At 56.6% G+C, this 57,671-nt stretch carries 42 protein-coding genes (1 of these 42 only partly in view); 22 read left to right on the forward strand and 20 right to left on the reverse strand.

All coding sequences use genetic code 11. The annotated features are described in order from the left end of the window. Nucleotides 1-409 precede the first annotated feature (409 nt). Nucleotides 410-1,417 carry an alpha/beta hydrolase gene (locus Pla100_RS11930; protein WP_146577909.1) on the forward strand — a complete coding sequence of 336 codons (1,008 nt, stop codon included), beginning with the start codon at nucleotides 410-412 and terminating at the stop codon, nucleotides 1,415-1,417. Between the two features lie 301 nt (nucleotides 1,418-1,718). Further along, nucleotides 1,719-3,134, forward strand: a complete 1,416-nt coding sequence (locus tag Pla100_RS11935) for a DJ-1/PfpI family protein (RefSeq protein WP_146577910.1) — start codon at nucleotides 1,719-1,721, stop codon at nucleotides 3,132-3,134. Nucleotides 3,135-3,173: 39 nt separating this feature from the next. Here Pla100_RS11935 and Pla100_RS11940 read toward each other — a convergent pair whose 3' ends face one another. Further along, nucleotides 3,174-5,816 carry a protein-disulfide reductase DsbD family protein gene (locus tag Pla100_RS11940; protein WP_146577911.1) on the reverse strand — a complete coding sequence of 881 codons (2,643 nt, stop codon included), beginning with the start codon at nucleotides 5,814-5,816 and terminating at the stop codon, nucleotides 3,174-3,176. A gap of 52 nt (nucleotides 5,817-5,868) precedes the next feature. Beyond that, nucleotides 5,869-7,044, reverse strand: coding sequence for a phosphotransferase (locus Pla100_RS11945; protein ID WP_231602982.1), 1,176 nt, complete (start codon nucleotides 7,042-7,044; stop codon nucleotides 5,869-5,871). Between the two features lie 75 nt (nucleotides 7,045-7,119). Between Pla100_RS11945 and Pla100_RS11950 the strand changes: the two genes are divergently transcribed. From Pla100_RS11950 to Pla100_RS11965, 4 genes are all read left to right on the forward strand, one after another. Further along, complete coding sequence (locus Pla100_RS11950; protein WP_146577913.1) at nucleotides 7,120-7,689, forward strand: ATP-dependent metallopeptidase FtsH/Yme1/Tma family protein; 570 nt, start codon at nucleotides 7,120-7,122, stop codon at nucleotides 7,687-7,689. After that, nucleotides 7,689-9,833: a Tex family protein gene (locus Pla100_RS11955; protein ID WP_146577914.1), complete on the forward strand. Its 2,145-nt coding sequence runs from the start codon at nucleotides 7,689-7,691 to the stop codon at nucleotides 9,831-9,833. Before Pla100_RS11950 ends, Pla100_RS11955 begins: the two co-directional genes overlap by 1 nt. Before the next feature lie 484 nt (nucleotides 9,834-10,317). Next, entirely contained in the window at nucleotides 10,318-13,548 is a 3,231-nt protein-coding gene (locus Pla100_RS11960; protein WP_146577915.1) for an amidohydrolase family protein, read from the forward strand. A gap of 6 nt (nucleotides 13,549-13,554) precedes the next feature. Beyond that, the gene (locus tag Pla100_RS11965) at nucleotides 13,555-14,883 is read left to right on the forward strand and encodes an amidohydrolase family protein (RefSeq protein ID WP_146577916.1); all 1,329 of its coding nucleotides are present in this window, start codon (nucleotides 13,555-13,557) and stop codon (nucleotides 14,881-14,883) included. A gap of 47 nt (nucleotides 14,884-14,930) precedes the next feature. Here the strand turns inward: Pla100_RS11965 and Pla100_RS11970 are convergent, their stop codons facing one another. From Pla100_RS11970 to Pla100_RS11980, 3 genes are all read right to left on the reverse strand, one after another. Next, nucleotides 14,931-15,581: an Eco29kI family restriction endonuclease gene (locus Pla100_RS11970; RefSeq protein WP_197167868.1), complete on the reverse strand. Its 651-nt coding sequence runs from the start codon at nucleotides 15,579-15,581 to the stop codon at nucleotides 14,931-14,933. Continuing rightward, entirely contained in the window at nucleotides 15,572-16,729 is a 1,158-nt protein-coding gene (locus Pla100_RS11975) for a DNA cytosine methyltransferase (RefSeq protein WP_146577918.1), read from the reverse strand. Before Pla100_RS11975 ends, Pla100_RS11970 begins: the two co-directional genes overlap by 10 nt. Nucleotides 16,730-16,929: 200 nt before the next feature. Next, nucleotides 16,930-17,913 (reverse strand): NHL repeat-containing protein, encoded by a 984-nt coding sequence (locus tag Pla100_RS11980; protein ID WP_146578137.1) that lies wholly within the window; start codon nucleotides 17,911-17,913, stop codon nucleotides 16,930-16,932. Nucleotides 17,914-18,018: 105 nt separating this feature from the next. Here Pla100_RS11980 and Pla100_RS11985 point away from each other — a divergent pair, with 105 nt between their 5' ends. The 7 genes from Pla100_RS11985 to Pla100_RS12015 all read left to right on the forward strand — a co-directional run bounded on the left by Pla100_RS11985 (nucleotide 18,019) and on the right by Pla100_RS12015 (nucleotide 27,789). After that, on the forward strand, nucleotides 18,019-19,332 hold the full coding sequence (locus Pla100_RS11985) for an arsenate reductase/protein-tyrosine-phosphatase family protein (RefSeq protein ID WP_146577919.1): 1,314 nt from the start codon (nucleotides 18,019-18,021) through the stop codon (nucleotides 19,330-19,332). Continuing rightward, the gene (gene rpiB, locus Pla100_RS11990; protein WP_146577920.1) at nucleotides 19,329-19,820 is read left to right on the forward strand and encodes a ribose 5-phosphate isomerase B; all 492 of its coding nucleotides are present in this window, start codon (nucleotides 19,329-19,331) and stop codon (nucleotides 19,818-19,820) included. Before Pla100_RS11985 ends, rpiB begins: the two co-directional genes overlap by 4 nt. A gap of 12 nt (nucleotides 19,821-19,832) precedes the next feature. Then, nucleotides 19,833-20,918 (forward strand): DNA polymerase III subunit, encoded by a 1,086-nt coding sequence (locus Pla100_RS11995; protein ID WP_231602984.1) that lies wholly within the window; start codon nucleotides 19,833-19,835, stop codon nucleotides 20,916-20,918. Nucleotides 20,919-20,971: 53 nt separating this feature from the next. After that, nucleotides 20,972-21,805: an HAD family hydrolase gene (locus Pla100_RS12000; RefSeq protein WP_231602985.1), complete on the forward strand. Its 834-nt coding sequence runs from the start codon at nucleotides 20,972-20,974 to the stop codon at nucleotides 21,803-21,805. 13 nt (nucleotides 21,806-21,818) lie between these two features. After that, nucleotides 21,819-23,084 carry a glycosyltransferase family 4 protein gene (locus Pla100_RS12005; RefSeq protein ID WP_146577922.1) on the forward strand — a complete coding sequence of 422 codons (1,266 nt, stop codon included), beginning with the start codon at nucleotides 21,819-21,821 and terminating at the stop codon, nucleotides 23,082-23,084. A gap of 10 nt (nucleotides 23,085-23,094) precedes the next feature. Further along, nucleotides 23,095-24,855, forward strand: coding sequence for a sugar phosphorylase (locus tag Pla100_RS12010; protein WP_146577923.1), 1,761 nt, complete (start codon nucleotides 23,095-23,097; stop codon nucleotides 24,853-24,855). 276 nt (nucleotides 24,856-25,131) lie between these two features. Then, complete coding sequence (locus Pla100_RS12015; protein ID WP_315853470.1) at nucleotides 25,132-27,789, forward strand: mechanosensitive ion channel domain-containing protein; 2,658 nt, start codon at nucleotides 25,132-25,134, stop codon at nucleotides 27,787-27,789. 75 nt (nucleotides 27,790-27,864) lie between these two features. Here the strand turns inward: Pla100_RS12015 and Pla100_RS12020 are convergent, their stop codons facing one another. From Pla100_RS12020 to Pla100_RS12040, 5 genes are all read right to left on the reverse strand, one after another. Beyond that, nucleotides 27,865-29,841 (reverse strand): sodium/solute symporter, encoded by a 1,977-nt coding sequence (locus Pla100_RS12020; RefSeq protein ID WP_146577925.1) that lies wholly within the window; start codon nucleotides 29,839-29,841, stop codon nucleotides 27,865-27,867. Next, nucleotides 29,838-30,119 carry a DUF485 domain-containing protein gene (locus tag Pla100_RS12025; protein WP_146577926.1) on the reverse strand — a complete coding sequence of 94 codons (282 nt, stop codon included), beginning with the start codon at nucleotides 30,117-30,119 and terminating at the stop codon, nucleotides 29,838-29,840. Before Pla100_RS12025 ends, Pla100_RS12020 begins: the two co-directional genes overlap by 4 nt. 424 nt (nucleotides 30,120-30,543) lie before the next feature. Next, nucleotides 30,544-31,182 (reverse strand): methionine-R-sulfoxide reductase, encoded by a 639-nt coding sequence (locus Pla100_RS12030; RefSeq protein WP_146577927.1) that lies wholly within the window; start codon nucleotides 31,180-31,182, stop codon nucleotides 30,544-30,546. A 73-nt stretch (nucleotides 31,183-31,255) separates the two neighbouring features. Further along, the gene (locus Pla100_RS12035; protein ID WP_231602986.1) at nucleotides 31,256-32,221 is read right to left on the reverse strand and encodes an SMP-30/gluconolactonase/LRE family protein; all 966 of its coding nucleotides are present in this window, start codon (nucleotides 32,219-32,221) and stop codon (nucleotides 31,256-31,258) included. 116 nt (nucleotides 32,222-32,337) lie between these two features. Next, a complete protein-coding gene (locus Pla100_RS12040) occupies nucleotides 32,338-33,192 on the reverse strand; it encodes an OmpA/MotB family protein (protein ID WP_146577928.1) in 855 nt (284 codons plus the stop codon). A gap of 110 nt (nucleotides 33,193-33,302) precedes the next feature. On the opposite strand from Pla100_RS12040, the gene Pla100_RS12045 reads away from it, so the two are divergent. The 3 genes from Pla100_RS12045 to lpdA all read left to right on the forward strand — a co-directional run bounded on the left by Pla100_RS12045 (nucleotide 33,303) and on the right by lpdA (nucleotide 36,510). Further along, nucleotides 33,303-34,328, forward strand: a complete 1,026-nt coding sequence (locus tag Pla100_RS12045; RefSeq protein WP_315853471.1) for an FAD:protein FMN transferase — start codon at nucleotides 33,303-33,305, stop codon at nucleotides 34,326-34,328. Nucleotides 34,329-34,452: 124 nt separating this feature from the next. Continuing rightward, nucleotides 34,453-35,061 carry a 30S ribosomal protein S4 gene (gene rpsD / locus Pla100_RS12050; RefSeq protein ID WP_146577929.1) on the forward strand — a complete coding sequence of 203 codons (609 nt, stop codon included), beginning with the start codon at nucleotides 34,453-34,455 and terminating at the stop codon, nucleotides 35,059-35,061. Between the two features lie 21 nt (nucleotides 35,062-35,082). Further along, nucleotides 35,083-36,510: a dihydrolipoyl dehydrogenase gene (lpdA, locus tag Pla100_RS12055; protein WP_146577930.1), complete on the forward strand. Its 1,428-nt coding sequence runs from the start codon at nucleotides 35,083-35,085 to the stop codon at nucleotides 36,508-36,510. Nucleotides 36,511-36,795: 285 nt separating this feature from the next. Here lpdA and Pla100_RS12060 read toward each other — a convergent pair whose 3' ends face one another. The 5 genes from Pla100_RS12060 to Pla100_RS12080 form a co-directional block, all read right to left on the reverse strand. Further along, nucleotides 36,796-37,389, reverse strand: a complete 594-nt coding sequence (locus Pla100_RS12060) for an REP-associated tyrosine transposase (protein WP_231602987.1) — start codon at nucleotides 37,387-37,389, stop codon at nucleotides 36,796-36,798. A gap of 1,082 nt (nucleotides 37,390-38,471) precedes the next feature. After that, entirely contained in the window at nucleotides 38,472-39,581 is a 1,110-nt protein-coding gene (locus Pla100_RS12065) for a hypothetical protein (RefSeq protein WP_146577931.1), read from the reverse strand. Nucleotides 39,582-39,586: 5 nt separating this feature from the next. Beyond that, on the reverse strand, nucleotides 39,587-40,396 hold the full coding sequence (locus Pla100_RS12070; protein ID WP_197167869.1) for a hypothetical protein: 810 nt from the start codon (nucleotides 40,394-40,396) through the stop codon (nucleotides 39,587-39,589). Then, nucleotides 40,396-42,123 (reverse strand): MotA/TolQ/ExbB proton channel family protein, encoded by a 1,728-nt coding sequence (locus Pla100_RS12075; RefSeq protein ID WP_146577932.1) that lies wholly within the window; start codon nucleotides 42,121-42,123, stop codon nucleotides 40,396-40,398. Before Pla100_RS12075 ends, Pla100_RS12070 begins: the two co-directional genes overlap by 1 nt. Before the next feature lie 140 nt (nucleotides 42,124-42,263). Next, nucleotides 42,264-42,902 (reverse strand): Uma2 family endonuclease, encoded by a 639-nt coding sequence (locus Pla100_RS12080; RefSeq protein WP_146577933.1) that lies wholly within the window; start codon nucleotides 42,900-42,902, stop codon nucleotides 42,264-42,266. A gap of 697 nt (nucleotides 42,903-43,599) precedes the next feature. Here Pla100_RS12080 and Pla100_RS12085 point away from each other — a divergent pair. Together Pla100_RS12085 and Pla100_RS12090 are read left to right on the forward strand one after the other, a co-directional pair. Continuing rightward, complete coding sequence (locus Pla100_RS12085; RefSeq protein ID WP_146577934.1) at nucleotides 43,600-44,607, forward strand: calcium/sodium antiporter; 1,008 nt, start codon at nucleotides 43,600-43,602, stop codon at nucleotides 44,605-44,607. Between the two features lie 4 nt (nucleotides 44,608-44,611). Then, nucleotides 44,612-46,333 (forward strand): FAD-dependent oxidoreductase, encoded by a 1,722-nt coding sequence (locus Pla100_RS12090; protein WP_146577935.1) that lies wholly within the window; start codon nucleotides 44,612-44,614, stop codon nucleotides 46,331-46,333. Nucleotides 46,334-46,375: 42 nt separating this feature from the next. On the opposite strand, the gene Pla100_RS12095 is transcribed toward Pla100_RS12090, so the two are convergent. From Pla100_RS12095 to Pla100_RS12105, 4 genes are all read right to left on the reverse strand, one after another. Further along, nucleotides 46,376-47,764 carry a Gfo/Idh/MocA family protein gene (locus Pla100_RS12095; RefSeq protein ID WP_231602988.1) on the reverse strand — a complete coding sequence of 463 codons (1,389 nt, stop codon included), beginning with the start codon at nucleotides 47,762-47,764 and terminating at the stop codon, nucleotides 46,376-46,378. Between the two features lie 155 nt (nucleotides 47,765-47,919). Beyond that, on the reverse strand, nucleotides 47,920-50,397 hold the full coding sequence (locus Pla100_RS12100; RefSeq protein WP_231602989.1) for a family 78 glycoside hydrolase catalytic domain: 2,478 nt from the start codon (nucleotides 50,395-50,397) through the stop codon (nucleotides 47,920-47,922). A gap of 91 nt (nucleotides 50,398-50,488) precedes the next feature. Next, nucleotides 50,489-50,665 carry a hypothetical protein gene (locus Pla100_RS30720; protein ID WP_197167870.1) on the reverse strand — a complete coding sequence of 59 codons (177 nt, stop codon included), beginning with the start codon at nucleotides 50,663-50,665 and terminating at the stop codon, nucleotides 50,489-50,491. Nucleotides 50,666-50,820: 155 nt separating this feature from the next. After that, nucleotides 50,821-52,044 carry a DUF1559 domain-containing protein gene (locus Pla100_RS12105; RefSeq protein WP_146577937.1) on the reverse strand — a complete coding sequence of 408 codons (1,224 nt, stop codon included), beginning with the start codon at nucleotides 52,042-52,044 and terminating at the stop codon, nucleotides 50,821-50,823. A 311-nt stretch (nucleotides 52,045-52,355) separates the two neighbouring features. Between Pla100_RS12105 and Pla100_RS12110 the strand changes: the two genes are divergently transcribed. Then, entirely contained in the window at nucleotides 52,356-52,838 is a 483-nt protein-coding gene (locus tag Pla100_RS12110; RefSeq protein WP_315853473.1) for a sigma-70 family RNA polymerase sigma factor, read from the forward strand. Then, nucleotides 52,835-54,604 (forward strand): LamG domain-containing protein, encoded by a 1,770-nt coding sequence (locus tag Pla100_RS12115; protein WP_146577939.1) that lies wholly within the window; start codon nucleotides 52,835-52,837, stop codon nucleotides 54,602-54,604. Before Pla100_RS12110 ends, Pla100_RS12115 begins: the two co-directional genes overlap by 4 nt. A 127-nt stretch (nucleotides 54,605-54,731) precedes the next feature. On the opposite strand, the gene Pla100_RS12120 is transcribed toward Pla100_RS12115, so the two are convergent. Continuing rightward, nucleotides 54,732-56,177, reverse strand: a complete 1,446-nt coding sequence (locus tag Pla100_RS12120) for a cryptochrome/DNA photolyase family protein (protein WP_146578144.1) — start codon at nucleotides 56,175-56,177, stop codon at nucleotides 54,732-54,734. 428 nt (nucleotides 56,178-56,605) lie between these two features. On the opposite strand from Pla100_RS12120, the gene Pla100_RS12125 reads away from it, so the two are divergent. Beyond that, nucleotides 56,606-57,097, forward strand: a complete 492-nt coding sequence (locus tag Pla100_RS12125; protein ID WP_146577940.1) for a 6-pyruvoyl trahydropterin synthase family protein — start codon at nucleotides 56,606-56,608, stop codon at nucleotides 57,095-57,097. A gap of 527 nt (nucleotides 57,098-57,624) precedes the next feature. Then, a protein-coding gene (gene thrC, locus Pla100_RS12130; protein WP_146577941.1) for a threonine synthase crosses the window boundary here: on the forward strand, nucleotides 57,625-57,671 show its 5' end (the start). 1,381 nt of this gene lie beyond the right edge of the window; only the first 47 of its 1,428 coding nucleotides appear in the window; it begins with the start codon at nucleotides 57,625-57,627; its stop codon lies beyond the right edge, outside the window.

Here is a 57,671-nt window from a genome sequence, read left to right on the forward strand (position 1 = left end):
GCATGGAAGTGGGAACAACTCAAGCCAGGAGTTCACACCGCCAGAAAAGAAGATCTCGGTATTAGCTCCGAGGAACTAAACTTGCGCAATCGCATTGCCGCCGCAACCCCAAACTTTTAGCAGGCCAGCGTTAGCCCCGGTTCTGAGGTGCCGAAACCGGGGCTAACGCCCAAACGGCTAATTCTATCAGCAGTCTCCTTGAGGAGGGTGAAATCTGGAAACTGTATCCGAACGCTTCCTTAGCTGGAAACAAACCAGAGATAGGTGTTGGCAGTTCCAGACGCCACCTAACCGAATCGTAACGGATTGGCGGCCGACTTAATCATTTAGAGATTCAACGGAGAGTACACTATTTTCTGTGTCGATTGATCCCATTCATTTTCCCCCAAAAACAAATCTGAGGATCGCTATGCAAACGCAGCGTCTGACCAAGATTCCCCGCTCCTTTGCTTTCTTCGCTTCACTGACAGCCCTTCTGCTGAGCTTTGCTCCGTTGACGATCATCACTGCGACGGTCGTCAATGCGGACACTCGGAAAGCCAAACCGATCGAAACGCCCGCTTACGCCGCCTCGGTACCGAAACCGACGATGAGCGAAGTTCGCTACGGTGACCACGAGCGACACGTGATTGACTTTTGGAAAGCGGAATCGGATCGACCGACGCCGCTGGCGCTAGTCATCCACGGCGGCGGTTGGCAAAGTGGAACCAAAGAGCGTGCCGGCAAATTCGTGGACATCCCTCGCTTGTTGTCGCAGGGCATCTCGGTCGCGGCGATCAATTATCGTTTGATCAGTCACGCCAATGCCGAAGGCGTTCAACCGCCCGTCAAGGCACCGCTGCACGACGCCGCCCGGGCATTGCAGTTCATCCGCAGCCAAGCGACGGCGTGGAACATTGACAAGCAACGCATCAGCGCGTCAGGCGGATCGGCCGGCGCCTGTTCGAGCTTATGGCTCGCGTTTCACGACGACATGGCCGACCCTCAAAGCGATGACCCGGTCGCCCGCGAATCCACACGAGTTCAATGCGCCGCCGTGATCGGTGCTCAAACAACACTTGATCCGATGCAGATGAAACAATGGACTCCGAACAGTCGATATGGCGGGCACGCGTTCGGCATCACCGGCGGATTCAATCAGTTCATCGCCAAGCGAGATTCGATCAGCGAATGGATCGCCGAGTATTCACCTTACGCGCTGGTGACTTCCGATGATCCTCCGGTCTACCTTTCGTACTCAAGCCCGCCCGCGATCGGCAAAGACCAAAAAGACCCGACGCACACCTCCAATTTTGGCGTCAAATTGCAAGAACATTGCCGCGAAGCGGGTGTGACTTGCGAACTGGCTTACCCCGGTGCCCCCGACGTCGCGCACTCAAGCACCACGGACTTCTTGATCGAATTGCTACTTCCGTAATGGGGACTTTCAGTCGCTAGTGCTTCGTCATTATTTAAAATGAGGGTTGGCTTAAAACGTGGCACGGTGGTCCCCACCGTGAAACACGGCGGAGACCCCCGTGCCACGATATGTCAACCCGAACTCAACGTTGGAACAAGACACTTGCGGGCTATAGGTTTAATCGTAACCCGACGCGTCAGCGAGGGATTCCTTGTAGGCGGATAAAGGCGAAGTATCCCTCGCTGACGCATCGGGTTACGATTGAATCAATACGTCGTGTGACGCGTCGGGTTCTCTTAACGAAACAAAGAGGAATGACATGCAACGAAACTGGCCTTTGCTTTTTCTGTTCTTGCTGTTTGACCCAGCCTTGGGTTCTGCGCAATCAAGCTCGCAGTGGCGTAACTTGGTTTCCGCTGTTTCCCCGTCTGACCATGCGATCGCGGGGGCTTGGTCCAAAACGGACGACACGCTTCGAACCGCCGCCGAGGCAAGCTCGCGTTTGGCGATACCGGGTGATGTTCCCCGCGAGTACGATCTTCGTGTGTCGTTCACTCGAGAGAGCGGTCAGCATTCGGTTGCCGTCTTTTTAACTTGCGGTAGCGGCCGGGCGTCATTCGAAGTCGATGCTTGGGCGCAGCACCTAGCGGGTTTTCAGGCCATTGCCGGGCAGGACTGTCGAAGCAATCCGACACGAGTGGAGAATCAGCATCTGCAAAACGGTCGACGATACGAACTCGAGCTTCGCGTACGCCGCCAAGGGGTGGCGGCATTCATTGATGGCGTCAACGTCGTCACCTACCAAGGCGACGGCTCGGATCTGTCTCTCTTGCCGCTTTGGCAGCTACCATCGCAGTTTCAACTCGGAGTAGGTGCCTATCAATCTGCGGTGACGTTTCATCGAATAGAACTTCGTGAAGCGTCGGGTGCGATGCCTTCTGCTTCGCCAGTCGCGATGGACCGATCCGCATCCGCAACCCCCAAGGCTGGTCAGGAGTCACGATCGGTCGCAATGCCAAATGCATCTCAAGCTGCTCGCCGATCGACTGCGCAGCGTGGGCGAGTCCTGTTTGTGATCGCGGACAGACATTTTTTCTATCGAGAGTATGCCGAACCGCGAGAGGAGCTTGAGCGGGCCGGATTCAAGGTCGACGTCGCGGCTTGGAATCGAGCGTCCTGCTATCCTCACGAGAATTCGGGGCAAGGCAGTGATGGAGGCGAAGTTCGACCCGACGTCGCGCTAACGGACGTCGACCCGGAGCGATACGACGCGATCGTTTTTCCGGGAGGGTGGGGAGTCTCGATGTATCAATACGCTTTTGAAGGTCGATACAATCATCCCGAATACAACGGAGACGTTGGCAAGAAGCAAGCTGCGAATCACTTGATCAATTCGTTTGTCAAAAGCGACAAGTATGTATGCGGTATCTGCAACGGGGTATCCGTGTTGGCGTGGTCGCGTGTCAACGGAAAGAGCCTCTTGGCAGGAAAGCAATGCACCGCACCGACGCGTTCTGCTCCGCCGGGCGTCTACAACGGTAGACCCGGAAGTCCGTCGATTCGTTGGCACGTCGAGCAGAATCGTGGCCGTTTGGTCCCTGCCGGTTCGATCGGCAATCCTCAGTCGCGAGCCGACGACGTGGTCGTGGACGACAAAATCATCACGGCGGAGGACGATCAGTCCGCAAGAGAAGCGGGCCGACAACTGGCGGAATTGCTAAGTCATCCTGAGTGAACAACACTCGATGAACTCAAACCGTCCAGTTAGCGGAACTCATTTCCCAAACGATGCCACGCGGGGTTGGCCCGGTGATTGACTCGGGCCGGCTTCCTTGATCGCATCAAGAACCATTTGCTGCGAGACGAGGTCACGCAAGATGATCGGCTTGTCGGGTTGTGATCCCGGATAAATCGCCAGCACCGGAATCGATCGGCTCTGCAATTCGCTGAGTTTCTCTTTAATCTCGGGGTTATCTCGGTCCGACCAATCGGCGACCATCGGTATCGCGTCGAACTGCTCGAGCAACTCAGCGGTCGGCTCGGTGTTGAGGGCGAACTTCTCGTTCACTTTGCAGTTCACACACCAATCGGCGGTGAAGTCCAACACGACGGTCTTGCCATCGGCGAGCAACGCGTCCAATTTCGCTTCGCTGTACGGTTGCCAGCGGATGATCTCTTCGCCGGGCACGAGTGCCGTGAAGGACCACATCCCGATCGCAGTCGCGGCCGATAAGCCAACGGCCCAAGCCGCCAAGCGACGCTGAATCGTTTGCCACGCGGGAACTTTGCCGATCACCCAACAACCGAACCAAACCCCGATCAAAGTCACGAACACGGCGACTTTGGTTTCGTCGGTAAAACCGTAGAAGAAAAACGCAACGGTACCGAGGAACAGGAACGCTAAAAACTCTTTGAGCGTTTCCATCCACGGTCCCGGTTTGGGCAACCAACTGACTAGACTCGGTCGAGCCCCAATGATGAGGTAAGGCAGTGCCATGCCGACGCCGACGGTCATCATAATCACCACGGTTTGCACCGGAGATAGCGTGATCGTCGCGCCGAGGATATAACCGAGCAGCGGGCCGCTGCAAGGTGTCGCCATCAACGTCGCGAACACACCCTTGAAAAACGCACCGACGTAACCTTCCTTCGCACCAAGTTTTTGAGACGCTTTGCCAGACGCGAACGACGGGGCGGGGATCTCCCAAACACCGAGATAACTTAGCGCCAACGCAAACATTAATAGCGTCAAACCGAGCCGAAACTCGAAATACGTGAACTGTTCGCCCCACGAAAATGACAAGCCAACGGCAAGCCCTGCTAACAACGCAAATACGGATAGGATGCCTAATGCATACACTAGATTGAGCATCAACACGCGGCTGCGGTTCTCACCAGCTTGTTGGACGAAACTCATCACTTTGAGTCCCACGACCGGCAAGACGCATGGCATGAAGTTCAAGATGATACCACCCAAAAACGCAAACGCGAGCGTGAGCGGGAACGAAGTGGCTTCTTCAATCACCTCGCCACCATCGGCGACGATCGATTCGGCGTTGATCGGGTCAACTTCCTTTGAATCATTTGGTGGTCCCCCGGCGGCGAGTTGATCGGTGGCCGCTTGGGGTGGGGCGATTTTATCAACCCAGGCTCCACCCTTGGCCAACTTCATCGTGTCCCGGAACTTGGCCGATGTGAGTGTCACCGCAGTCGGTGTCGAGCCGGCCTTCGACTCCGGCGTATCGCTTGGTAATATCTCGATTGTTGATTCGAACGAAGCCCCCATCGGCATCAAGCAGCTTTGATCGGTGCAGGCCTGATAGGCAAGCAAACCGCGAATCGTTTTGACACCGGGCTGCGCATCTGCGGGCACTTCGATCGGCATCGACCAAGTGACCGGGCCGGTGTGATAGACGTTGATCAACCCGGGAACCGGTTCCTCGGTCAAGATCTCCGCATCGGTCGTCGGTGGACCGATCCGCAATCCCGATTTATCGCTGATCGCAAAATTGGTCGCCTTGGGCGAATCGTCCACCACGGCGGGGTAAACATGATAGGTCTCGTCAGGGATTGCCGAAAAATTCAGTTGAGTTTGTTGGCCGGGTAAAAGTGTCGAGTCGGTTATCCATGCTTTCCACTGGACCGAATAATCTTCATCGCGAAACAGCGGCAAGTCGTTGGCGAATTCAGCAATTAATCGGTCATCTTGCTCAGCCGTTTCGGGTTGGGAATCTTCAGGTTGTGGCTGGGTTTCGCTCTCGACGCGTTCGCTCACCGTTGCTCGCGCGGCCATCGCTTCTTTCGGTTCGAGCGCTCCGCCGTACTGAGCGACCAGCGTCTCTTCGATCGGCATGCACGAACCTCCCGACACGCAAGCCAACGCATCGATGGCGATTTTGATTTCGCCGATGTCATCGATCGCGTCACCGGGTGTCTTCAACCATGCCGGGGCTGAGAAAACGACTTCATCACCGAACTCTTCGATCGTGATCCCACCGAACTCTTTCGAAATACTCTTGGTCGGTTCGCGGTCGGCTTGCCACGGACCGAGCAGCTCGATCGAATCAGGCGAAACTAAGTTCAGCTTCGTCGGCGACGGACCACCCTTGGGCTGCGTCAACGAATACACATGCCAAGGTGCATTCATTTCCGCGCGGACTTCAATCACAAACATGCCCGCTCCGGCATCGATCGTCTTGTAAGTCGCCGACCATTTTGCCGGTTCGTCAGGTGTTTCCACACCGGTTGCCGGTTGACCGTACTTACCCAATGAAAGATCGGGGAACAAATCCGCCGGTCCCTGTGCCGTCAACATCGCGACGGGCATGAACATCAAAATGAACGCGAAAACGCCCGCCGGTCGAACCGGCGAACCGAAACGAGATCGGAAAGAAGAAGTTGGATTGAATCGTTGCACGGTTGGGAAACCTTCGTCCAAGTAAATTCTTCAGGAAAAACGGTCGTCAATTTTACCAGATTCGGCAGTTTGAAGCGATTAGATGAGAAATACGGCCTTGAATCACCGACGGCTCACAGGTAAAGCAACGCCTGTCCAAAACCAGCCAAACCACCCAGTTTGCCAGGCCGCCGATTGCGTTGGCCTGAACCAGGCACCGACTCAGTTCGATCTCATGGTTAGAGAATGGCCGAATCGACTGATATCCCGCCGCCAACGCCTGCAAGACCTCGTCGACCGGGCGATCAAAGCTGCCCGCGTACCGAGCCAAATCGGCGGCCGGAGAATCCTTGCCGAGGGCGTCATAATCGATGATTCCGGCGGCTTTTTGTGCGTCCGGGTCGAAAAGTATGTGTTCGCGATGAACGTCCCGGAGCACGGTTTGGATCGGGAAAAAACCACTTTGCCGGTCAAATCGCTCCAGAGACTCCAGAATCCGATGAAACTGCGGAGCCCAATATCGTTGCAGGACTTCGATCGCCGACGCCAGGGTCTGCGTCAGTCCCTGCAGCGAACCGTCTGATGTTTCTCCACACGCTTCGCGATGCGGGGAGATCTGCGATTTGAGCAGCGAGAATATGGAATCGAACGAGGGATAATCAAACAACAATCGAGGCAGTCGTCGATCCAATTGGGCGAGTCGATGGCGCCGCCGCGATACGCACTCAATGGATCCTGACAACGGTGATGCGTCGCAACCACCCGACTCGTTGTCGTTCGGTTCCGTTTCATCCATGCCCAAGGCGACGTGGACGCGGGCGAGCGTCTCGCCCGCGAGTGTCAGGTCCGTCAAATCGGCGTCGATCGGCAGAGGACGACCGACAACCCAAGGCAACAATTCCCAGACGCGGTCAAACGCCTTGACGGTCGTTGGACCCCCAAAGGTCGGTTCAGGCGGGGCGAGCAATGAACATTGCTGCGACGCCTTTCGAATCCAATCATGGATCGGGATCACACGGGCGGAAGGAGTTTTTGTAGGCCAAGCCTTCAGCGCCCACAACCGAGTTGTTGGCGATTTTTGGCCGAGAAACGGCGATGAATCCAGGAGGCAGTATGAATCAGGTGGCAGTTTCACACGAGCGACGAACGCGCCGCTGAGTCCTTGAGGGACCGCTTCGATCGTCGGACGGGTCGCCTTGACGACCGGCCAGTTTGCCAGCACCGTTTCGATTTGTCCCGTTGAGAACATCCAGACTCCCGTAGTTGCACTTCTACCTTTCATCGCTCACGATCAAAGTCACACGCCCGTTCACTTCGCCCGCCGATGAAGTCCTTGTCATCCTCTCAGCCATCATCGCCGTCGCCAAACGATTCGTCGACCTCCGCCGATGCGGCGGCGATGCAGCTCGCCGTTCTCGAGCGGACCGCGACGGCTTACCATGAAGCCGGGCATGCCGTCATGGCGATCTCGCTCGGCCGGACGATCCAAAAGGTCACCATCCAAGCCGGCAAGCGGCAATTCGGACCGGCCCGTTTGGGCACGTGTGAACTCAAGAAAGGCCGCAGCCGGGCGTCCAAGGATCCGCTCGAAGACGACGTCTTGATCTTACTCGCCGGAATGGTCAGTGAATCCAAATTTACCGGCCGGTACAACCAGGGTGGGGCTTCCCAAGACCTTCGTGATGTGGCCAATCTATTGTGCACGCGTGCCGCATCACCGCGCCAACACGAAACTTTGCAAAGAAGACTACTCGCGAAAACCGAACACATTCTCAGCGACCCCACGCACGTCGCGGCGATCGAAGTGCTCGCCAACGAGTTATTGGAAAAAACCGTCGTCAGCGGTCGAGCCGTGCGACACCATTTTCAACAAGCCCAACAAAAAAAATCTTAATGGCCCAAAGTATCCACTTGGAAATTTCCCGCGAATTGAACGTCCCGGTCCATCAAGTCACCGCCGTCATCGAATTGCTCGAAGCGGGAAACACGATCCCGTTCATCGCACGCTATCGCAAGGAAGCCACCGGAGGACTCGACGAAGTCGTTTTGCGAGCGATCGAAGACGCTCTCGAGAAAGCCAACGCACTCGCCGCCCGCAAAACCACCGTGCTGAAGTCGATCGACTCTCAAGGTTTGTTGACGTTGGAATTGCGTAAACAGATCGACGCGTGCCCCGACATGCGAACGCTCGAAGCGATCTACTTGCCCTACAAACCCAAACGACGCACCCGCGCGACGATCGCCCGCGAACGTGGTTTGCAACCATTGGCTGATTTGTTATTGCAACAATCCAAACTCGGCAAATCCAAATCCGAAACGCTGAAAGCGTTCATCGACGACGCGAAAGAAGTGCCTGATGCGGAAACCGCTTTGCAAGGCGCGATGGACATCATCGCCGAGCAATGGAGTGAGGACGTTGAGGTACGAGAATGGATGGTCGAGAAGGGCATGAAGTTCGGTCAGGTCACCTCGCAAGTCAAACGTGGCAAGAAAGACGAAGCGGAGAAGTTTGAACAATACCTTGATCGCCAAGAGTCCGCCGGACGCATCCCCGGTCACCGCTTGTTGGCGATGATGCGAGGCGAAGCCGAAGGCGTCTTGAAGATCGGTCTGCAGATGGAAGACGACCGCGCGGTCTCGCACATCAAGTCGACGTTCATTCGAAACCCGTCGTTCGAGTTCCATCGCGAACTCAGCCAAGCGGCCGAAGATTGCTTTGAACGTTTGTTGCAACCGGCGACCCAATCGACCGTCTTGCAAATCTTGAAAGAGAAAGCCGATGAAGAAGCCATCGACGTGTTCGGCAAAAACCTGCACGAACTCTTGATGGCGGCGCCAGCCGGACCTCGCGTGACGATCGGCATCGACCCCGGTTTCCGAACCGGATGCAAAGTCGCCGTCGTCGACGGGACCGGCAAGTTTCTGACCAATGCGACGATCTATCCGACGCCACCCAAAAGCGACACGGCGGGTGCGGCCAAAACATTGTTAGCCCTGATTGAAAAACACCGCGTCGAGCTGATCGCCATCGGCAATGGAACCGCGTCGCGAGAAACTGACGCGTTCGTCGGTGATCTGATCCGTGAACATCAACTCGGCGTGACGAAGGTCATGGTCAGCGAATCGGGAGCGTCGATTTATTCGGCGAGCGAACTTGCGGGAAAGGAGTTTCCGGATTTGGACATTACCGTTCGCGGCGCGATCAGCATCGCGCGGCGGTTGCAAGACCCGCTCGCCGAACTGGTCAAGACCGATCCGAAGTCGATCGGCGTCGGGCAGTACCAACATGATGTGAACCAAACCAGCCTACGCAAATGTTTGGACCGCACGGTCGAATCATGCGTCAATCGTGTCGGTGTGGACTTGAACATGGCGAGCGTTCCGTTACTCGCGCGGGTCGCCGGGATCGGCCCGAAATTGGCCGAGAGCATCGTGACCTACCGCGACGAACACGGACGCTTCGGCAGTCGCAAGGAACTCACCAAGGTGCCCAAACTCGGCAAGAAGGCGTTCGAACAGGCGGCCGGCTTTCTACGCATTCGCGATGGCAAGGAACCGCTGGATAACTCCGCCGTTCATCCCGAAAGTTATCCCGTCGTCGGTCGCATGGCCAAGGAACTCGGAGCCAATGTCGCGACGTTAGTCGGCAACCCGACGCTGAGTTCGAAGTTGAAACCGGAAAAGTTCGTCGACGATCAATTCGGGATCCCGACGATCCGCGACATCATCGCCGAGTTAGGCAAACCCGGCCGCGATCCACGCAGCGAATTCAAAGTCGCCAAGTTCGATGATCGCGTCAACAGCATGGAAGACTTGAAACCCAACATGATCCTCGAAGGTGTGATCACCAACGTCACCCATTTCGGCGCATTCATCGATTTGGGCGTCCATCAAGACGGATTGATTCATATCTCCCAGTTGGCCGACACGTTCGTCAGCGACCCCAGTGAAATTGTCTCAGTCGGCGACGTGGTGAAAGTCAAGGTGCTCGAAATCGACCTGCCGCGAAAACGAATCTCGGTGACGAGGAAGTTTTAAGACTTCATGTCATCTTGTTCCCAGGCTCCGGCCTGGGAACACCCTGCTCGGAGGCTCCCGCCTCCCGTGAGTGATCCGGGCAGGCGGGAGCCTGCGGGCAGTGCATTCCCAGGCGCGAGCCCTCTTTATACCCCACAAGTCCTCATGTATTGCTCCCCTGCCAGCTCGTCTGGCAGGAAGCCGAGGTTGGCAAGCTAGACACAAGCCGAAGTTTTCCCAACCTTCCGAGTTGAACTTGTGCTCGCCGCTTGAAGCGGCGAGCACAAGTTCAACTCGGAAGGTTGGGAGGGCGTCGGTGTCTAGCTTGCAAACCTTGTTCACCCACGAGACGAGCTCGTGGGGGTCAAGAAGATGTGTAGGCTAAAGAGGGCTCCGGCCTGGGAACGAGGATCGTGCCAAATACCCCGATACCGCATTCCCTCAACGTCGCTTTCGATTATCGTGGGGCCTTTGGCCGAATCCTCCTCGCCCCCGACCGCTCGTCATGCTTCGCTGTGTTTTTCCATTGAGCTTGTTGTGGCTCGTTCTTTTCAATGCGGCGGTCGCCCAATCAACGGTTCCGGTGGTAGGGCTGCGGAGTAATCCCGTTCGAACGGTGGTGTTGCAGAACGCCACGGTCGTCACCCAACCGGGTGAGACACTAACGGCGGCCTCGATCGTCATCGAAAACGAACAGATCATCGCCGTCGGCCCCGAGATCGAAATCCCGCCGGGGGCCGAGGTCATCGACTGCACCGCGAAGACCATCTACCCGGGCCTGATCGATGGTTTTCGTGAACTGTCCGTGGATTGGCCCGAACAAGAAGGCAGTTATTGGAACGCCAACGTGACACCACGTCGGCATGCGGGAGCTGCGATCGCTGAAGCGCAAAAGGCGGCGGGAGACTACCGCAAACAAGGCATCACGCTGCAAGTGCTCGCCCCTAGTGATCGAATCATCCAAGGGCAAAGTGTCGTGATGTTGTGTCGTGATTCCACGGACGGCTCGACGCGGTTCGCTGATACGCCTTGGCAACATCTTCAGCTGACCGTTCCACGCAATCGCACGTCGGGTGAAAGCTATCCGAACTCGCCGATGGGTGCGGTCGCGCTGTTGCGTCAATCGTTTTACGACGCGATTTGGTATCGCGATGCTTGGCGGGCCTATCAAGCCAACCCTCGATTAACGCGGCCCGAAACGAATTTGGACTTGGAAACCTTGGCCGAATCCCTCGAACAACAAACATGGGTCATCGATGCTCCCAATGAACGAATGGGGATTCGCGGATGTGATTTGGCCGACGAGTTTTCGTTCGACGTGATCTTGCGTGGGTCAGGATACGAGTACCAAGCGATCGAGGAACTCGCCTCTCGCAACCGTCCCGTCCTGTTGCCGATCGATTTCCCGAAACCACCGAGCGTCAACAACGACGCGAGTGCCCGCGAGGTTGATTTGCGGACGATGATGCATTGGCACTTCGCACCTCAGAACCCACGAATCGTGAACGACGCGGGGATCGAGTTTTGTTTCACCAGCGAAGGGCTCGACCAAGTCGGCTCGTTCTTGAAGAACGTTCGCCGCGCAGTCGCCGAAGGCCTGCCCGCCGACGTCGCGCTGGCCGCCTTGACGACACGACCGGCACGATGGTTGGGGGTCGACGAACAACTCGGTAGTCTCCGTCCCGGACACCTCGCCAATCTACTGATCACCGACGGTGACCTGTTTGCCAAGGACACCAAGATCCTCGAAACCTGGGTCGCGGGAAGTCGCTACGAGCATTCACCTGATTTAAACGCGGAACCGGATCCACTCGTGGGTCAATGGGACATGGACGTGACCCTCGACGGACAGAAGACAACGTTCGAACTGAACATCCGCGATGCCAAGCAAACCGTCAGCATGGAATTGACGCGGCCGGAGCCGAAGCCCAAAGGCAAGAAGAAAACAAGCAAGCAAGACGAACCGAAACCCAAACCGATCGCGTTGCGCAACGTCGTTCGTCATCGCGATCAACTCACCGGCTTGGTCTCGCTGGCGGATCTCACCAAGCTTGCCGATACACCACTTGCCGATACACAGGCTGCCGATACAAAGCTCGTCAAACGAGAGTTCGCTGAAGGCATCGGTTCGCTCGAGCTAACATCCGTTGCGACCGCCGAAGCAACCTCCTCCGATGTTCAAGTCAGCGGCAAACTGGTATCGCCCGATGGTAAAACCGTCCCGGTGAAGTTGACGCGTCGCAAAACATCGACTCCCTCCGAAACCACGGATGAACCGGAGAAAGAAACCAAGTCGGACGAATCCGACGACGCCAACAAGCCGAATCGAGAAATCGAGCCCCAACAAACCGACGCGATCGTCATCAACCATCCGCTCGGCGGATTTGGTTTCGTCGATCGTCCTGAGCAACCCGAGACGGTCTTGTTCCGCGGGGCGACGGTTTGGACGTGCGATCAAGGGCAACCGAGTCAACTCGACGTGTTGGTTCGATCGGGAAAGATTGCCGACATCGGAACCGGATTGAAGCCACCACCGGGATGTCAGATCGTCGATGTGAAGGGCAAACATCTGACGCCCGGCATGATCGATTGTCATTCGCACATGGCCACCGATGGCGGGATCAACGAATCGGGGCAAGCGGTCACGGCGGAAGTTCGCATTGTTGATTTCTTGGACAATACCGACATCACCATTTACCGCCAACTCGCCGGCGGCGTCACGACCGCGAACATGCTGCACGGTTCGGCCAATCCGATCGGCGGTCAAAACCAAGTCATCAAGTTGCGTTGGGGCGGCCGCATGTCGGAGTTGCGTTTTCACGATGCACCGGCGGGCATCAAGTTCGCCTTGGGCGAGAACGTCAAACGCAGTTCATCGCGATATCCCAACACGCGGATGGGCGTCGAACAACTCCTCCGCGACCAATTCCTCGCCGCCCGGGAATACCTCGCCGCGCACCGACGTTACGCCGAGGGGGATCGCTCGATGCTACCGCCGCGACGTGACTTGCAACTCGAAGCGATCGCCGAGATTCAAAATCACGAGCGTTGGATTCACTGTCATAGCTATCGGCAAGACGAGATCATCGCGACGCTTGACGTGCTCGACGAATTTGGCATCCGCATCGGATCGTTGCAACATATTTTGGAAGGATACAAGGTCGCCGATCGGATGGCCCGACACGGGGCGATGGCTTCCTCGTTCGCCGATTGGTGGGCGTATAAGTTCGAGGTCTTCGATGCGATCCCCTACAACGGAGTCTTGATGCACAACGCCGGCATCGTCGTCTCATACAACAGCGACGATCCCGAACTCGGTCGGCACCTCAACACCGAAGCGGCCAAAGCGGTCAAGTACGGCGGCGTCGATCCGGTCGAAGCGTTGAAGTTCGTCACGCTCAATCCAGCCAAACAGCTCCGCATCGACGACCGGGTCGGTTCGATCGAAGTCGGCAAGGATGCGGACGTGGTCGTTTGGAGCGGCCCGCCGCTGTCGACAACATCTCGTTGCGAGCAAACCTGGATCGACGGGCGACGCTACTTTGACCTCGAAACCGACCGCCAGATGCGGCAACGCGACCAAGTAACCCGCGCCCGATTGATTCAATTGATTCGCACCTCCGAGCTTCCGCCCGAGCTGTCCGGCAAATCCGATGGGAAGAATGCGAAAGAGCAGCAAGACGAAGCGGACCGTTGGCTGCGATTTGACGAATTCTGTACCGCCAAAGGACAATAAACGAACATGAATCCACTACTTCGAATCGCAGTCAGATTTTCGTTCGTTTGGACGTCTGTTGCACTCATCAGCAACGCCTTGTCGGCACACGACCAAGTTCCCGGCGCACCGCAGCGCAAACCGATTTTGATCCACGGCGGGACGCTACACATCGGCAACGGTGAGATCGTCGAGAAGGGCTCGATCTTGCTCGTCGATGGAAAGATCCAGGCCGTTGGTCGCCGAGTTGACGCCCCTGAAAAGGCGATCTCGATCGACGCGACCGGACAACATGTCTATCCCGGACTGATCGAATCGATGACCGATTTAGGCTTGAGAGAAATCAGCGCCGTCGACGTCACCGTCGACAGCACCGAGTGGGGGAATGAGAATCCCAACGTCCGCTCGTGGATCGCCGTGAATCCGGATAGCGAACTGATTCCGGTGGCACGGGCCGGTGGTGTGTTGTTAGCCCATGTCGCTCCCGGTGGTTCTTTCTTGCGGGGTCAATCGGCGCTCATCGCGCTCGACGGATGGACGATTCAAGACATGGCCGTTCGCGCCCCGGCGGGGATGTGTGTCGACTGGGAAACGCTCACCCCGCGTGGTTCAGACGACGCCGATACCGTCAAGAAGCGAGAAGAGAGACTGCAACAACTCGACGATTGGCTCGACCGAGCCGAGCGATACGGCATCGCACAAGAAGAAGCCGCAAACACGGAGTCGAGAGCCATCGCCACGGACGTGCGACTGGAGAGTCTCTTACCGGTGCTTTCGCGCGAGTTGCCTATCATCGCTCACGCCGATGCGTTGGCCGCGATCCGTTCGGCGGTCGCGTACACTCAAGCGAGAGGATTGCGTTTGGTGATCTATGGAGGGCATGACGCGGGCGACTGTGCCGAGTTGCTCAAACGATACCGGATCCCCGTGATCATCGCGGGCACTTATCGTTTACCGCGACAACGCGACGATGATTACGATGCCCCCTACACATTGCCCGCGCGACTTGAATCGGCCGGCGTCAAGTTCGCGATCGCCGGGGAACAACCGGGCTATCCCGGCGGTGCCTCCAACGCCCGCAATCTTCCCTATCACGCCGGCTGCGCCGTCGCGTACGGGCTCGATCGCGAAGCGGCCGTGAAAGCGATTACGCTATCACCTGCGGAAATTCTAGGAGTCGACGATCGGCTAGGCAGTCTCGAAACGGGCAAGGACGCCACGCTGATCATCGTCGACGGCGACGTGTTGGAATCACCCAGCAACGTCCAACAGGCGTTCATCGAAGGCCGCACGGTGGACTTGGGCAATCGCCATCGCACCCTGTTCGAGAAGTATCGCCGCAAGTATTCACGGTAGACAATCTGATCAAAGCTAATGAATCAAGAATCGCCGGATCAATGATGCTAAGCTTTTTCTCGTTCATCGTCTCGAGACTTTAGGTACGCTTCAATAGAATTAACCACGAGCTTGGTCAAATCATTCTCACTTCGTGAATTGTCGGCAAGTCGATTGGCCCACGTGCGACCTGGATGCAAAACATCCCATGGTGGACGTTGGCCGGCACGACGCCCCTTGCCGGGGTCATGATTTCCAAACCCGTCGATTGTTCGATTCCAGATCGGAGCGAAGCGGCTGATCAGAAGGGACTCGGCTAGCGGAATCCAAATATCATCAACAACAAGAAAGCGACAGCAAAAATCTTCCAAGTTCAAATTACTTGCTGCCTCGATTGATTTTGAATGTTCCCGCAAACGATTGAACAACACACGTCCAGGACTTGTGTCGGTTCCATAATCCCCTTTTCTTGCACCGGCTGGAACTGCTTTGCCGACGTAAATCGGCCAACAAAATCGTCCGTCGCGGTTTCGTTCGGCGATCGGCTCATACGGTTTGAATGAACGACCGATGTAGTAAATAGCATATAGACCGGCACCAATGAATGGATCATTGGGAGGAAGCGGTATCGGTTCACTCTGAAGAATCGCATCGGCAACACTGGTGCCAAGATTTCTCTTGTCAAGCGGATTGTATGGGACAATTTTGCTCAATCGCACGCCCTTTTCAAACAAGCATGAACCGACTTCGCAACCGCGTTGGCAAGCCGGACAGGAACTGCATTACCAAGCTGCCGCATGGACTCGGTCCACGATCCTTCGAAGTAGTATTCGTCGGGAAACGTCTGCAACCGTGCACTTTCACGAATTGTCAGATAGCGAACGCTTCCATCGTTGAATAGGATCATGTTCTCGCCACCTGGGACTCCGTGGTCTCCAGCTTTGAGAGTCTTCCCAGCTTCATCGATCGGACTTCCGGTATGTCCTTTGTAGCTTCTTGCCCCCGGTTGTGTCTTATGGTTCGCGAACGTTTCGCGATCAACACGCGGCTTAGGTAGGCCTGATATCCCATCACGAACGGTAAGCCATGGTGACTCCTCGATCGGAATTAGCATCGTTTCAAGGTTCTTGGCGATTCTGACCTGAGTGAATGTGGGTACCGGTCGGTTTTTCCTGGGGACCATGTGACGATGCCAGTAATCACCAGTTACCCACTGATCAAATACCAAGGCTTCATGGGAGTGTGTCGGCTCAGGAAAAGACCAATTCGCCTCGATGTCGGATCGAAATGCGACGATGAAAACGCGTTCTCGTCGCTGTGGTGCGCCATAGTCTGCCGCGTTGAGTTTGCGGAAAACGACTTTGTATTCTAGTCCCGACGATTTTTTGCTTGTCTTGTGTTGTTCAAGCCTCGAAAGATGCGAGATCCAATCTTCATCATCTTTCTGAACAATCTCCGGGAATTCAATTTGATGAAGAACATAGGCAAAAAACTTTGAGAATGCTGATCGCAGCAATCCTTTCACATTCTCGATCATCACCGCTCGCGGCTGCGTTTCCCGAATCGCTCGGATCACTTCGGGGAACATATTACGATGATCTTGGTTGCCTTTGTGTTTACCTCCAATCGAAAATGGCTGGCACGGCGGCCCTCCAGTTAACAGATCGATTCCGGCAAATGGTTTGAAGTCGAAATTGCGAACATCACACTCATGTAGTGGCCAATCGATGATCTTGCGTTGGTTGTTCTCTCGAATTGTTTCACATGCATTGCGATTCCATTCAAGTACACAATCGTGTTCGAAACCCGCGTCATGGGCACCAAGAGCAAGCCCCCCGGCACCCGCGAACAGTTCAACAGCTTTCATCTCTTTAATTCCTCCTGATCGGTCCATTCATTCTTTCTTTAAACCCACTCCGTCTCTTACTCACTTACTTTCGCTTAAAATATGCTTCGGCACCCGTGTGCGGCATGGGCTAAAAAGTGAGTGTTTGATTTGCGATCGTACCACATTCGTCCACATTTCGGCAGATGCCTTGCACTAATAGGAACCATCAGGATTGCCCACTAAATCATCGCCGCACGAACCCGTTGCACGCGGTGGTTGTTGCTGTCGAGGACGTGGACGCGTCGTTTTGAGTCGATCACGACGCCCCAGGGTTGGTAGAGTTGGCCGGGGGCGTGGCCGGGGCCGCCCCAGGTCGAAAGGAGTTCCCCCTCAGGTGTAAAGCGTTGTAAACGTTGGTTTCCGTATTCGCACACGATCACCGTGCCGTCTTGATCGATGGCGAGGTCGTAGGGGTAGTGAAGCTGGCCGGGTCGATCGCCTTCAGTGCCCCATAGGCTGACTAGCTTCGGTGTATCGTGTTGTAAATCGTAACGGGCGATGCGGTGGTTGCAGGCGTCGGCGATCCAGAGCGTTTGGTCGTCGACGACGAGACTTTGTGGGCGTAAGAATTGCCCGGGCTCGGAACCGGTCCCACCCCACTGGGCGACAAACTCGCCGTCGGCGGTGAACTTTTGGATCCGATCGGACGCGCCGTATTCGCCGATGTAAAGATTGCCTTGACGGTCGTTGACCGCGTCGGTGACGAACGCGAACTGACCGGGCTCGAATCCGCTTTCCCCGCCGACCTGTTGCTCCGTCCGCAGTTCCCCGTCGGGACTGTAGACGATCATGCGGTAGTAGTGCGTGTCGGCGACCAGCAACCGGGGGTCGGCCGGGTTGGTGGCGTCAAAGGCTAGACCGGTGGGGCGTCCGTTCTGGGTGTCCAGCGTGATCCACGTTCGCAAATGGTTTCCATCGGCGTCGAATACCTGGATACGACCGGTCGTGTCGACGATGTACAATTGATCGGCGGGATCGATGGTGATCGCCCGCGGTTTCAAGAACCGTCCGTCGCTGAATCCTCGACGTCCCCAGACTCGGTCGACGGTTCCGGCACCGGATGTGGCGACACAACCGGAGCTTGGGATCGTGGCGAGCATGCCTCCGGTGGCGAACAGCAGTTCGCGTCGGTTCAACTGGCGGACTGGAATCGGTTTTCTCATCACCGTAGGATAGCTGAGTCCGATCCGGCGCAGTATTCCGCTCGCGGGGCACATCCTTGTCTTTTCTCGCTCTTCTTCTCTCGCCAGTGGCCAGTCGCCTGACGCATGATTTACGACCTGCAGCAAACCGATGATCCCCGCGACATCGTGCATCGGAGCGTTCAGGCACTCGTTGAAGGCAACGTCATCGGTCTGCCCAGCGAGACCGTTTATGGCGTCGTGGCCAGTTCGTTGTGCGTCGGCGCCGTCGAGCGGGTTTTTGAAATGGTTCAAAAATCGAACGAGCGAGCGCAACAACCGTCCAGTTCAAACGACCCGTCGAAAGCGGACCCGACACCTGGGCAGATCGCCCTTTGCGTGCGAAGTACCGAGGCGGTGGGCGATTTTTTGGTGCCACGAACCAAACTCGCCGGACGTTTGAGCGAGCGATGTTTTCCGGGGCCGTTGACGTTGATCAGCGATTGCTCGCCTGAACAATCCGCTTTGGGCCGTTTGCCGGCTGCGGTTCAAGCGATTTTGCGGCGTTCCGCGGGTGGGGTCGGCGAACCGGCCGGTTCAGAATATTCAATGATGGAACGATTCCCGGTCGCCGTGCGGGTGTCTCATCACCGACTGCTCAGCCATATTCATCGTTATTTGTCGGCACCGCTGATTTGGGGTGAGTTTTCGGCTCCCGGTTCGCCCGCGTTAACGACGGCCGCCAGTTTGGATGAACATTTGTCGCAGATTGCCACCAAGAGCCCCTTGCCACTGCTGCTCGACGACGGCTTAAGTCGTTATGGTGGGGTGGGCACGGTTGTTCGGTCGTCGGGCAATTCGTGGCAAATTTTGCGAGAAGGAGTGATCCAACGGGCCGCCATGAATCAGTTCGTCAAACCAGTCATCGCGATCGTCTGCACCGGCAACACGTGCCGCAGTCCGATGGCGGAAACGTTGCTTCGCGATCTCTTGCACAAACGGTTCGGGCGAGAAGACGTCGCCCGCGTGATCTCGGCCGGGGTGGCGGCGGGGCGAGGCAGCGGCGCAAGTCCGCAGTCGGTCGAAGTAATGGGCCGTCTCGGATTGGATCTCACTGGTCACGCCAGCCAACCGCTTGATGATCCGTTGATGTTGATGGCAGACTTGGTATTGACGATGACGCGACGACATCGCGATGCCATCTTGGCGGCGTGGCCGGACCGCAAGGATCGTGTCTTTACCCTACGTCGGGATGGCGGCGACATTACCGATCCGGTCGGGATGCCTGTCGATGTGTATGAACAATGCGCGGACCAAATTCGTGAAGAACTCGAGAAATGGATCGACGCGTTGGACAGCGATTTTTTTCCAAAAACGTCTGACAAGTTGAGTGGACAGGGACATAATGTAGACGTCGATCCCAACCCGCCCCAATCAAGTCCGGAAGGAGACCACTCTTGAAAGTCGGTTTAGCCAGTGACCACCGCGGCGTGCACATCAAAGCCCGTTTATGCCAATGTTTGACCAACGAAGGTTTTGAAATTGTCGATGAAGGCACTGATTCGACGAACCCGTGCGACTATCCCGACTACGCACAGCGCGTCGCACAAGCGATCGCCGAAGGACGCCTTGATCGCGGCATCTTGATCTGTGGAACCGGAATCGGGATGGCGATCGTCGCCAATAAATTTCCGGGCGTGCGGGCCGCTCCCTGTTACGACGAGGTGATGGTCGAGATGTCACGCCGCCACAACGACATCAACGTGTTGTGCTTGCCCGGCGACTTGATCGGCGAGCGTTCGATCGATGAGTTGGTCTTGATGTGGCTGAGGACGGAGTTCGAATCAGGCCGTCATTCGCAACGCATCGACAAGATCACGAATGTCGAAAAGAATGCGATTCATTTCAACGGGATAACACCCCGTAAAATCGTCGATCGTGTCGGATAGGCTGTTTGCGTTTTGGCTAAATCATCCGCTCCACCGCCGCCGCCCTTCCCGGCGACTTGGAATCAACTGATCGGGCACGATTGGATTCGGTCTGCGCTGCAGATTGCGATTCGTAAAGGCCGCTTGGCGGGCAGCATGCTGTTCGTCGGATCGCCGGGCGTGGGCAAGACCGCGACGGCGATGTTGGTCGCGCAAACGATCCTTTGCCAACGCAATTCGTCGCGGGACATGAATCCCTGTGGCACGTGCCCCGATTGCGTTCAAGTGCGCGCCGGCACTCATCCGGATCTCATTCAGGTTTCCAAACCAGCCGATCGCACGTTAATCCCGCTCGAAGCCTTGATCGGACCCGTCGACGCTCGGTTGCAAGAAGGCTTTTGCCATGACGTTCACTTGCGACCGATGCAGGGGCCTCGCAAGGTCGCGTTGTTGCACGATGCGGATTTCCTCAATGAAGAAGGCGCGAACTGTTTGCTCAAGACGCTCGAGGAGCCGCCATCGAACGCATTGATCATCTTGATCGGCACGAGCGAACAGAAGCAACTTCCGACGATCCGTTCGCGTTGCCAAACGATGCGGTTCGTCAGTCCCACCGGTGAAGACGGGCGGCGACTCTTGCGAGAACACCTCGCACGCTTCCACGCCGACGTCGACGATCCGCCCAGCGTCACCGATGAAACGCTTAACGACGCGTTGGAACTATCCGCCGGTGACTTTCACGTCGCCACGCGATTGGCCAGCGGCCAGAGCGGCGAATTACGCAACCAGTTCTTGGCACAACTGAGCACCTCGGTACCCGATCCGGTCGTGGTTGCCCGTTGCATCAACGAGCACCTCGACGCGGCGAGCAAGAAAGAAGCCCCGCTGCGCCGTGCCGCTTTTCGCGATGTTTGTGCGATCGCGGTGCAGCATTATCGTGGACAATTGCGCGCATCGGCCCAGCAGGGACGTTTCGAAGTCGAAACACAGAATCGCTTGGATCGCACGTTGAGAGTCTTCCGCGAAATCGATCGCAGTGCAAACCTCAACACACTGGTGGATTGTTACGCCGCCGACTTGACGCTCGCAACGACCGGAGACCGGGGCGCGATCGGATGAGGCGGGTCGATCCACGCTCGCCTCTTGCGGCGGTGATCGAACATCGGCAACCGATGCAGCCGATTCCCACGGGTGTGTCACCGCGTTTGGTTTCGCTCGATCCGATCCGCGCCGTCATCATCGACATCTACGGCACGCTCGTGATCAGCGGCAGTGGTGACGTCGGTACGGCCAAAGCCCCGCCAAGCAACGAGCTAGCAATCAGTGGTGGCGACTTTCAGTCGCCAATCCTCGAAACGTCGACTCAAAGTCAACGCCACCTCCTCCGCCAGGAGATTGAGCGGATTCACTCGCTGCACAAGTCGCAGTCGAATCCGCGTCCCGAAGTGGAGATTCTGGACGTTTGGCGAACCGTACTTATGCAAACCGGTCGTGGAGCGGTTGCCGATCAGCCCGATGCGGTCGCTCGCGCGGCGGCCGAGTACGAAGCGTGCATCAACCCGACCTGGCCGATGCCTGGTGGCGGCGAAGTTATCGAAGAGCTCCAACGCCGCAACATCCGCTTGGGGATCGTTAGCAACGCGCAGGTCTTTACGATTCCGATCGTCGAGCAAGCGATCGGCGGTACGCTTGCAAGCCGATTCGATTTGGATCTGTGTCTATTTTCGAATCGCTATCGATCGTCCAAGCCGGGAACCTTGATGTTCGATCGATTGGTCACCGCGATGCGCCGATCGGAGATCGAACCACACGAAGCGGTTTATGTCGGCAACGATATGCTCAACGACGTCTATGCGGCGAGCCAGGCAGGCTTGAAGACGGCTCTGTTCGCCGGAGACGCCCGTAGTTTGCGTCTACGGGAAGATCATCCGGCCTGCGCCGATTTATCGCCCGACGTGGTACTGACCGAGTGGGCACAGCTACTAGATTGTATCAAAACCAAATAATCAGTGGATAGCGATGGGCGTTCAAATCGGTTTTGTAGGTACACGCTTCGCCGGAACCGACGGCGTCTCCCTTGAGAGTGCCAAGTGGGCACAAGTGTTGTGGGATCATCGTCATGTCAGCCATTGGTACAGTGGCAAGAGCGACCGCGATCCGTCGGTTTCGATGGTCGTGCCGCACGCGTTCTTTGACCATCCGGACATCCAGTGGATCAACCGCCGCGCGTTCGGAACGCGGACGCGGACACCGGACGTGACCCGGCGGATTTATACGTTGGCCGATTACCTCAAAGGCACGCTGTACGAATTCACGCGGCGATACAACCTGGATTTGTTGATCGTGCAGAATGCCTTGTGCATTCCGATGAACATTCCGCTCGGAGTGGCGTTGACGAACTTCATCGCCGAGACCGGTTTCCCCACGATCGCCCATCATCATGATTTCTATTGGGAGCGAGATCGTTTCAGCGTCAGCGCGGTGACAGACATGTTGTGGATGGCGTTCCCGCCAGCGCTTCCTCAAATCCAAAACGTGACGATTAATTCGTTCGCCCAAGAGGACCTTTCGCACCGCCGCGGCGTGTCCTCGGTGCTCGTGCCGAATGTTCTCGATTTCGAAACACCGCCACCGGAGGCCGACGAATACGCGTCGCACTTCCGCCATGACATCGGGTTAGCCGAAGACGATATATTGTTTCTGCAACCGACCCGAGTCGTACCGCGAAAAGGCATCGAGCATGCGATCGCGTTGGTTGCGGCACTGCGCGATGATCGGTGCAAGCTCGTGATCTCGCACGCCAGTGGTGATGAAGGCAACGAATACTTGCAAGTGCTCAAAGACCTCGCCGAACAAGCCGGCGTGGATTTGAGGTTGGTCGACGAGCAGGTCGGTGACAAACGGGGCTATAGCGCCGAAGGCAATCGCATCTACACGCTCGCCGACGCGTACTCGCAGGCCGACTTCATCACCTACCCGAGTATCTACGAGGGCTTCGGCAATGCACTCTTGGAAGCTTTCTACTACCGCAAACCATTGCTCGTGAACCGCTATTCAATCTACGTCGCCGACATCGAACCCAAAGGTGCGAAGGTCATTTCGATGGACGGCTATTTGACCAAAGAAGTCGTCGCTAAAGTCGAGCGGATTATCCGCGACAAGGCGTTCCGCGACGAGATGGTGGATTTCAATTATGAGATCGGCCGCGCGTTTTTCTCCTATGGCGTGCTGCGACGAAAGTTGCGGGCGCTCGTAACCAACTTTACCGGACAAGACAACCTGTGAGGCTCATCCTGTGACATCCGCTACCGACGAGACAACGGACTTCCAAGAAACTCATGATCGGATCAGAGAGGTTTACGGAGAGGTTCCCGATGTGCTCGCCGAAGGACTCAAGTCACTCATCAATACCTGTCGCACGGCATCCGTGGAGACGTCGGGAGCAAGCTCCGAGGCGAACTCCGGCGCAAGTTCTGGCAACCCGTTGTGGGATCACCGCGATGTTGTGTTGATTACGTACGCGGATCAAGTTCGCGCCCTCGGTCTTTCGCCGCTGCAGACTCAACATCGTTTTCTGACGGACAACGGTCTCGAGCAACTGATCCGATGCGTGCATTTGTTACCCTTTTGTCCGTCGACCAGTGACGACGGTTTCTCGGTGGCGGATTATCTCGCCGTTGATCCGGAATTCGGAACCTGGGACGATATCCACGCACTCGGTCGTGACTTCGACCTGATGTACGACTTGGTGCTGAACCACTCCTCGCAGGCCCACGAGTGGTTTCAAGGATTCATCGCCGACAATCCGCAGTATGCCGAGTTTTATGCAACCGCCGATCCGAGCGAGGACTTGTCGTCGGTCGTCAGGCCTCGCAGCTTGCCGTTGTTGACTCCGTTCGAAACGCCATCGGGAACGCGTTACGTATGGACGACGTTCAGCGCCGATCAAGTCGATTTGAACTACGCCAACCCGCAGGTCATGTTGCGGATGATCACGACGCTCGTCGAGTACGCGTTGCGTGGCGCGCGTATCATTCGACTTGACGCGATCGCTTTTTTGTGGAAACAAATCGGCACGTCGTGTTTGCATCTGCCGCAAACTCATGCGGCGGTGAAATTGATGCGTCACGTACTCGACCGAACCGTCCCCGGGACGATCGTGTTGACGGAAACGAATGTTCCTCATCAGGAGAACATCAGCTACTTCGGCGACGGCAACGACGAAGCCCACATGGTCTATCAATTCAGCCTGCCGCCGTTGATGCTCGACGCGATCCACAGCGGCGATACGGGGGTCTTGGCGGATTGGATGCGAAGTTTGTCATTGCCCTCGGACCAAACGACTTATTTCAACTTCACCGCGTCGCACGACGGGATCGGGGTCCGACCGGCGGAAGGTTTGGTTCCGCCCGAACGAATCGATCGGTTGGTTCAAATCGTTCGCGATCACGGCAGCCGGATCGGCATGCGAGCGAACAGCGATGGGACCGAGAGCCCGTATGAACTTAATATCACGTACCTCGACGCCGTCGCAGATCGTCGCACCGTCTCGGCCGCCGAACATTCGCGGCGGTTCTTGGCCACGCAGGCGATCATGTTGTCGATGCGAGGCGTTCCCGCAGTCTACTTTCATTCGCTTGTCGGTTCTCCCAGCGATATTGACGCGGTGAAAACCTCCGGCATTCCACGACGAATCAATCGACACAAGTACGATGCCGAAGAATTGAATGCGGCGTTGTCGAATCCCGATTCCTTGCAGCGACGAGTATTCGAGGGGTATCGGCGTTTGTTGGAGGTCCGGCGGCGACACGTCGCGTTCGATCCGAAGGCCGATCAAGAGGTTTTGGACCTGCCGACCGACGGACTGATCGGTTTCGTCCGAACCGCAGCCGACGGACAACGGGTCGGCGTGATCGCGAATTTAACCGATCAACCCCGCACGATCCGTATCGATCCAGTGAAGGTATCGTATCAATGCGACGTACTCGCCCAAGAAGATCTCTCAAACGCCATGCCCTTGAGCCTCCGCCCCTTCCAAGTTCGTTGGTTGAAGTGAGGTCACGAGCCGGACACCACCCTAGCACGAATCGGTATGGAGTTTCCAGCGTGAAAAATGTAAACGTGCATTCTAACTTGGTTACTCACGTTTCTTTTGTGGTCTTGGTCGACGATGCGCCCCAAATTTTTCATGTTCGACGGCTTTGCCAACCGATGTCGGACGCGTTGGGGCTGGCTGCTCCTTTGTCTGATAACGTGGGGCTGCCCGTGCGGGCCGTTCGCCGGTTTCGTTGGAGCGCAATCGACGAATGCGTTTATTCCCCGCTACGATGGAGTGTCGATCGATTCGGCTCGCCAATCGGCGGATCGGTTTCGCGATTTGTCACGTTCGTTGCCGGCGTCCGTTGCCGAGATTGCCAACAGCAACGCGGATTTTGCCGATCGTTGGGCACGACTAGCCGAGAATATGGGGACACTTTCCGAGCGGGTGAACGAGGCCAACCGGAAACTCCAGTCAACAACACGCGATTTCAACGACGTCAGTGCCAAAATCGATGAGTATGGTCTGACGCCAACAATTGGTTTGTTGCTGCGAAACAAGCAAGAGCAACTCGACCAGTGGCAGGCCCATGATTCACAAACGCTCTTTGCCAGCCAAGAGATCGGACGGTCTCGGCAGGAACAACTGGAACTGGAGATGGTGCGTTGGGATGGCTCGGACGTCACTTCGCAAACGAACGAATTATTGGCCCAGCCCGGCGTGAACCCGAGTGGGCTGACCAACCCGATCATCGCGAGACAGATTTCCGATTTGTTGCGGCATCGTTATGGCTGGCTGGAGGCGCTGCGTCAGGGTTACCATGACTACCAACAAAAACTCGGTGAACTCGACGCGGCCACCACGGCATCGGCAAAACTCAGCGACGAATATCGCCGCTTGATCGATCGTCACGTGATGTGGATTCGCAGCGGCGACCCGATCGGCGTCAGCGATCTGGGTCGAATCAAGCCTGGCTTGGCCGCATTTTTCAGCACCCGCCGCAGCGGTGAGTTCGGGCTGGCCCTTGAGAACAAATGGAATGCGAATCCGGCGACCGCGATCGGATGGTTGTCCGCTCTCATGTTGATCGCGATCGCACGTTGGCGAGCGAAGGTCCTGTTGCTCGCGATCGGCGAGCGGAAGCAATTGCGGGCGTCGACCCCTGCGATCCGTCAGGTGCTTTCGAGTTTCTTAACGGTGGTCGTTTCGTCGGGCATTCCGTTGATGCTTTACAGTATCGCACGTTGGCTCGATGGCGGCGTGGTTTCAGAATCGACTCTGCACGCGGCGAACGGTTGTTACGCGGCGAGTTTGGTCGCTTGGATGGTCGAGGTTCCACGTCAGGTGCTTCGCAAGTTCGGTTATGTTGATCAGTTCGTTCACTTGGATTTACCGCGACGTGATCGTGCGACCGCTTACCTGACCTTGATCGGATTCGGGCTCGTCCTGGCTGCTTACGTGGTGACGTTCTCGGCGTCGTTCGATCGCGGCATCTGGCGAGATTCGGTTTCACGGTTCGGGTTCATCGGATCGATGTGCTTGGTCGCATGGACCGCTCATCTTACGCTGCGTCCCAAAGGCGGTTTTTTGGAGCCTTTGATCGCGAAGTTGGGCGGCAGCGTCATCCACCGCATTCGTGTGGTGATTTATTTGATCGGTATCGGTTTCCCCTTCGCGATGATCGCAGCGTCGGCGCTGGGTTACGGCGATACGGCGAACGAGCTGATCAAACGCGCGATCTTCACTTTGGTCGGGCTGACGATCGCGGCCACGTTATGGGGCGGTATCAAAATCCTCTCGGCCATGGCATGGCAAAACTTGGCCGGATCAAGCAAGAGCATCGCAAACCAAGAGGCCGCCCGGTCGACGCGCCGCTATGGCGAGATGGAATCGCACGCGGAAGTCACTGGCGTGTTGGGAGAACATTACCTTGAACTGAAACATCAGTTGGCGTTCTTGTGTCAATGTGCATTGGTGTTGACTGGAATCATTGGATTCGGGTGGCTTTGGATTGATATGTTCCCGCACGTTCGAATGGGCAACCCGGTCGTTTGGACGGTGCAGGACACTGTGCCGACGTCGTTAATTGCGGCTGATGGCCAACGGGTCGCAGGTTCGATGATCGAGGAAACTCCCGTTACGGCGATGCACTTGTTACTCGCTGCGGTGACCTTGTTCGTCGCCTTTCAACTGGCGAAACTATTGCCCGCGTTGTTCGACGCCTTGGTATTGCAACGAGTGTCGTTCGACGAAGGGATGGAACATTTCTCGCTCGTCCTGGGAAGATGTCTGTTGTTCGGAGTGGGGTGTTTGATCGCTTGCCAATGGATCGGCGTGCGTTGGCAAACGATCCAGTGGCTCGCCGTCGGCCTGACGATCGGCTTAGGATTCGGGTTGCAAGACATGGTTCGCAATCTGTTCGGCGGATTGATCGTGCTGTTCGAGAAGCCTGCCCGGTTGGGTGACTTCATCACGGTCGGACGAGTGACCGGACGCGTCGCGGCGCAGCGGTTGCGAACGACGGTGTTGTCCGACGATGAAGGTCGCGAAGTCATCATCCCGAACAAGAACTTCGTCAACGAGGACGTTACCAACTGGATGGGTGCAGGTCGGTTGAACGTGATCCCGCTCGAGGTCGCCGTCAGTCGTGATCAGCGACCCGCCGACATTTGTCGAAAGTTGCAAGAACTGGTGATCGATCAAGAAGCGGTCTTGTTGTCACCGGCACCCCAAGCCACGTTGGTGTGCGTTGGTAAACGAACCCAACGCATCGAAGTGCGGGCATGGATCGAACCGGGGCCGCATCCCGAACGTTTTCGCGACGAGCTGTTGCGGGTGGTTCGTCGGTTCTTGCATGATGAAAGTATCTTGGCGGCCGACCAACCGGCGCAGCCGGACATGGACGAGGTCAGCCGCAAGGGCGTCAGTCGTCGATTGAAGCGATCGGCCTGAGAGACAAACGTGTGATGCTGAATATCCAGCGATTGCCGATCAAAGATTAGCAGTCTCCGAACTTGGAATAGCCCGTTATCGACCCACCAGTGGCTCGGCATCTGAGTGAGATCTTTGCTTACCGGTCATCAACGAGACCACCACCAACGTTGCCAGTGCCAAGGGGATTGTCACAATCCCCGGTTGGCTAAATGGGATCGGGCTGGAGGCTGGGTCGATGCCGTAGACCTTCCCGTAGGTGTCGGCTGATAACAAGATCCACCCCAGCGAGCTGAACATGCCGACGCAAACGCTCGCGATGATTCCCGCAGCCGTCGTGCGTTTCCAAAACAGCAGCATCACCAACGCTGGCAAGTTCGCGCTCGCCGCGATGCTGAACGCCCAGCCGACCAGATAGCTGACGTTGAGCCCTTTGAACAGAATGCCCAACACGATCGCAATCGCGCCGACGACGACCGCCGCGACTTTGGCCACGCGGACCTGGTTGGCTTCGGAGAAATTGATCCCCATCACACCGCCGAGCAAATCGTGAGCGACCGCGCCGCTGCTGGCGAGGATCAAGCCGCTGACGGTTCCCAACACAGTCGTGAAGGCGATCGCCGAGATGATCGCGAACAACAAGTCACTGATCCCGCGGGCGAGTAGCGGTGCCGCCATGTTCGAGTTGGTTACGTCGAGCGTGCCGCTGACCATCGCACCCAAGCCGAGATACAACGTCAAAACGTAAAAGAAGCCGATGCTGGCGATACCCACGATCGTGCTCTTGCGAGCCGCCGCACCATCTTTAACCGTGTAGTAACGAATCAAAATATGAGGCAACGAAGCCGTGCCGCAAAACAACGCCAACATCAATGAAAGGAAGTTGATGCGGTCGGTCCATTGGTCATTGCGAATGCCTTGAAACGTCGGATGTTCGCCCGGGCGAAGGACACGAGACCCTTCGGTCGGCTTTTGGTAATAAACCATCGTCGTCGATCCGTCGCTGTGATCGATCCGGTCGCTTCCCCACAACATCACTTCGCTGCGCCGGAGAACGTCAAAGAATTCGATCGGTCCCAGTGGTCCGGTCGAGCCAGTATCGTATTCCGCAGGCAGACGCGTCACCTGACCTCCGGGACGAAGGGTCCGCTCGCCTTCATCACGTCCCATCGGCACGCCGCCGATCAACGTGTCGGCGCCAGCCCGCTTGGTTTGCGATTGACCTTCGAGCAAATAAACCCCGTCATCACGTTGTTCAATCTTGAAGACGTCAAACCCCGCATCGCCCTTGGAGGCAAACCGGATGTACTGGTCGGCTTGTTGCCAACCATCGCCGTGATTTTCACCGCGTTGGTCGCTAGGTTGGAACAGTTCTCGACCGATCGAGTCGGCGATGGATTGGGGTGAGTCGGCGTCCGCGATCGGACCGATGACCGCGAACGATGTCCGATCGACTTCGAACCCTTTTTGCAACACGAAATAAACCAGCACACTGCTGAAGACGACCAGCAACGAGCCTTTGAGGAATTGCACCCAAGTCGTCGACAACATGCCCGCCGTCACCACGATCGTGATCACCACCGCACCGACCAAAACCACGCCGACCCAGTGTGGGAAACCGAGCAGCGGTTGAATCAACACGCCCGCGCCGACCATTTGTGGGATCAGGTAAAACACGCTCACGATCAGCGTGCTGATCCCGGCGGCGGCTTTGATGCCCGGCGAGTTGAACTTGGCATCGAGGGCGTCGGCGAAGGTGAACTTGCCGAGCTTCTTCATCGGTTCGGCGATCACGAACAACGCCACGATCCATCCCGCGAGATAACCGATCGAATACAAGAACCCGTCATAACCATAAGCGGCGATCATCCCGCAAATGCCTAAGAACGAGGCGGCCGAAAGGTAATCCCCGGCAAAGGCGATGCCGTTGATGAACCAGGGGATTTGACCGTGAGCGGCGAAATAACCCGCCGAAGATTTCGCTTTGCTGCCTAAGTAAAAACTGAGCCCGACGGTGAAACCGACGAACAGGAAGAAAATCACAATCGCGGTATACGAGGGATCGTAAATCATGATCGTTCTCCCGTTTCACGCGAAGCGAAACCGTAGACGAACGCCAAAACGATCGCGGCAATGATCAGCCCGAACCCGTAAACGATGGCCAAGTTCAATCCGGCAAAGACGACCGTTTCCATCGTCGAGGCGGAGAACGCATTGATCAGCACGAACCCGAGGTACAACAACGTGTAAGCGGCAAACAAAGCCAGACCGAGCGGGGATGCAGCGGGCTGGTCGTTATGATGCGAATCAGAGGGCGGGTTCGTCTCAGACGGCGGGATCGAGTCAGGCAAGGAAGCGGCTCCGAGTAGTCGCGGCGAGGAATTGACGCCGTAGGATACTCGATCCGCGATCCGATGTGGTAAGCCGCCGCTGAAGTAGGCTGGGTGAAGGAGGCTTTGCGACGCACACCCGGCGAGAGGCGAGAGGCGAGAGGCGAGAGGCGAGAGGCGAGAGGCGAGAGGCGAGAGGCGAGAGGCGAGAGGCGAGTGAAGAGTGAAGAGTGAAGAGTGAAGAGTGAAGAGTGAAGAGTGAAGAGTGAAGAGTGAAGAGTGAAGAGTTGCGAGGAACGGACGGATCGGTCCGATTGTCAATCGCCCAACCAACAACCAACAACCAACAACCAACAACCAATAGCCAATAGCCAATAGCCTGCCGGGTCTCCGCTATCGCTGCGGCCCAGCCTACGCTGCGAACCAGGCTACTCTTTGACCCAGGCTACTCTGGCTTTTCGCTGGATGGTTTGATCATCGGTGGGATTTTTTTGCCCTTGGGGATGAACTTCATCGAGACAGAATTGACGCAGTGACGCGTGTTCTTCTCGGTCATTCGTTCGCCGTGAAAAACGTGTCCCAAGTGGCCGTCGCAATTGGCGCACAAAATCTCGATACGGTATCCGTCGGCGTCGGTTTGTCGGCGGACGGCTCCTTTGATCTCGTCATCGAAACTCGGCCAACCGCAATGACTCTCGAACTTGTCACCGCTGCGATACAACTTCGCGTTGCAACGACGACAGATGTAGGTGCCTTCTTTTTTGTTCTCGGTATAACCGCCCGTGCCAGCACGCTCGGTTCCCTTTTGTTCAATCACCCATCGTTCGAATTGGTTCAGCGGGTTGTACCGCCCGTAGGTGACCTTTTGCTCGGAGGCTTCGTCGGCGTCTTCCTTCGTCTCGTCGGCGTCGGAAACCGGTTCCGCCTCGGTCGATGGTTCGGTGCTTTCATCGACGGCGACTGTCTTCGTGGTCGTGTCTGCGTCGTCATCGGCTCGAACGGGCTGCTCGGACGCCTTGATCGCCAGAACGCTCAGCAATCCCAGCACGAGCAATCCCATCGAAAACCATGATTTGACCTTCATCGCATTTTTCTCCAACTTGAGTGATCGGGTGGTTTCGCTATTACGCGGGTGAGGAAGAGTTCGTTCGAATCGGTTACTTGCGACCGCTGATCGGCATTTCGACTTGGTACAGCGACGTGCGGGCGGTGACGACCATGGTTTTGCGATCCTTGCCCATGAACGTCACATTGGCGGGCTGTTCGGGGAACGAAACGGTGCCCAAGTAATCCGCCTCAGGGCTGTAAATCTGAACGCCCGTGTGCGTCGTGATGTACAGGTTGCCTTGTTCGTCCATCGTCATCCCGTCGCCGCCGGTGTCGGATTTGCCTTCGGGTTGTTTCAGGATACAGAACGTGCGGCCGACCGATACTTTACCGGCCGACTCGACATCGAAGACCAACATCTCGGCCTGCATGCTCGGGATGACATACAGTTTCGATCCGTCAAGTGATAAACCGATGCCGTTGGGCGCGGCGATGTGGCCGGTCAATCGGCTCACCGTGCCATCGGCGGCGAGGTAATAGACCGCTTGGATGCCTTGAGGCAACGGCGTGGGGGCGTTGTAGAGCGGATCGGTGAAATAGATTCCGCCATGTTCGTCGACGACCAAGTCGTTGCACGCGTTGAAACGTTTTCCGTCGTATTGATCGGCGAGCACCTCACGCGTGCCGTCGGCCAACGTGTATCGCACGAGAGCCCCTTCCATTTCACAAGCGAGCATCTTGCCGCCCGGAAGCGCCCACAAACCATTGGCCCGGTTGGATTGGTCGGTGAAGATCCCCAATGTCCCGTCGGGGGCAAGCCGGTGGATGCGAGTCTTGGGAATATCGGTGAAGTACAACGACCCGTCTTCGGTCATCGTGGGGCCTTCGGTGAAGGTGAACCCGGAGAGCAATTTGACGACTTCGCCGGTCGGTTCGATGGTCTTGGGCGATGCGACGGATTCAGCAACGACCTTGGTTTCGTCGGCATGGGTCATCGGAACCGTCACCCCGATCGGCAGGGCGGTCAAAGCAAACGTGCAGAAAAGCTTTCGAGCGGTGAGGGATCGTTGGAGCATTGGTGGGAGTCTCGGTGGGAAATGGAATCGTTTAAGATGACCGGAAACGATTGCATCATACTGAAGACGCCGCGAAAAGTCTTGGAAATGCGGGGCAGGTCGGCAGAAGTCCGCATTCAGAACGTCTCGGGATAGATCACCATCTCGATGCGGCGGTTGGCGACGCGACCCGCCGGAGTCGAGTTGTCCGCTCGCGGATTGTTCGCGCCATGAGAGACGATGAACAGTTGTTCGCCCGGCATGCCACTGCGACGGGTCAACAGATCCAAGAGCGCCGAAGTTTGCGCCGAGGTCAATTGATGGGGACTCGCGGTCGCGCCTCCGTAAGTCGGCGCGTTGTCGGTATAGCCTTCGATGCCGATGCGTTGACGCGGGAACACCGATCGCAACTGCGCCGCGATGGGGTCCATGATCGAGGCGGCCTGCGGTTGCATTTGAGCGGTACCGGGGGCGAACAATTGGTCCGATGGGACGATCACGCGGATCACTTCTCCGTCCGGTTGGACCGGAATATTGCCAAGGTTCAACCGTCCGACGAGTTGGTTCAGATTGGTATTCGCTCGGATCGTCGCACCGCCGCGAAGTTGAGCGGAGGCTTGAAAGTTCCGAGCGGAGTTTTGAGCTTCGTTCGCGGCGATCCGTGCGGCTTCGTATTGTCGAGCCGTATCGGCCAATTGGGTGCGGACGAGGTTCAGTTCGTCGCGGTACACTTGGGCCTGCTGTTCGCTTTGGGCCAACTGAGTGGTGAGTTGCCGATTGTTGTCATCGAGCAATTGCACGCGGCGGTTCAGTTCGGCCACCTGAGCTTGGACGGCCGTCAGTTGGGTTTGTCCGGGTGCCTGCCAGACCGATCCGGCCGGACCGCCGGCTAGGTATGGATTTTGGCTGCATCCGACCATCCCAAGCACCGCACATCCGACGACCAGTGTCGACGCGAGCGGCGATCGGACGACGGAGCGAATCGAGCACATGACGAAGGTCCGGAGGGGGTGGAATGACTCAAACACCACTGGACTTTAGGCAAACTTGGCATTTCGTCACAATATCGTTTTGAACATGCATCCTTTCCCCGGTCATCGTCTTGCTTGAATTCTCTCACCGCGCGATGGCGTGCGATTTTGTGGTCCTGGTTCGCGACGAGCATCAGTCGATCGGCACTCGGTCGGTCGCCGACGTGGTGCTGGACCAACTCGAACGCGTCGACGGGATCGAAAAACGCTTGACGGTTTATAACGAAAACAGCGAAATCGCCGCGATCAATCGTTCGGCCGGCGGCGACGGAGTCTGCGTTTCGCCTGAAACGTTCGCCCTCTTACGCCACGCCCAGGAACTGAACGAGGCGACCGGGGGGGCGTTTGACATCACGGCCGGGCCGCTCGTCGAAGCCTGGGGGTTCACCCGTCGGCAGGGCCGTAAACCGAATCGCTCGGAAATCGAAGCGGCACGAGAATTGGTCGGCGGCGACGGCATGTCGCTCGATCCGGCCACCCGCCGCGTATCGCTTGCCAAGCCGGGCATGCGGCTGAACCTCGGCGGGATCGGCAAAGGTGAAGCGATCGACCGACTTGCGACCGGATTGAAGGCGGCCGGGATCGCCAGCTTCTTGATTCATGCGGGGCAAAGCAGTGTGCTGGCGTGCGGGGATCAGTTCGATTCGGATGAAGAACCGCAGGCCGAGTCGGCCCCGCCTCGGGGTTGGTTGGTCGGGTTGGCTCATCCGACCAAACCGAATCGCCGTTTGGCGGGGATTTGGTTGCAGGATGCGGCCCTCGCGACGAGCGGTAGTGGCAAGCAGTTCTTTCACCATCGCGGACAGCGTTATGGGCACGTGATCGATCCGCGAACCGGGCAACCGGCCGGCGATTTATTGTCGCTGAGTTTGGTGACCGATCGCGCGGTCGACGCGGACGCGTTGGCGACGGGTTTGTTCGTGATGGGGCGAGAGGAAGCGACGCGATTCGCCACGGCCGAAACGCCCGTCTTGCCGCTGATTCTCGTCGCCGATGCCTCGCGGCAGGACGACGTGGAGATCGCCACGACCGGGAATTGGGCCTGGGCGGAGCCCCCGGAAGGATGGTCTGACGTGGGTGAAAGCGTTTCCCCTTGATAAATTTGCCCAGAGTGTCCACAATCCCCGCTCGAATTTTCTGAAACCAGGTGAGAACAACGCGACGAATCGTTCGTCATGCGATTGAATCCCGCCGCCCACTTTCCATTTCCCGAGAGAACTTATGGGTCATTACACAGGTCCTAAAGCCCGAATCAACCGTCGTTTGGGCACGATGCTTTACGAAACCGCCGGTGCCACCCGCGCCCTCGATCGCCGCAACACGCCTCCGGGAATGCACACCCGTGGACGTCGGCCGAGTAACTACGGCTTGGCGTTGATGGAAAAACAAAAGATCAAGCACTATTACGGCTTGGGCGAGCGTCAACTGCGACGTTACTTTGATTTGGTGGGTCGAAAGTCGGGCAACACCGGTGAATTGTTGCTTTTGATGTGCGAGCGTCGTTTAGACAACGTCGTCCGCCGCGTCGGTTTCACCAAAACCCGTCCGCAAGCTCGCCAAGGGATCGTTCACGGTCACTTCTGCGTCAACGGCATCAAGGTCACCAAGCCTGGTTATACGCTGCGTGCTGGTGACATCATCGAAGTTCGCGGCCGCGAAAACCTGAAAAACCTCTACCGTGGTGTGATCGCTAACTCGCCTCCGGACGGGCTCGATTGGGTGTCGTTCGACAGCGAAGGTTTGCGGGCGACCGTCTTGAGCCTTCCCGGACCCGTCGACATCAGTCTTCCGGTGGACGCGAACAGCGTCGTCGAATTCTTGTCACGCTAAGTCCTTTTAGTCGAAAACCTCATGCACGCTTCAGTAGTAGTTCTCGGCGGCGGCCCTGGTGGGTACGCTGCCGCTTTCTTGGCCGCCGACGAAGGTCTCGACGTGGCGATCGTCGAATCCGAACCGCGACTCGGGGGCACGTGCTTGTTGCGCGGTTGTATCCCCAGCAAGGCGTTATTGCACGTCGCTAAAGTTATCGGCGAGGTCGAAGAACTCAGGCATGAGTGGGGAGTCGAATATTCAGGCAAACCCTCGATCGATATCGACGCCGTTCGCGCCCGAAAAGACAAAGTCATCTCCAACCTGACCGGCGGCCTGGGCAACCTCGCCAAACGTCGGGGCGTGAAAGTGATCCAAGCTCGGGGCACGTTCGTCAGCTCCGGCGAACTGAAGCTCGAAGGCGATCACGAATCGATCCCCGAGGGCGGTTCGATTACGTTCGATCATTGCATCTTGGCGACAGGCAGCGTTCCTGCCATGCCACCGAGTTTTGACATCGGTAGCGACCGCGTGATGGACAGCACGGGAGCCTTGAATCTTAAGGACATTCCCGAATCACTACTCGTCATCGGTGGTGGCTACATCGGATTGGAAATGGGCACCGTTTATGCCCATTTAGGTTCCAAGGTCAGCGTTGTCGAACTCGCCGAAGGCTTGTTGCCCGGTGCCGACCGTGACTTGGTCAAACCGCTCGCCAAGAAGATGGAAGCGTTGTGCGAAGGTCGCATTTATTTGAACACCAAGGTCGGTTCGATCGGCGAAGTCGATGACCAAGTCGAAGTCACGTTCGAAGGCCCAGGCAAATTCGGTCACGAGCGATTTGATCGGGTTTTGGTCAGCGTCGGTCGCCGTCCGGTCACCCGCGGTTTGGGTTTGGAAAACACCCAAGTCGTCGTCAATGATCGCGGATTTGTTGAGTGCGATAAGCAACAACGCACCGCCGATCCCAAAATTTTCGCAATCGGCGACGTTGCAGGCGATCCCATGTTGGCGCACAAAGCGACCCACGAGGGACGCGTAGCGGCGGAAGTCATCGCGGGCAAGGCGGTCGAGTTTGACAAGATCGCGATCCCAGCGGTCGTCTTCACCGATCCCGAAATCGCTTGGGCGGGGCTCACCGAAGAGGAAGCCAAACGAGACGGACGCAACGTCAGCGTCGAAGTCTACCCGTGGGCGGCCAGCGGTCGGGCTCAAGCACTTAACATCACCAACGGTTTGACCAAGTGGTTGGTCGATCCGGAAACCAACCGCGTGGTCGGTTGCGGGATCGTCGGCAGTGGCGCGGGCGAATTGATCGCCGAGGCGGCTTTGGCAATCGAGATGGGTTGCGAGGTTACCGACATTACCGAGACGGTTCACCCGCACCCGACGCTCAGCGAAACGTTGATGAACGCAGGCGAGGTCTACTTCGGTACGGCCACCGAGATTTACAAACCCAAAAAGAAGTAGGCTGGGTCGCAGCGATAGCGGAGACCCGGCATGGCGTTGGGCGAACCGATTTGATTGGTGGTTCCTGCCGGGTGTTCGTCGCAGAGCCTCCTCCACCCAGCCTACGTCGGTCGCGAAGTAGGCTGGGTCGCAGCGATAGCGGAGACCCGGCATGGCGTTGGGCAAACCGAGTTGATTGGTGGTTCCTGCCGGGTGTTCGTCGCAAAGCCTCCTCCACCCAGCCTACGGCGGTCGCAAAGTAGGCTGGGTCGCAGCCGCTTCGGCGGAGACCCGGCATCCCTGCTATCAAGGTTCGCCCCAACTAGGTTTCGTAGACTTCAGGCTCTCAGGGCATTCCCCGCCCCAATGCAATTCGTAATGGCCTTCGCGAACAAATCGATGGAACGAAGACCAAGGGTAATCAACGACTCGTTTTACAAGTTCATGCTTTCGCGGGTTCCAATGAATGTAGTCCGCACAACGATGGAGGTCGTCTTCGTCTTGAACGGTATGTTCCCAAAACCTCGGTTGCCAGATTCCGTGCTGATTCTTTTTTCGTTCGGCTTCGGTAACCTCGACTTCCGAATACCCTGCCTCCAACCATCGTCGCGTGAACCCCGATTTGATTCGTTGGATTCGCATGGAATAGCGGAAGTCACCGGTGGGAAGCGACATCATGAGATGAAAGTGATCCGGTAATAGCACCGCCGCAACCAGCTTAAAACGATGAGGCCGCCAAACATCCAGGATCGACTCTCGAAGAAGATCACGTCCCTCGTCGGTAGTGAGTATCGGCTGGCGTTGGTATGTCACCAGTGTAAGAAAATAAGTTCCGCCCGGCACGAACCAACGCCGATAGTCCGACATGGCGAACTCCTGGTTTAGGTAGTATGGATTCAAGTAGGCTGGGTCGAAGCCGCTTCGGCGCAGACCCGGCATGTGAATGAATGAACAAGCTTACCCCAGACCCTCCGCCGGGTGTTCGTCGCAGAGCCTCCTCCACCCAGCCTACATCGGTCACCAAGTAGGCTGGGTCGCAGCGATAGCGGAGACCCGGCACGGTGTTGGGCGAACCAATTTGATTGGCGGGTCCTGCCGGGTGTTCGTCGCAGAGCCTCCTCGACCCAGCCTACGTCGGTCGCAAAGTATGCTGGGTCGCAGCGATAGCGGAGACCCGGCATGGCATTGGGCAAACCGAGTTGATTGGTGGTTCCTGCCGGGTGTTCGTCGCAAAGCCTCCTCCACCCAGCCTACGTGGGACGCGAAGTAGGCTGGGTCGCAGTGATAGCGGAGACCCGGCATGGCATTGGGCAAACCGAGTTGATTGGTGGTTCCTGCCGAGTGTTCGTCGCAGAGCCTCCTCCACCCAACCTACGTCGGTCGCGAAGTAGGCTGGGTCGCAGCGATAGCGGAGACCCGGCATGGCGTTGGGCAAACCGAGTTGATTGGTGGTTCCTGCCGGGTGTTCGTCGCAGAGCCTCCTCCACCCAGCCTACGTCGGTCGCCAAGTAGGCTGGGTCGCAGCGATAGCGGAGACCCGGCATGGGTTGGGCGAACCAAGTTGATTGGTGAGTCCTGCCGGGTGTTCGTCGCAAAGCCTCCTCCACCCAGCCTACGTCGGTCGGCAAGTAGGCTGGGTCGCAGCGATAGCGGAGACCCGGCATGGCGTTGGGTGAACCGATTTGATTGGTGGTTCCTGCCGGGTGTTCGTCGCAGAGCCTCCTCCACCCAGCCTACGTCGGTCGCAAAGTAGGCTGGGTCGCAGCGATAGCGGAGACCCGGCATGGCGTTGGGCAAACCAAGTTGATTGGTGGCTCCTGCCGGGTGTTCGTCGCAAAGCCTCCTCCACCCAGCCTACATCGGTCACCAAGTAGGCTGGGTCGCAGCGATAGCGGAGACCCGGCATGGCGTTGGGCGAACCAAGTTGATTGGTGAGTCCTGCCGGGTGTTCGTCGCAGAGCCTCCTCCACCCAGCCTACGGGTTAATCGATTAGGTTTTGGGGCTTGCCTGGCTTGGGCGGCTCCTTCGGTTGTGGCGGTCCCAGTTCGATGTCTCCGGGGACCCAACTGGTGTATTCCCAATTGTCCGCGACGGCTTCCCATCCGGCTAGTAACCCCATCTCGCTGCAAACCCGTCGCGCCGTCACGTAGACTCCGAAACTGTCCGGGGCCACAAAGAAGCGTGCGTAGGCCTTCGTCGGATCGATCGTCGTCATCGCCTTGCGAAACTGCGAACGTGGGTTCTTGAGTTCTTCGTCTGTGGCACCTTTGCCTTCGAGCGGAATGAACTTCAAACGTAAATAGCGATTTCCAGCGATGAAGTACTCGACGTTGAAATATCGATCGCTGTCATCGAGCCGTTCCCACTTTTCACCGAATGCTTTCGGATCGATGCCCGCTTCAGGATCTCGGTCCAGTTTAAAACGGGCGATCAATTGACGGGCCTTCGCTTCGGCCCGTTCTCGAAATGGGTCGGAGAGAATCGGGTAGACCTGGTCGTTCTTACAAAAGAAAATCAACTGCTTTGCACCCGGCGGTGGCGGGCGTGGGTTCGGGATACTGACCTCGATGTCAGCCGGCGCTTCGGTCTTAGGGGTCCGCGCCAACCTTGCTTTCAATTCGGCGCGACGTTCCAACGAACTCTCCACGACCGCTTTGAGTTCTTCTCGTTTCGCCTCGGTGTCCTCGATCTCTTTCTTTCTTTTTTCCGCCATCTCGCGGTCCTGTTGGATCTTGATGGCGAACTCGTTCTTCTGTTTCTCTTTTTCTTCGAGTAGCTTGCGTCGTCGTTCGAGCAGCTCTTTTTTTCGCTCCAGTTCAGCGAGTTGTTTCTCGGCGTCGATTGAAAGCGGATCGACGAGCACACTTTCGAGGTCTTCCTTTTCCTCTTCTTTTTCGGCGAGTTGTTTTTTCAATTCGGCAAGCGTTTCGGCATCCACGGTGCTTTCGGTCGTGATGCGGGCGACGACTTCCGCCACGCTCATTTGCGTGACGATTAGAATCAGCACCAAGATGCCGACGACATTCGTCATTGTATCAAGCAGTGAGTCGAGGCCGCCGTCATCATCGTCGTCAGGTTTGCGTCGAGCCATCGTATCTACTCCTGATTGACGAACGCGCTGAGGTCGATCCGACCCTGGCCGACGACCGGCAACTTGCCGTTTCGAATTTCTCGGTCATCGCAAATCTTCTTGCAGCGGTTGTACGTGTTCAACCCGTCGCTACGGACCAAATAGATGATGGTATCGTTCGTTCCATTGGCAACCAAATTCAATAGGTCCAAGAACGTCTTGTCGGTCGTCAGATCATTGACACGAATCCGTTTGGGCGGATCGACATGGTGCATCACGATGGAATCGGCGGCGCACTCAACGAAGTGAGGTTTGAAATCCAAACCGCTGCCTTGGGGCAACACCGTGACGTTCGCTTCGCTGGTTGAGGTGCGGCTTTCGAGTTCCTTTTCGAGTTGAGCGAGTTCTTCTTTCAACGCCTCGGCTTGGGATTCCATGTCGGCGGCGGTCTCACGTAGTTTCTCGTCGACGGCCGGGATCACAATCTTGACGGCTTCTTGTTCGGCAAGTTCTCTTTCGACTTCTTCGAGTTCGGTTAACAGTTCTTGCAATTCGGTGATCGTCATGTTGAGAGTGGCTCGCTGTTCGCGGAGTTTTAAAGCCGACGAATTCGTTTTGGAGATCTCGAGCTTGAGTTGTTCGACTTGTTCCTCGGCTTCATTGAGTTCCTTTTCTTTCTGTTCGTACTCCTCGATCATGGCGACGTCGGGCGTGTCTGTTTGGGCCAGCGCCAGCGTTGCGATCATCATCGTCAAAACACCGATCACCGACGCGATAATGCTCAAAAAGGGGAACAACGAGATATCATCGTCGTTGTCACGCCGTCGGCGACCCATCAGACTTTCCTCCCGTTACGTCGACTGGATTTCGCGTTTCGTCCGAACCAGCCTCGTTTGGCGGGCGTTTCGACAGCGGATGTTTGCACAGGAACTTGTTGAATGACAACCTGTTGTTGGCCGAGTTGCGTTAGCACACTGCTGAGGCTCGCCAGTCCCGTCTGCACACCGCCGAGATGTTCGGTCAGCGTCACGCCGGTCTTTTCAAACGTTTCGTTGACTTGGTTCTGCAACGTTGCGGTTTGTTCGGCGAGTGACGTTAAGTTGGCTTGGATCTTGTCGGCCGCGTTGGCCATTTGATCGAGCTGCGCCTGCAGCCGGGCTTGTTGATCGAGTTGTTGTTTGTGCAAGACGGCGACATGCTTTTGTTGTTGTTGCTCGATACGTTGGTTGACTTCGTCCCAGCCTTTGCTGACTTGGGACGTCAGTCGGCCGCCGATCGCGTCGAGTTTTTCGAGCCATCGCTCCATTTCGGCGTGCTGTGTGCCGAGGGCTTGCTCGACCGCTTCGCGGAACACTTGCGTGTCACCGCCGCCACCGCCGGCCCCACGCTCAGCACCGCCTTCGCGGCCGTCATTGAGTCGTCGCAACAGGTTCTCGTTGCAGTACTCGTCGACCCGCGTGATGATGTCTTCTTCGGACTTTTGAAGCGCCGAGGCGGGGATCTTGACCAACATGCTCATGATCAACGCCAACAACGTCGTATCAAAGGCCGTACCCAGACCTCCGAAGACTTCTTGGAGGGCCGACTTCATCGCATCCATGTTGCCGCCACCGGAGAGGCTTCCGGCCAAACTCGCCACGGCGGCGCTGACCCCCATGACGGTCCCGATAAAACCGAGGATCGGCAGCGCCCAGATAAACACCTTCAAAATCGTGTAGCTGCCCGCGACGTTGTTGGCATCGATTTCAGATTGCGATTCCATCATCGTGACGGTTTCGGCGGCACTCTTGCGGACGCGAAAATGTTCGATACCGCGGACGACCCGATTGACTAGAAAGCTATCGCTGCTCGCACCGGGAAGTTCATTGATGTGCGAGATGAATCCGTCGAGCGACTCGGGAGTGATCTCCGGTGAGACTTCCGTCGGCAGGACGTCGAGCAACATCGCATTGCGTTGTTCGTTAAGCCGCAACCATTTGAGAACCAAGATCGCAACGGCCCAGAACATCAATAGTGTTGTTGGGTAGGGAACCGGGCCCCGAGCGATGAACAAATCGGACAGCGCTGTGCCGCTCATGGCGAACATGACGCCGTACCATACCAACGTCAGGGCAGCTCCGATCAATCCCGATAGCACCAAGCTGATGTCACTGCTGGCGGCATCATTGGAGGATTGAAACCAGCTTTTTTGAGCCCGTTTGCGACGGACGACCTTCCCCTTTTTCTTCGGTTCGACTTGAACCGCAGGAGCAACTTTGGCGGTTCGTGGAGCCGTTGTCACTGCGTCGGTCTTCACTGCGTCGGTCTTCACTTGGGGGGGCGTATTGATCGCCGGCCCGGTGTTGATCGCAGGTGTCGTGTTGATGGCTGGATCTGGAGAAGGCGACCCCGTGTTGATTTCAGGAAGAGCGGGAGTATCCGCCGTGGGCTCCTCCGGCGGGGAGTCAGGAATCCGCACGGTCTCGCGGCAATAGGGGCAGGCCCGGCTCTTGCCGCATAGGTTGTCGGACACCTTCAGCGATTTACCGCATCCGGGGCACGGGATTTTAAAAAAAATGGCCATCTTCAATCTTGGAATTCGGGAAGTTTGCCCCTGAAAGCGAACGAGGCGGGCGGACCGAAGGACGCGGAGCCCCAAATGACGCGGAGCCCCAGTATAACTGCTCGTTGGCCGCGCGACTTCCCGTTTCGTTCTCCCGATGCTTACAAGGGGATGGCCCGGATCAGCTCGCCGCTGGCATTTCCGACTTCGATCGTCTTCGGATTGTCGGAGAGGCGGAACGTTAGCGGGAACGTTTGCAATTCGATGTGGACGGGTTGTGAGAACGTATTGACCGTCACCGGTTTGAGCCGCGATGGCGAGTCGGGGCCGTTTTCTCGAGTCGATCGATACAACGTCAATTGCCAGGGATCACGGTCGATCACCAACAATTCACGCGTGCCAACTTCGGCGTAGAAGTCCAGTTTATCGAGCGTTCGATCGCCCGGGCTAACAACCTCGATGGCGAATTCCGGTCCACCGAACCAGTGGCTATGACGGTCTTCGGCGTTCGTTTGGGCGGAGAAGACAAGCACATCGGGGACGCGATAATTTTTGGTCCAATCGGTCGGCCGATCGCTCACGTTCGCCCCCGTGAAGGTTTTGCCGAGATCCTGCCAATCGACGATCGCGCAGATCGCGGCGGACAACTGTGTCGCGAGACTTTGATGTTCGTTGTTGGCGATCGGCGACATCATATAAACTCCATCCCAAACTTCGTCAAAACGATCCGCACGCCGAGCCTTTCGCTCGGCGATCAGCTGATCGGCAACGATCGGGTCATTGATCATCAGTGAGGTCATCTTGGCTCCCAATAAGGGGTATCGCGAAAGGTTCCGTCGACGATTTAGAACCTATCCGAAAAGGGGTCTGACCCTTTGGAGGCGAGTCGTTATTCATTCGTTTGAGGGTATCGCCGGAGAGGGTCAGACCCCTTTTCGGATAGGTTCTTATTCTAGCGACGCGGCCTCGAGGGAACGGGGCATCGCCATGAAAATGCCGAGAAACCTGATAAATCGTTTCAAAAACCCGCGAACCCGATTTCTCTTGCCCTCGTCTTGACCCTTGACGATAATGTCGTCACCGGGTCGCGATACGCGTCGCGACAAAACTTCCGTACGTGCGGCTTGTCCGTTCTGGTTGGCACCTGGACGAGTCGGCGTCAAACCATGTTTCTAAAGGAGGTGATCAAGTGGATTATTGCTGTACTAGCCAACGGGGTGGAAACCCTTGACGAAAGTCGGCGGGCTGACGCTTGGGTCGGCCACCCCACTCGCGATCACACTTGCTTTTTGAGCCTGGCTCATTGAATGAGAAAAACGCGAGATTTTCCTGCTTGCTGAGATGGTTACCTTGGTCTCAGCAAGCAGGTTTTTTTATGCGCCGACGGTATCTCCCGTTTGCGTGCCATCGTCCTCCCGACCATGTGTCGTTTCTGGTAACCTCTTCTCGTCACCGCTTCCTCACTCATCACTCTCGACTCATCACTCTCGACTCTTCATGCTCTTCGCCATTGGACAACTGATCGCCGGTTCGCTGTTGCTGCTCATCGGTGGTGAAGGAGTCGTTAGGGGGGCCTCGCGGTTGGCGATTTTGGCTCGACTGAGTCCGCTGTTTGTCGGCTTGACGGTGGTTTCATTGGGCACCAGTGCCCCTGAAATGGCGGTCAGCATCGCGACCGCACTCGACGGCCAAGCGGACATCACGATCGGCAATGTCGTCGGTAGCAATCTGTTCAACATGTTGATGATCGTCGGATTCAGTGCGATCGTGGTGGCGTTGCCTGTTGATCGACAAATCACTTATTTCGACGTCCCCGTAATGGTTGTCACCTGCATCGCGATGGGCGCGTTCGGATACGACGGAAACATCAATCGCATCGACGGGATCATTCTGTTGACCGCGATGGTGATTTATTTTGGCGTATCCTACAAACTCGGCAAACAAAAACCTTCGGCTGAGATGATGGAGTTCGTCGAAGATGTCGCTGGCGAACCGTTGGAGAGCGATTCGCTGGGACGCAAGGTCGGTGCGGTCTTGATGCAATTCTTGATCTTGGCGTTGGGGATCGGCGCGTTGATTTTGGGTTGCGAATGGTTCGTCGCCGGGTCGGTCACGTTTGCCAGGTTCTTTGGATTATCCGAAGCGGTCATCGGTTTGACGATCGTGTCGGTGGGTACGTCGTTGCCAGAGTTGGTGACTTCCGTCGCCGCGACGCTCAAGGGAGAACGCGGCATCGCGATCGGCAACGCCGTCGGCAGTACGATCTTGAACATCCTCGCGGTGCTCGGTGTTGCTTCGGTGGTATCTCCGGTGGGAATCAATGTCCTGCGTTCGATCGAGGTAATCGACATTCCCGTCATGGTCGCCGCAGCGCTGGTGAGTTGGTTTGTCTTTCGCACCGATCATACGGTGACGCGGCTCGAAGGATTTTTCTTAACGGGTTTGTACGGCTGTTACATCGTCTACTTGTTGATCGTCAACAACGCGATTCCCACACCTTGGTAGACCGATGAGCCGAATCGAACCGCTTCGTTATTCGCGACGCGAGTTGATGCGGATGGTCTTCGGGGCGACGTCGGTTGCCGCGTTCGTCGCATCAGGTGGTTGCGATCAGTGGCCCTCCGGGCCGCCATGGTTCTCGGGGCCGTTGCCGCCTTCGGGAACACTGCTTTCACCGAACCGTGAGATCGGACATCGACTTCGGCTGCCTCGAGAGCAACGGATCACTGACACGGGGACTCTCTCGTCAACCCGGCATCGTTGCGTCATCGTCGGTGGTGGGGTTTCTGGTCTCAGTGCGGCGTGGCATTTGGAGCGCAACGGCATCGACGACTTTGTCGTGCTTGAGCTCGAATCGGTCGTCGGAGGGACCTCTCGCGGAGGCCAAAGCGAAACGTTTCGTTTTCCCTGGGGCGCCCACTATCTGCCGGCCCCTCAAGCATCCAATCCTGAGTTGGTCGCCTTCTTACATTCGATCGGTGTGATCGAGTCAATCCAAGGCGAGGAGATTCGATACGCCGAGCAGTATCTATGTCGTGAACCGGAAGAGCGTCTGTTTGCTCGCGGTCGTTGGTGGCCGGGTCTTGTGCCGGAAGGACTCTTGACGCCCGAGGACAACGAGCAATTGTCCCGATTTGAGGATTTGATGCGGACATGGTCGACCCGGATCGGCGATGACGGCAAGCCTTTCTTCACGCTTCCGACATCCCGTTGCAGCCACGATCCCGAAGCCGTTTCGCTCGATCAAATGTCGTTCGCCGATTGGCTGGACGGGCAAGCGTTCAACGCGCCGGCACTGCGTTGGTTGGCTCGCTATGCCTGTCAAGACGACTACGGATTGAATCCCGAGCAAACCAGTGCGTGGGCGGGAGTATTTTATTTTGCCGCCCGCCTGATCGAAGGCAGCGACCGGACGCAGCCCGTACTGACGTGGCCGGAAGGGAACGCTTTTCTGGTTGATCGGTTGTACCAAGACGTTGCCGCTCACGTTCAAACGGATCAAGCGGTGATGCGAATCGACGAAGAGGCCGACGGCGTCCTGCGATTGACGCTGCTCGACACGTCGACATCGAAACCAAGAATCATGGATGCCGAGCACGTGATCTTGGCCGTTCCTGAATTCGTACGTCGCCGGCTGATGCCCCCCGCGACCATGAAAGCGGGCGTGACTTCGCCGGATCAGCAAACGGAGCCAAAGCGGCATGAGTCGACGTATCGATATGGTTCATGGCTGGTCGCCAACGTGCACCTGACCGATCGGCCTAACGAAACCGGTTTTCCGATGTCGTGGGACAATGTTTCGTATGCCTCGTCGTCGCTCGGGTATGTCAATTCGGTTCACCAGACCGGACGTGATCACGGCGCGACCGTGTTGACATGGTACACCGCGCTCCCCGAAGAGTTACCAGGAGATGCGCCAGAAAAGATTCGCGAACGATTGCTGGGAATGACATGGGCGGAGGCCAGCGAGATCGTGATCAGCGACTTGGAAACCATGCATCCTGATATTCGGCCGCTGGTCTCGCGTTTGGACGTGATGGTATGGGGGCACGCCATGGTCCAACCGCGTGTCGGCACAATCTTTCATCCCCAGTGCCGGTTCAACGAAAGCGATAATCGCCGAGTACACGTCGCCTGCACGGACTTAAGCCGAATTGCGTTGTTCGAAGAAGCATTCGATCATGGCTGTCGCGCCGCGATGAAGGTCGCCTCTCTGGGGGTGACAACATGAGGCGGCTTGCAATCCGATGCTGCCGGCCGACCGGTTTCGTATTCATGCGAATTCGGGAATTTCGAAGCCGGATCGATATTCTCTCTTCAAGAACTGGTTGCCCGACTCGGCGTGTTCGCCAACGAATTGCTCTGACTCTGGATCAAGTTCCAGCATCGGGCTAAGGCGAATGGCCGGATCGTTCAAGTGAAGTTGGTGCGACCGAAGGTGTTCGCCGGTGGCGGCGACGAGATTTCGCCACTCATCCAAAGCCACCTCGTTAACGGCGTCTTGGCTGAATGCTCCGCCGGCTCGGAAGGCGACATTGGCCAAATTGCACCACCCCGTGCTGTCATTGCCGACGGACACCTCGGCGTGCAAAACAGAACGATCGTGATTGCGGACGGCGTCGATGAAATTCTGTTGATGCAGCACGTCGCCGCGGTTGCCTGTGAATTCTCGAATCGTTCTCCCGTCGTTGTCGAACGCAACGGCTCGTCCCCGTTGGCCTTCGAATCGGCCGCCTTGGCAGTGGGCGATGTATCCGGAATGTGGGCCATGATGGGTGGCCCGTTGTTTCGAACCGGGCTGGTCGGCTAGGTTCGACAGTCCGATGAGAACGGGAATCGAACCCGTATCGAAGTAGGCGAAGTGCACATTGGGTGTATCGCCAGCGTCGTTAAAGCCGACTCGTCCGCCACCGGCGAGAATTCGGTGAGGCAACGCGACGGAATCTTGGAAGATGTTATTGCGGACGTCATCGAGAATGTGCACGCCCCAGTTACCCATGTCACCCGAACCGGTGTTCCAGTCCCAGTGCCAGTCATAATGCAACTGGTTTCGGTAGATCGGTTGTTTTTGGGCCGGGCCCAGCCATGTGTCGTAGGCCAAATTCTTGTCGATTGGCAGCGGCGCGTCGCTCTTGCCGATTGATTTGCGAATGAAGTAGTGATTCACGCGAGCCACTTGGATCTCGCCGAGCCCCTTTTCCTCGTGCAGAAACTTCTTGATTTCCGCTTGCATCGGATCGGAACGTTGCTGCGTCCCGATTTGACAGATGCGGTCGTATTTGCGAGCTGCCGCGACGACTTGTCTTCCTTCCCATTGGCTGTGAGAGAGCGGTTTTTCGACGTAGACGTCCTTGCCCGCTTGCATGGCCCAGATGGCTGCAAGGCAATGCCAATGATTGCACGTCGTGATCACGACCGCGTCGATGTTCGGGTCACCGATCAGATCGCGCAGGTCTTGGAACCCTTTCGCCAACGGAAAACGCTCCTTCGCTTGGCCCAAACGCTGCGAATCGACGTCGCAAAGCCCGGCTATCCTTACCCCGGGAACCTCACCGAACTGCTTCATCAACAAACCACCTCGCACGCCACAGCCGATGAAGCCTAACTTGATTTCATCGTTGGCGTCGGCCGCCCGAAGCGACCGCCCAGCAGCAGACGTCATTAAGCCCGCAGCGACCGTCGCGGAGAAGAAATCGCGTCTCGATGGAGTGTGTGAAGTTGAATTGCACATGGTGGATTAAGCTAGGCAGGAGTTCGGAGTCGGTTCACTGGGATTGGTTCACTGGGATTGGTTCACCGTAGAACCAATCATTCCATTCACTTCGTTTCAATGACGACATCGCCGACGAGTGCTTCCGTAATGACCCAGCGATCTCGGACCTTAGTGGCAACGGCTGGTTTCCCATCGATCAGTACGCCGGTCGTTCCCACGGCGGCCGGAACATCGACGGTTGCTTTGACACCGTCGGGTAGGGCCAGAGAAAGTTTAAAAGTGGATTGGTTGGTCCAGTCGACCACGATCGGCCCAAGTTTCGTGGGAACGCGTCCGCGGGCGTACTTCAATTCACCGGGTTGAGGACTGATCGTTGCGGACGTCCATCCAGGGTGTTTTGGTTCGACCCCGAGGACGAATCGAGGTAGCAGATTGGCGGGCGCGGCACCCCAAGCGTGATTCCAATCTTGGTTCGGCTTGTATTTAAGATCCCAAGCTTCCCAAGTAATCGTCGTTCCGCTATCGACCATGTGTTTCCAACTGCGGTCCCCCTCGGCGACGATCAAATCGAGTGCCTTTTGGTCGCTACCGTGACGGAACAATCCTTCCAGGAAATACTGCGCCGCGTAGGGGCTGCACCGCATGCTCTGCTTCCTTAACCAAGCGACCACGCCGGCTTCCTTTTCGTCTGGCACGATCCCAAAAGCCAATGGAAACAAGTTCGCGTGAAGACTGCTGTGATTCGTGCCGACGCCATCGCGATAGATCCCGGTCGATTCATCGAAAAACGTTGTCTGAAACGATGTGCGTGCAAGGTTCAAGCGATCTCGAAACGCTTGGGCGTCGCCGGACTTTCCGAGTCCGTCGGCCATCTCGGCCATTTGTCGGAGTGCTTCGATGTGAAACGCGTTCACGACCACATTGAGTTCCGTGAACACGAAACCGTCGCGTTCTTTCTGCGGCCAATCAACGATGTCATGCCGCTTGCGATCTAACTCGTCGCTCCGGATCAGTCCGTCTTCGCCACTGCGATGCAACAACGTCTTGGTCTTTAACGATTCGTAGCGATGGCTTAACCATTCGTCGTTCCCCGATTGCATCCATTCGGCGTGGGCCATGAATACCATGTGGGGCGCCCACTCGGTCGGCCAAGTTCCATGCTCCATCAACCAATCAAACGTTTTCGCCGCCATCTCGACATCGTCATCGGTGTAGTAGTGACTCAGTTGGTTGAGATAGGCATCGGCTTCGTAGGGGATTCGTTCCCGGTCACCGTCGACATAAACTCCCGCGAACGTTGTTGCCTTGATACTGTACTTGCACAGTTCCCAGATCTCGTTAAGCAACTCGTTGGAGCATTCGAACGAACTCGCGTCGTCGTTCCAGTTCGAGGCGAAAGCGGCACGACGTGAGATGTATTCGGGTTGAAAATCACCGTCCCAACCTTCCACTTCGACCCACCGAAACGGCATGACGGGCAACCAGGACCTAGGTGTCAGGACCGCCGGCGGATGGTCGCCTGTTGCACCGGCTTGTTCGGTATTTCGAACGTCGACTGGGGCGGGCACGATCCAAGTACCGATTTGCCCACTACCTTTTCGAAAGTCGCTGACTCCATAGCGCACCGTTCCTGGTGGCTCGCGATCGATTCGTCCGTTCTTTAGTTTTTCACCGAAATGAAGTTTCCCATTTCCTCTTCCAGAGCGAGGGATCCGCATCGCGATGTTCCCGAAGGCGACTTTGCCGAAATCAACTAAGGTGACTTGATCGTCGATTTTAGTAACCGCCACCGGTGCTTGTTCTACGATCGAAACCGTATCCTCGGCTGGTACTTGCGGTAGTTCTTTAATGAACAGATTGCGGAAGCGATAAGTTTGTCCTTTCTCGCCGTGATGTTGGATCGCAATGTATCCGTAGGCGTCAGCGGTATCGCGGAACGAGCAAGTCGGCACGCCGTTGACTTCGATAGAAATGCGATCTTCGATGCATGTGATGTCGAACCGATTCCATCCGTGGCGATTCAGAGCGTTGGCAATGACGGGGTCTGCGAAGGCCGCTTTGGATTCCGCCTCGTGTTCAAGGAACGGTTCGATTGACCGTCCAGAAGTGCTCGGCCAAACCCAGCCCCGCCGTGCTTCATCGTAAAGACCTCCCGACCATTTTCGATCTGAGCCATCGCATTCGGCCTGGTAGCCGAACACCTTTTTTTGGGCGTTCTCATCGACATGGCATCGAAACATGACACCGGAGTTAGCCGGACCTTCGGGCAGATGGATCTCAACGCTCACACGGAAGTCGGCATACTTTCGTTCGGTAACCAGAAAGAACTTCTTATCGGCGCGAAGATGAATTTCGCCGTCGATCACCTTAGCTTCGCCGTATGGATACGGGTTCCACCATCCGGTGAGATCCGCACCATTGAACAACGGCGTGTAACCACGGCTGAGCATGGATTCCATGCCATCGGTGTTATCCTGGGATTCGGCATTTCGGTGGCTCGACAAAGCCAAGCCTTCCTGTCCGATCGCAGGACAAACGAACCACAAGCTAGCCAACAACCATCCAAATGATTCAAGTCTCATAATCTTTGCCCCAAAAAAGTTTGGATTCGATTCCCGGCCATTGCGACGACAGGATCGGCTAAACAACCGACCTTTCGCTCAGCGGTTTGGGTTAGATTCCTTTTTCTTCGGGGGCCGCGCTGACCCGCGCCGCTTCTTCCTCGATCAATTGGTTGTATTTATCGATTTCGCTTTGCGGCGCATCGCTGACTACATTCTTTGCCGCGTCAGACGAGCAGCCGCCGAAGATTGCCAGTGCGAGAAGAACGACGTAAATTTTAGTATTCATTGGGGATCAAATGCTTTCTTCGATGAATTGCTAGCGGGTGAAGAATTTTGGACGGGTGGGGATAATGAAAAGGTTGCCTCAACTAGCCGCATGTCCTTGAACATGCGGCTAAACGCAACATTCTTAAATCAGTCTTGGTCGACTTAGCAGCCGTTTCAGATGTCTTCGTCGATGACTTCTTTGTTGGCTCGCGTTCCGAGCGCACCCCACAGTCCGTAAGGGCTGACTTCGCCCGCGACTGACACAGGGCTGCCGTGGTACGAGACCATGTGACGATTGCTGTTACCTGCTTCGATCGAGTCGGTAATGAACTTGACGGCCCCATCACCCATCAGCACGTGAGCACCACCTTGGTGGCGGCTTGATGCGGTTACGGTTTGGTCATGGCTATCATTGAAGCCCGTGCAAAGCCCAGAGTTCGGTGGCAGAATTGTGTGTACTTGAGTGAAGAGTGGATGGCAATCATGCCATCGGTATCCACGAGCGCTCGTGGCGCTGACCGTCGTGGCCGCGGCGGGAATCCAAAAACTTGGACGCGCCGGGTCATGGAACTGATATTGATACTTGGGGTTTTGGCGACATTGATTTCGTCCGCTGCCGCTATCTGTGTAAGCGACATCGCCAGGCCGGGACGTTCGATTATCGGCGTCACCCAAGTCGGTCGCCAATTCGCCGCACATGATCGTATTGGCCAGCCCGTCGAGCGTATCTCTGAATTTCATGTTCCCGAACAGCACAAACATCCCTCGATGAACGAGGCGCGATCGTTCGGCTTGCGTTGAATTGCTCATCGAATACGGCATGGTGGCACCGGTCGCCACGGTGTGCACATAAACCGCTCCTTCACGCGACATGACCGACGAGTCGCCGGTGCAGGCCCCGTAATTGGTTCGGCCCAATGCGGGAAGCCCAACGCCTGGGTCGCTAGGGCAACGGTAGCCCGGAAGTTCGGTTCCCCAAGGACCGTAAGCGATCACCGCTGGTCCAGGTCCCATGGCTTGCCAAGGGTTCGGAGTTCCGCCGGGGTTCGCCAGGGGATTGCTGATTTGCTCCCAAAGAGCCTGCTGTTCGACGAACGGCAAGATCGCGATCAAGTAGGAACCGTGCCGATTGTTGGACGTGGTGTTACCCAGTTGGGCCCAGGGTTGAGCACCGTTGGGAATATCCGTTCCGTTGCCGTGAATCGGCAATTGATTGTACGCCGAATGGTAATTGTGAATTCCGAGGCCGATTTGCTTGAAATTGTTGCTGCAACTCATCCGCCGGGCGGCTTCGCGAGCCGCTTGAACGGCGGGAAGCAACAGCCCGACCAAGACGCCGATGATCGCGATGACCACCAGCAGTTCGACAAGTGTGAAGCCAGAACGATTGCGTTTCATCTGAAAAATCCATTGAATGTGAGGAGAGATTACGGCCAGATCGTGGCGCACGATCGCGACACTGAATGAATCTGGTGGTGTCTAACCCGACCTAGCAGGCGTTCTTTGCGGTAATTCTTCAGAAAAAGAAGAAATCCTGGTCCTAGTACTGAAAATTGCAAAAAAACGTCGGAAATATCGCAAAAGAGTTGGAGTCGCGACGGTAAATAGCTGCACATTCGACGTTGCGTTTTCGAGTCTCCACTTCAACTCATTAAAAGGGTTTCTGAAAGATCAGCGATCCACTTTCTCAAGACGACTTTGTCCGACACTTGGCCGCAAACTCGAGCCGGCTGATGTCGTTCATTCGTATCCTTACCCTGAATCGTCAAGATGATGCGGAAGAGGTGTTTCAGCGGACTTGCATGATTCTGTGGCAAAAATTTGATCAATTCGATGGCGAGAATTTTGGTGCTTGGGCCTGCCGAATAGCACATTTCGAGATGTTGAAATTTCGAGATTCACGCATTCAAACCAGAATCTTGCACGATGAGACGATCGAATTTCTTGCTATCGCCGCTCTGCCGATCGCCGATGGCCTCAGTGAACGCCGAGCCGCATTGACCCAATGTCTGAAAAAACTGCCTGATGGGGATCATCAATTGATCCAACAGAGGTATTATGATGGGCTGAGTGTCCAGGAAATTTCGGATCGCTTGGGGCGTTCGACCCACGCGGTTTACCGTGAATTGAGTCGCATTCACGGACTTTTGTCTCGATGTATCGAGCGTTCCCTTACCGAGGCCTGCTCATGACCTCCGATAACGACGAATTGAATATCCTCCGTCAATTAATCTTGAAGTCGCAGACAGAGACGCTGAGCGAGTCCGAGATCCATCAGCTCAATCAATCGATGCAATCTGAAGCGGGGGCACACGAAGCGGCGGTGCTGATCGATCAACTCGGTGCGTTCTGCGATTCGAACAACCTCGATTCATCGCGCCTCCGCGAGTTGCTGAACGAAGCTTGCAGTCCGCGCTCAGGCGTCGGTGTTGTTTCGGTCCGCTCGCGATCAGTCCGTTCCCAAACGACCGACACGTTAAAGTCTTCTGCTAAAGTGCATTCCGAGGCGACGACTCGACGACGATGGTCGACGATGACATGGGTGATCGGTTTGGTCGCGAGTCATCTGTTCGTTGCTTCCTTGGTGTGGACGATTCTTCAATCCAGTTTCGGATCAACGTCGTTTGAAAAGACTGGACTGATTGACCCGTCACCTCAACTCGTTTCGATGACCGCTTGCGTGTGGCGACCAAGTGGCGATTCCGTTCCGACGTTAGGTGAACCACTGCAACTCGGCGAAGTGTTAGACCTTGTCGAAGGAATCGCGGAACTCCAGATCGGCGAAGGTACCTTTGGCGAAGCTTTGGTGCGTATCGAAGGTCCGGCGAGCGTTTTCATCCAATCCAGCGGTGACCTCGTTCTTCGCCAAGGCAGCTTGACGGTCAAGTCATTGCAAACGGGTTTGAAGAACGTGTCGATTCAATCGCCGATGGGAGAAGTCTCGGTTGATGGCCAAAGCTCGATCGGGATGGTTGCGAGTCGTGGTGTCGATGAGTTGCACGTTTTCTCCGGACGCGCTTTACTCCACCCCAACGCGGCCACGACGGTACAGAACGAACTACGTCTCGAGGCGGGTGAAGCGATCCGTTTCAATTCCAATGCCAACGGCAATGTGGGTGTGGTGATGTTGGAGGCTTCGATGTCTCGTTTTGTCTCCGCCCGCTCGTCCGGGTTTGATCCGCTGAAACTAGGAAGCGAATATGTTCGCGCGGTCATGGAATCACAACCGAGCATCTATTGGCGATTCGAAGAATTGGCCGGTGAGATGCCCTACTATGTGAAAAACGAAGGCAGTGCGCCCGGAATGAATGCGGTCCTTTTCGGCGAACCGGGATGGCGACAATACGGAAATAATCAAGTCGCCGAACTCGGCAAGCTCGGCACATCGTCCGGTTTTCGCAGTGCAGATCTTTGGCCGCCTGAACCACTCGATGAGTACACGATTGAGTTTTGGTTCAAACCCGAACTTTATCACCACGGTGAAATGCTTTGCATGCACCAACGCGAACAGTTCGACGATGGAAGGTATTCCCATACGTTGATGCTGGAGTCATTGATGGAGCATTGGCGGAATCCACTGCGTGTCTATCAGCCGAACCGAATCCGCTTCGTCCATCGCTCCCCCGCTTCGGGCGAAGTCACTGAGGGCAGTAACTTAATCGCCGACCGACCTTATCCGGTTCGGACGTGGCAGCATCTCGTGGCCCAGAAAAACGGTGAGCAGCTTATGTTATGGCTAGATGGTCGTCTTGCCGATGAGAAAACTGATTCACGGCCATTGGAGGCGAAGATGCAATTCGTCATCGGTCAGCTGTATCTCACCCGAGCCGAACGCCGGTTCGTGGGACAGATCGATGAAATCGCGATCTACGATCGTTGCTTGACCTCCGAAGAAATTCGCGGCCACATGAAGGCGGCTGGGAAGGCAGCGTCCGTCAAGCGTCCGCGTTCTGAATGAGCGTTGAGGGCGTTCACTCCCCAGACCTACAGGCCGACCAATTGGCATTGAAGCGATTCAAATTTCTTGAATTTGAACAAACCCTGCCGATGTCTCCATTGAGAACAAGCGAGGGGTATGACGGACTTCATGTTGATGCTGAATCAAACCGCCGCAGATATTGATTGAGTTTCAGTTTCTTACGAGCGCTGTCGCTGGTCATGTAGCGAACGCTGCCGAAGACGGGCCGCTTGGGCCCCCAAGCTCGGTCCGTGCGGCCGAGCACCCACAGGATCCCGCAATAGGAATTTGGATCACGGCCGTCGAGCCCGTACTTGTTGTTCAAGTGGATCATGATGTCGAGAGCTTCTTGAGCGGAACGCGTCCAATGAAGAATTTTCTTGCCCCACAACATTCGCATGTAGTTGTGCATCATTCCCGTTCGGACAATTTCTGTTTGCGCGGCGTTCCAAAGTTCGTCGTGGGTTTGAGCGTTCTCGAATTCATCAAGCGTGTACACATGAGGCCGCTCGTCGTCCGCCGTATCGGCGAGTGATTTGCGTGCCCAGTCGGGAAGTGATTCCAATTGGTCGTAAGTGTCGGGGTTCTTGAACGCCCAATTGAAACCGATCTCACGCCACGTCAGTACTTGATCGAGAAAGCCTTCGGCCGGTTCGCTGACGTTCCAAAAATCATGGTTCTTGCCGTTGGGACGCGAGGTTTTTTCGGGGGTCCAGCCTTCGTGTTCGAGCAGGCTGCCAACCATCTCATGAGGCGAGATATGACCGAAGTGTAAGTGCGGACTCAAGCCGGTCGTCGCGTGTTCATCGGGATGGTTGCGTTCGGTGCCGTAGCGAGGCAATTTGGAGTTCAGAAAGTCCTTCCAACGACGTGCCGCTTCCACGCCGCCGCCGGGGCAAACCGGGGAGGGCACCACGTCATGATCGATGGGGATGTTGGCGATTCCGTTTCGCTCAAGGAGGTCGCCGAAGTCCGCAGCGGGCCAGCGATGGAGAATTTTTTCGGCAACGAGATTCGAGCCGAGAAAGCCATCGCGTGGTCGGATCGCTTTCGAATCGATCGGGGCAGGGGAGGGCAGGGCAGGGCAGGGCAGGGGAGTCGCATTGGGCATTTGCTCGAGCGCACCAAGGATGTTTTTTTGCATGTAGCGACGATAACTGTGAGCGACCGTGTAGGTCTTTTCGGCGCTCCGCAGCGGCAACACTCCGTTGGAATCGACAAGCTCCAATCGCGCGGCAATGCGATCTTTAACCGCCTCGATCATCGTGGGGAGGAAAAAACACGGATACTCATCCGTCACGACCGTACAAGCTCGCTCGGCAAGACGATGCAGCAACGGCGATCCCGCGCCGGGCGTCGGTTCGACGTAGGGATAGTAGGCGACGCCCACATTCTGCGCCGTTTCCGCGTTGTCTCGCATGCCTTCGATGATGAAACGATGCATCCGATCGCTGGCCCATCGATAGCGAACACGCAGAGGTTCAAAGATCAACAGCGGTTTGCCGAACTCGACGGCCCGATCGATCGCGTGGTCGAGGGCATAGTTGTACGAAAGGCGACGCTGGGCGATCATCCAGTACAGCACGTAATCGCCGTCATGACGTAGCGGATGATCGTTACCGGAAGTCAGTCGAAGATCCATCGCGATTTTGTGGGCTCAAGTTCGGCGGAGGGGGTGTTTGATTCATTATCCTAAGGTGTCATCCGTCCTTCCGATGCGCTACATCATTGATCGCTGTTTGATTGAGTGCACGTTCGGGCGTTTTCGTTTAACGGCAAGCCGCAGGCGCCTGCGTTTTCAAACTCTGTCGCCTGCGGCTTGCCGTTAAACGATTAAATCAACAGACCAGCAAGCGAGGGGATACGTTCCATTGATTCCGATCTCAGTGGAATCACTGGCTTGTCCCAGCGGAATCACTCGCTTGCGCGTCGGGCTTGTATGATTGAGGCGTTGCCGTATGACGTTCCTGTTTCCAAAATCATTCCCAGTCCAAAGTTTTCATGACCCAAGCCACTTTCCGCGTCGAAGTCGCCAAAGAGCAATTTGTTTTCTCGGCCGCTCATTTCATTACGTTCGCCGGCGACATTTGCGAGCGGATTCACGGTCACAACTACGGCGTCAAAGTGGCCGTCGAGGGACCGCTAGACGAGAACCGCTACGTCGTCGATTTCATCGCCCTGCGTGATGCGGTTTTGAAGGAAACGACGTCCTTGGATCACCACGTGATCTTGCCCCGCGATCACCAAGAAATCTTGGTGAGCCAGGACGCTACCGAAACGACGGTGCGGTTTCGTGAGCGGCGGTGGGTGTTTCCCAACGAAGATGCCGTGATCATGCCGGTGGTCAACACGACCGCCGAGGAAATCGCTCGGGTGATCGCCGAGAACGTACGGGAGCGAACCCGATCGCAGTTCGGCGATTCGCTGACGATGATCGAAGTCGGGGTCGACGAAAACTACGGCCAATGGGGCGTTTGTCGATTGCCCTGGTAATGCAGGACTTAGGCCGGGCAAAAGTAGGCTGGGTCGCAGCGATAGCGAAGACCCGGCAGGCTATTGGCTATTGGCTATTGGCTATTGGCTATTGGCTATTGGCTATTGGCTATTGGCTATTGGTTGTTGGCTATTGGTTGTTGGTTGTTGGTTGTTGGTTGTTGGTTGTTGGTTGTTGGTTGTTGGTTGTTGGTTGGGCGATACACGATCGGACCGATCCGTCAGTTCCTCGCAACTCTTCACTCTTCACTCTTCACTCGCCACTCGCCACTCGCCACTCGCTTCTCGCTTCTCGCTTCTCGCCGGGTGTTCGTCGCCGAGCCTCCTCCACCCAGCCTACGATTTTTTCCTGGTAAATCGCCTGGTATGGGAGAAATTTCGCTAAAAAGCGGAACAACTCAAGGATTTTGCCTTTTCCGGTCGGTCCGAACAGGTGAAATTTCAGCGACAGGGCCGGTTATCCGATCTATCCTGTAGTAAACCGTTCTCAGGACGAAATTTTCGCTCCCTTTCCTGACGTCGCCGCGATGCTCCAAACCGCTGAAAAACACAACGTGACCGCCACCGATCTCGC

It is taken from the genome of Neorhodopirellula pilleata (assembly GCF_007859915.1).
Classification (GTDB): Bacteria; Planctomycetota; Planctomycetia; order Pirellulales; family Pirellulaceae; genus Rhodopirellula; species Rhodopirellula pilleata.

What these genes read in the sequence shown, in the direction of transcription:
- Pla100_RS11930 (WP_146577909.1), top strand. Translation starts at nt 410, where the DNA reads ATGCAAACGCAGCGTCTGACCAAGATTCCCCGCTCCTTTGCTTTCTTC.
- Pla100_RS11935 (WP_146577910.1), top strand. Translation starts at nt 1,719, where the DNA reads ATGCAACGAAACTGGCCTTTGCTTTTTCTGTTCTTGCTGTTTGACCCA.
- Pla100_RS11945 (WP_231602982.1), bottom strand. Translation starts at nt 7,044, where the DNA reads ATGTTCTCAACGGGACAAATCGAAACGGTGCTGGCAAACTGGCCGGTC.
- Pla100_RS11950 (WP_146577913.1), top strand. Translation starts at nt 7,120, where the DNA reads ATGAAGTCCTTGTCATCCTCTCAGCCATCATCGCCGTCGCCAAACGAT.
- Pla100_RS11955 (WP_146577914.1), top strand. Translation starts at nt 7,689, where the DNA reads ATGGCCCAAAGTATCCACTTGGAAATTTCCCGCGAATTGAACGTCCCG.
- Pla100_RS11960 (WP_146577915.1), top strand. Translation starts at nt 10,318, where the DNA reads ATGCTTCGCTGTGTTTTTCCATTGAGCTTGTTGTGGCTCGTTCTTTTC.
- Pla100_RS11965 (WP_146577916.1), top strand. Translation starts at nt 13,555, where the DNA reads ATGAATCCACTACTTCGAATCGCAGTCAGATTTTCGTTCGTTTGGACG.
- Pla100_RS11975 (WP_146577918.1), bottom strand. Translation starts at nt 16,729, where the DNA reads ATGAAAGCTGTTGAACTGTTCGCGGGTGCCGGGGGGCTTGCTCTTGGT.
- Pla100_RS11980 (WP_146578137.1), bottom strand. Translation starts at nt 17,913, where the DNA reads ATGAGAAAACCGATTCCAGTCCGCCAGTTGAACCGACGCGAACTGCTG.
- Pla100_RS11985 (WP_146577919.1), top strand. Translation starts at nt 18,019, where the DNA reads ATGATTTACGACCTGCAGCAAACCGATGATCCCCGCGACATCGTGCAT.
- Pla100_RS12000 (WP_231602985.1), top strand. Translation starts at nt 20,972, where the DNA reads ATGCAGCCGATTCCCACGGGTGTGTCACCGCGTTTGGTTTCGCTCGAT.
- Pla100_RS12005 (WP_146577922.1), top strand. Translation starts at nt 21,819, where the DNA reads ATGGGCGTTCAAATCGGTTTTGTAGGTACACGCTTCGCCGGAACCGAC.
- Pla100_RS12020 (WP_146577925.1), bottom strand. Translation starts at nt 29,841, where the DNA reads ATGATTTACGATCCCTCGTATACCGCGATTGTGATTTTCTTCCTGTTC.
- Pla100_RS12030 (WP_146577927.1), bottom strand. Translation starts at nt 31,182, where the DNA reads ATGAAGGTCAAATCATGGTTTTCGATGGGATTGCTCGTGCTGGGATTG.
- Pla100_RS12035 (WP_231602986.1), bottom strand. Translation starts at nt 32,221, where the DNA reads ATGCTCCAACGATCCCTCACCGCTCGAAAGCTTTTCTGCACGTTTGCT.
- Pla100_RS12040 (WP_146577928.1), bottom strand. Translation starts at nt 33,192, where the DNA reads ATGTGCTCGATTCGCTCCGTCGTCCGATCGCCGCTCGCGTCGACACTG.
- rpsD (WP_146577929.1), top strand. Translation starts at nt 34,453, where the DNA reads ATGGGTCATTACACAGGTCCTAAAGCCCGAATCAACCGTCGTTTGGGC.
- lpdA (WP_146577930.1), top strand. Translation starts at nt 35,083, where the DNA reads ATGCACGCTTCAGTAGTAGTTCTCGGCGGCGGCCCTGGTGGGTACGCT.
- Pla100_RS12065 (WP_146577931.1), bottom strand. Translation starts at nt 39,581, where the DNA reads ATGGCTCGACGCAAACCTGACGACGATGATGACGGCGGCCTCGACTCA.
- Pla100_RS12070 (WP_197167869.1), bottom strand. Translation starts at nt 40,396, where the DNA reads ATGGGTCGCCGACGGCGTGACAACGACGATGATATCTCGTTGTTCCCC.
- Pla100_RS12075 (WP_146577932.1), bottom strand. Translation starts at nt 42,123, where the DNA reads ATGGCCATTTTTTTTAAAATCCCGTGCCCCGGATGCGGTAAATCGCTG.
- Pla100_RS12080 (WP_146577933.1), bottom strand. Translation starts at nt 42,902, where the DNA reads ATGACCTCACTGATGATCAATGACCCGATCGTTGCCGATCAGCTGATC.
- Pla100_RS12085 (WP_146577934.1), top strand. Translation starts at nt 43,600, where the DNA reads ATGCTCTTCGCCATTGGACAACTGATCGCCGGTTCGCTGTTGCTGCTC.
- Pla100_RS12090 (WP_146577935.1), top strand. Translation starts at nt 44,612, where the DNA reads ATGAGCCGAATCGAACCGCTTCGTTATTCGCGACGCGAGTTGATGCGG.
- Pla100_RS12095 (WP_231602988.1), bottom strand. Translation starts at nt 47,764, where the DNA reads ATGACGTCTGCTGCTGGGCGGTCGCTTCGGGCGGCCGACGCCAACGAT.
- Pla100_RS12100 (WP_231602989.1), bottom strand. Translation starts at nt 50,397, where the DNA reads ATGAGACTTGAATCATTTGGATGGTTGTTGGCTAGCTTGTGGTTCGTT.
- Pla100_RS30720 (WP_197167870.1), bottom strand. Translation starts at nt 50,665, where the DNA reads ATGAATACTAAAATTTACGTCGTTCTTCTCGCACTGGCAATCTTCGGC.
- Pla100_RS12105 (WP_146577937.1), bottom strand. Translation starts at nt 52,044, where the DNA reads ATGAAACGCAATCGTTCTGGCTTCACACTTGTCGAACTGCTGGTGGTC.
- Pla100_RS12115 (WP_146577939.1), top strand. Translation starts at nt 52,835, where the DNA reads ATGACCTCCGATAACGACGAATTGAATATCCTCCGTCAATTAATCTTG.
- Pla100_RS12120 (WP_146578144.1), bottom strand. Translation starts at nt 56,177, where the DNA reads ATGATCGCCCAGCGTCGCCTTTCGTACAACTATGCCCTCGACCACGCG.
- Pla100_RS12125 (WP_146577940.1), top strand. Translation starts at nt 56,606, where the DNA reads ATGACCCAAGCCACTTTCCGCGTCGAAGTCGCCAAAGAGCAATTTGTT.